This window comes from Paenibacillus sp. J22P90 (assembly GCF_059692195.1).
The window spans coordinates 1-57,671 of the sequence record NZ_JCAUAY010000009.1 but is presented as its reverse complement, the minus strand read 5'-3'; the positions used below and the strand labels follow the sequence as shown (position 1 = coordinate 57,671).

The 57,671-nt window shown below is 45.6% G+C and carries 50 protein-coding genes, 1 rRNA gene and 1 riboswitch (1 of these 52 running past the window's edge); of the genes, 31 read left to right on the top strand and 20 right to left on the bottom strand.

What is annotated here, in order from left to right; all coding sequences use genetic code 11:
* Window positions 1-402, top strand: the 3' portion of a protein-coding gene (locus AC58UX_RS25630) for a response regulator transcription factor (protein ID WP_497258005.1). 357 nt of this gene lie to the left of the window's left edge; the window shows 402 of its 759 coding nt (coding positions 358-759); its start codon lies off the left edge, out of view; its stop codon occupies window positions 400-402.
* Window positions 403-413: 11 nt separating this feature from the next.
* Here AC58UX_RS25630 and AC58UX_RS25625 read toward each other — a convergent pair whose 3' ends face one another.
* Window positions 414-1,310 (bottom strand): LysR family transcriptional regulator, encoded by an 897-nt coding sequence (locus tag AC58UX_RS25625; protein WP_497258003.1) that lies wholly within the window; start codon window positions 1,308-1,310, stop codon window positions 414-416.
* Window positions 1,311-1,586: 276 nt separating this feature from the next.
* Here AC58UX_RS25625 and AC58UX_RS25620 point away from each other — a divergent pair, with 276 nt between their 5' ends.
* From AC58UX_RS25620 to AC58UX_RS25590, 7 genes are all read left to right on the top strand, one after another.
* Window positions 1,587-2,243, top strand: coding sequence for a succinate dehydrogenase cytochrome b558 subunit (locus AC58UX_RS25620; RefSeq protein WP_497258324.1), 657 nt, complete (start codon window positions 1,587-1,589; stop codon window positions 2,241-2,243).
* A 16-nt stretch (window positions 2,244-2,259) separates the two neighbouring features.
* Window positions 2,260-4,023 (top strand): succinate dehydrogenase flavoprotein subunit, encoded by a 1,764-nt coding sequence (sdhA, locus tag AC58UX_RS25615; protein WP_497258001.1) that lies wholly within the window; start codon window positions 2,260-2,262, stop codon window positions 4,021-4,023.
* Between the two features lie 2 nt (window positions 4,024-4,025).
* Window positions 4,026-4,790 (top strand): succinate dehydrogenase iron-sulfur subunit, encoded by a 765-nt coding sequence (gene sdhB / locus AC58UX_RS25610; RefSeq protein ID WP_497257999.1) that lies wholly within the window; start codon window positions 4,026-4,028, stop codon window positions 4,788-4,790.
* 489 nt (window positions 4,791-5,279) lie between these two features.
* A riboswitch (guanidine-I (ykkC/yxkD leader) is annotated at window positions 5,280-5,388 on the top strand.
* Between the two features lie 65 nt (window positions 5,389-5,453).
* The gene (locus tag AC58UX_RS25605) at window positions 5,454-6,473 is read left to right on the top strand and encodes an ABC transporter substrate-binding protein (RefSeq protein WP_497257997.1); all 1,020 of its coding nucleotides are present in this window, start codon (window positions 5,454-5,456) and stop codon (window positions 6,471-6,473) included.
* A 22-nt stretch (window positions 6,474-6,495) separates the two neighbouring features.
* Window positions 6,496-7,314: an ABC transporter permease gene (locus AC58UX_RS25600; RefSeq protein ID WP_497257995.1), complete on the top strand. Its 819-nt coding sequence runs from the start codon at window positions 6,496-6,498 to the stop codon at window positions 7,312-7,314.
* A 2-nt stretch (window positions 7,315-7,316) separates the two neighbouring features.
* The gene (locus AC58UX_RS25595; protein ID WP_497257993.1) at window positions 7,317-8,135 is read left to right on the top strand and encodes an ABC transporter ATP-binding protein; all 819 of its coding nucleotides are present in this window, start codon (window positions 7,317-7,319) and stop codon (window positions 8,133-8,135) included.
* 117 nt (window positions 8,136-8,252) lie between these two features.
* A complete protein-coding gene (locus AC58UX_RS25590) occupies window positions 8,253-9,314 on the top strand; it encodes a LacI family DNA-binding transcriptional regulator (protein ID WP_497257991.1) in 1,062 nt (353 codons plus the stop codon).
* A 39-nt stretch (window positions 9,315-9,353) separates the two neighbouring features.
* On the opposite strand, the gene AC58UX_RS25585 is transcribed toward AC58UX_RS25590, so the two are convergent.
* Window positions 9,354-10,337 (bottom strand): cation diffusion facilitator family transporter, encoded by a 984-nt coding sequence (locus tag AC58UX_RS25585; protein ID WP_497257989.1) that lies wholly within the window; start codon window positions 10,335-10,337, stop codon window positions 9,354-9,356.
* 430 nt (window positions 10,338-10,767) lie between these two features.
* Here AC58UX_RS25585 and AC58UX_RS25580 point away from each other — a divergent pair, with 430 nt between their 5' ends.
* The 4 genes from AC58UX_RS25580 to AC58UX_RS25565 all read left to right on the top strand — a co-directional run bounded on the left by AC58UX_RS25580 (window position 10,768) and on the right by AC58UX_RS25565 (window position 15,305).
* The gene (locus AC58UX_RS25580; protein WP_497257987.1) at window positions 10,768-11,913 is read left to right on the top strand and encodes an S-layer homology domain-containing protein; all 1,146 of its coding nucleotides are present in this window, start codon (window positions 10,768-10,770) and stop codon (window positions 11,911-11,913) included.
* 274 nt (window positions 11,914-12,187) lie between these two features.
* Entirely contained in the window at window positions 12,188-12,697 is a 510-nt protein-coding gene (locus AC58UX_RS25575) for a hypothetical protein (RefSeq protein ID WP_497257985.1), read from the top strand.
* A gap of 209 nt (window positions 12,698-12,906) precedes the next feature.
* Window positions 12,907-14,802 (top strand): methyl-accepting chemotaxis protein, encoded by a 1,896-nt coding sequence (locus tag AC58UX_RS25570; protein WP_497257983.1) that lies wholly within the window; start codon window positions 12,907-12,909, stop codon window positions 14,800-14,802.
* Between the two features lie 35 nt (window positions 14,803-14,837).
* Window positions 14,838-15,305, top strand: a complete 468-nt coding sequence (locus AC58UX_RS25565; protein ID WP_497257981.1) for a hypothetical protein — start codon at window positions 14,838-14,840, stop codon at window positions 15,303-15,305.
* A 21-nt stretch (window positions 15,306-15,326) separates the two neighbouring features.
* Here the strand turns inward: AC58UX_RS25565 and AC58UX_RS25560 are convergent, their stop codons facing one another.
* Complete coding sequence (locus AC58UX_RS25560; protein WP_497258322.1) at window positions 15,327-16,634, bottom strand: erythromycin esterase family protein; 1,308 nt, start codon at window positions 16,632-16,634, stop codon at window positions 15,327-15,329.
* Window positions 16,635-16,943: 309 nt separating this feature from the next.
* On the opposite strand from AC58UX_RS25560, the gene AC58UX_RS25555 reads away from it, so the two are divergent.
* A complete protein-coding gene (locus AC58UX_RS25555) occupies window positions 16,944-17,993 on the top strand; it encodes a glycoside hydrolase family 88/105 protein (protein WP_497257979.1) in 1,050 nt (349 codons plus the stop codon).
* 3 nt (window positions 17,994-17,996) lie between these two features.
* Window positions 17,997-19,700, top strand: a complete 1,704-nt coding sequence (locus tag AC58UX_RS25550; RefSeq protein ID WP_497257977.1) for a DUF8769 domain-containing protein — start codon at window positions 17,997-17,999, stop codon at window positions 19,698-19,700.
* 67 nt (window positions 19,701-19,767) lie between these two features.
* On the opposite strand, the gene AC58UX_RS25545 is transcribed toward AC58UX_RS25550, so the two are convergent.
* Together AC58UX_RS25545 and corA are read right to left on the bottom strand one after the other, a co-directional pair.
* Window positions 19,768-20,664, bottom strand: a complete 897-nt coding sequence (locus tag AC58UX_RS25545) for a helix-turn-helix transcriptional regulator (RefSeq protein ID WP_497257975.1) — start codon at window positions 20,662-20,664, stop codon at window positions 19,768-19,770.
* A 48-nt stretch (window positions 20,665-20,712) separates the two neighbouring features.
* Window positions 20,713-21,663 (bottom strand): magnesium/cobalt transporter CorA, encoded by a 951-nt coding sequence (gene corA, locus AC58UX_RS25540; RefSeq protein ID WP_497257973.1) that lies wholly within the window; start codon window positions 21,661-21,663, stop codon window positions 20,713-20,715.
* A gap of 71 nt (window positions 21,664-21,734) precedes the next feature.
* Between corA and AC58UX_RS25535 the strand changes: the two genes are divergently transcribed.
* Window positions 21,735-22,499: a hydroxypyruvate isomerase family protein gene (locus AC58UX_RS25535; protein WP_497257971.1), complete on the top strand. Its 765-nt coding sequence runs from the start codon at window positions 21,735-21,737 to the stop codon at window positions 22,497-22,499.
* Window positions 22,500-22,570: 71 nt separating this feature from the next.
* Here AC58UX_RS25535 and AC58UX_RS25530 read toward each other — a convergent pair whose 3' ends face one another.
* Window positions 22,571-26,938 carry an endo-1,4-beta-xylanase gene (locus AC58UX_RS25530; protein WP_497257969.1) on the bottom strand — a complete coding sequence of 1,456 codons (4,368 nt, stop codon included), beginning with the start codon at window positions 26,936-26,938 and terminating at the stop codon, window positions 22,571-22,573.
* 321 nt (window positions 26,939-27,259) lie between these two features.
* On the opposite strand from AC58UX_RS25530, the gene AC58UX_RS25525 reads away from it, so the two are divergent.
* Window positions 27,260-28,561 (top strand): S-layer homology domain-containing protein, encoded by a 1,302-nt coding sequence (locus AC58UX_RS25525; RefSeq protein ID WP_497257967.1) that lies wholly within the window; start codon window positions 27,260-27,262, stop codon window positions 28,559-28,561.
* Window positions 28,562-28,620: 59 nt separating this feature from the next.
* On the opposite strand, the gene AC58UX_RS25520 is transcribed toward AC58UX_RS25525, so the two are convergent.
* On the bottom strand, window positions 28,621-28,878 hold the full coding sequence (locus AC58UX_RS25520) for a hypothetical protein (protein WP_497257965.1): 258 nt from the start codon (window positions 28,876-28,878) through the stop codon (window positions 28,621-28,623).
* A gap of 140 nt (window positions 28,879-29,018) precedes the next feature.
* Between AC58UX_RS25520 and AC58UX_RS25515 the strand changes: the two genes are divergently transcribed.
* From AC58UX_RS25515 to AC58UX_RS25490, 6 genes are all read left to right on the top strand, one after another.
* Window positions 29,019-29,381 (top strand): group I truncated hemoglobin, encoded by a 363-nt coding sequence (locus AC58UX_RS25515; protein WP_497257963.1) that lies wholly within the window; start codon window positions 29,019-29,021, stop codon window positions 29,379-29,381.
* Window positions 29,382-29,449: 68 nt separating this feature from the next.
* A complete protein-coding gene (locus AC58UX_RS25510; protein ID WP_497258320.1) occupies window positions 29,450-29,719 on the top strand; it encodes a helix-turn-helix transcriptional regulator in 270 nt (89 codons plus the stop codon).
* An 18-nt stretch (window positions 29,720-29,737) separates the two neighbouring features.
* Window positions 29,738-30,229, top strand: coding sequence for a CYTH domain-containing protein (locus tag AC58UX_RS25505; protein ID WP_497257961.1), 492 nt, complete (start codon window positions 29,738-29,740; stop codon window positions 30,227-30,229).
* A 27-nt stretch (window positions 30,230-30,256) separates the two neighbouring features.
* The gene (locus tag AC58UX_RS25500; protein ID WP_497257959.1) at window positions 30,257-30,850 is read left to right on the top strand and encodes an HAD family hydrolase; all 594 of its coding nucleotides are present in this window, start codon (window positions 30,257-30,259) and stop codon (window positions 30,848-30,850) included.
* A gap of 144 nt (window positions 30,851-30,994) precedes the next feature.
* A complete protein-coding gene (locus tag AC58UX_RS25495; protein ID WP_497257957.1) occupies window positions 30,995-31,408 on the top strand; it encodes a hypothetical protein in 414 nt (137 codons plus the stop codon).
* 71 nt (window positions 31,409-31,479) lie between these two features.
* On the top strand, window positions 31,480-34,731 hold the full coding sequence (locus tag AC58UX_RS25490; RefSeq protein WP_497257955.1) for a response regulator: 3,252 nt from the start codon (window positions 31,480-31,482) through the stop codon (window positions 34,729-34,731).
* A 248-nt stretch (window positions 34,732-34,979) separates the two neighbouring features.
* On the opposite strand, the gene AC58UX_RS25485 is transcribed toward AC58UX_RS25490, so the two are convergent.
* The 4 genes from AC58UX_RS25485 to AC58UX_RS25470 all read right to left on the bottom strand — a co-directional run bounded on the left by AC58UX_RS25485 (window position 34,980) and on the right by AC58UX_RS25470 (window position 38,860).
* Window positions 34,980-35,834, bottom strand: a complete 855-nt coding sequence (locus tag AC58UX_RS25485; RefSeq protein ID WP_497257953.1) for an SDR family oxidoreductase — start codon at window positions 35,832-35,834, stop codon at window positions 34,980-34,982.
* A complete protein-coding gene (gene uxuA / locus AC58UX_RS25480) occupies window positions 35,818-36,924 on the bottom strand; it encodes a mannonate dehydratase (RefSeq protein WP_497257951.1) in 1,107 nt (368 codons plus the stop codon). Before uxuA ends, AC58UX_RS25485 begins: the two co-directional genes overlap by 17 nt.
* Window positions 36,925-36,954: 30 nt before the next feature.
* On the bottom strand, window positions 36,955-37,632 hold the full coding sequence (locus AC58UX_RS25475) for a GntR family transcriptional regulator (protein WP_497257949.1): 678 nt from the start codon (window positions 37,630-37,632) through the stop codon (window positions 36,955-36,957).
* Between the two features lie 148 nt (window positions 37,633-37,780).
* A complete protein-coding gene (locus AC58UX_RS25470) occupies window positions 37,781-38,860 on the bottom strand; it encodes a ParB/RepB/Spo0J family partition protein (protein ID WP_497257947.1) in 1,080 nt (359 codons plus the stop codon).
* Between the two features lie 184 nt (window positions 38,861-39,044).
* Here AC58UX_RS25470 and AC58UX_RS25465 point away from each other — a divergent pair, with 184 nt between their 5' ends.
* Window positions 39,045-41,360, top strand: coding sequence for a bifunctional diguanylate cyclase/phosphodiesterase (locus tag AC58UX_RS25465; RefSeq protein ID WP_497257945.1), 2,316 nt, complete (start codon window positions 39,045-39,047; stop codon window positions 41,358-41,360).
* A gap of 72 nt (window positions 41,361-41,432) precedes the next feature.
* Here the strand turns inward: AC58UX_RS25465 and AC58UX_RS25460 are convergent, their stop codons facing one another.
* The 4 genes from AC58UX_RS25460 to AC58UX_RS25445 form a co-directional block, all read right to left on the bottom strand.
* On the bottom strand, window positions 41,433-42,239 hold the full coding sequence (locus tag AC58UX_RS25460; protein WP_497257943.1) for a histidinol-phosphatase: 807 nt from the start codon (window positions 42,237-42,239) through the stop codon (window positions 41,433-41,435).
* A gap of 17 nt (window positions 42,240-42,256) precedes the next feature.
* A complete protein-coding gene (locus AC58UX_RS25455; RefSeq protein ID WP_497257941.1) occupies window positions 42,257-43,159 on the bottom strand; it encodes a LysR family transcriptional regulator in 903 nt (300 codons plus the stop codon).
* A 365-nt stretch (window positions 43,160-43,524) separates the two neighbouring features.
* Window positions 43,525-44,328, bottom strand: coding sequence for a TIGR01457 family HAD-type hydrolase (locus tag AC58UX_RS25450; protein WP_497257939.1), 804 nt, complete (start codon window positions 44,326-44,328; stop codon window positions 43,525-43,527).
* Entirely contained in the window at window positions 44,325-46,004 is a 1,680-nt protein-coding gene (locus tag AC58UX_RS25445) for a PAS domain-containing sensor histidine kinase (RefSeq protein WP_497257937.1), read from the bottom strand. Before AC58UX_RS25445 ends, AC58UX_RS25450 begins: the two co-directional genes overlap by 4 nt.
* A 219-nt stretch (window positions 46,005-46,223) precedes the next feature.
* Between AC58UX_RS25445 and AC58UX_RS25440 the strand changes: the two genes are divergently transcribed.
* Together AC58UX_RS25440 and AC58UX_RS25435 are read left to right on the top strand one after the other, a co-directional pair.
* The gene (locus AC58UX_RS25440; RefSeq protein ID WP_497257935.1) at window positions 46,224-46,682 is read left to right on the top strand and encodes a chemotaxis protein CheX; all 459 of its coding nucleotides are present in this window, start codon (window positions 46,224-46,226) and stop codon (window positions 46,680-46,682) included.
* A 72-nt stretch (window positions 46,683-46,754) separates the two neighbouring features.
* Window positions 46,755-47,531 (top strand): SDR family NAD(P)-dependent oxidoreductase, encoded by a 777-nt coding sequence (locus tag AC58UX_RS25435; protein WP_497257933.1) that lies wholly within the window; start codon window positions 46,755-46,757, stop codon window positions 47,529-47,531.
* Between the two features lie 37 nt (window positions 47,532-47,568).
* On the opposite strand, the gene AC58UX_RS25430 is transcribed toward AC58UX_RS25435, so the two are convergent.
* Complete coding sequence (locus AC58UX_RS25430; RefSeq protein ID WP_497257931.1) at window positions 47,569-47,835, bottom strand: DUF2573 family protein; 267 nt, start codon at window positions 47,833-47,835, stop codon at window positions 47,569-47,571.
* 215 nt (window positions 47,836-48,050) lie between these two features.
* On the opposite strand from AC58UX_RS25430, the gene AC58UX_RS25425 reads away from it, so the two are divergent.
* The 3 genes from AC58UX_RS25425 to AC58UX_RS25415 all read left to right on the top strand — a co-directional run bounded on the left by AC58UX_RS25425 (window position 48,051) and on the right by AC58UX_RS25415 (window position 50,742).
* Window positions 48,051-48,626 (top strand): RNA polymerase sigma factor, encoded by a 576-nt coding sequence (locus AC58UX_RS25425; protein ID WP_497257929.1) that lies wholly within the window; start codon window positions 48,051-48,053, stop codon window positions 48,624-48,626.
* 85 nt (window positions 48,627-48,711) lie between these two features.
* The gene (locus AC58UX_RS25420; RefSeq protein ID WP_497257927.1) at window positions 48,712-50,148 is read left to right on the top strand and encodes a DEAD/DEAH box helicase; all 1,437 of its coding nucleotides are present in this window, start codon (window positions 48,712-48,714) and stop codon (window positions 50,146-50,148) included.
* A gap of 48 nt (window positions 50,149-50,196) precedes the next feature.
* On the top strand, window positions 50,197-50,742 hold the full coding sequence (locus tag AC58UX_RS25415; RefSeq protein WP_497257925.1) for a hypothetical protein: 546 nt from the start codon (window positions 50,197-50,199) through the stop codon (window positions 50,740-50,742).
* A 51-nt stretch (window positions 50,743-50,793) separates the two neighbouring features.
* Here AC58UX_RS25415 and AC58UX_RS25410 read toward each other — a convergent pair whose 3' ends face one another.
* From AC58UX_RS25410 to AC58UX_RS25395, 4 genes are all read right to left on the bottom strand, one after another.
* Complete coding sequence (locus AC58UX_RS25410) at window positions 50,794-51,999, bottom strand: MFS transporter (RefSeq protein WP_497257923.1); 1,206 nt, start codon at window positions 51,997-51,999, stop codon at window positions 50,794-50,796.
* Window positions 51,996-52,820 carry an HAD family hydrolase gene (locus AC58UX_RS25405; protein WP_497257921.1) on the bottom strand — a complete coding sequence of 275 codons (825 nt, stop codon included), beginning with the start codon at window positions 52,818-52,820 and terminating at the stop codon, window positions 51,996-51,998. Before AC58UX_RS25405 ends, AC58UX_RS25410 begins: the two co-directional genes overlap by 4 nt.
* The gene (locus tag AC58UX_RS25400; RefSeq protein ID WP_497257919.1) at window positions 52,813-53,589 is read right to left on the bottom strand and encodes a DeoR/GlpR family DNA-binding transcription regulator; all 777 of its coding nucleotides are present in this window, start codon (window positions 53,587-53,589) and stop codon (window positions 52,813-52,815) included. Before AC58UX_RS25400 ends, AC58UX_RS25405 begins: the two co-directional genes overlap by 8 nt.
* A 150-nt stretch (window positions 53,590-53,739) precedes the next feature.
* Window positions 53,740-55,398 carry an FAD-dependent oxidoreductase gene (locus tag AC58UX_RS25395; RefSeq protein WP_497257917.1) on the bottom strand — a complete coding sequence of 553 codons (1,659 nt, stop codon included), beginning with the start codon at window positions 55,396-55,398 and terminating at the stop codon, window positions 53,740-53,742.
* A gap of 210 nt (window positions 55,399-55,608) precedes the next feature.
* Here AC58UX_RS25395 and AC58UX_RS25390 point away from each other — a divergent pair, with 210 nt between their 5' ends.
* The 3 genes from AC58UX_RS25390 to AC58UX_RS25380 form a co-directional block, all read left to right on the top strand.
* A complete protein-coding gene (locus tag AC58UX_RS25390; protein WP_497257915.1) occupies window positions 55,609-56,835 on the top strand; it encodes an S-layer homology domain-containing protein in 1,227 nt (408 codons plus the stop codon).
* A 157-nt stretch (window positions 56,836-56,992) separates the two neighbouring features.
* The gene (locus AC58UX_RS25385; RefSeq protein WP_497257913.1) at window positions 56,993-57,271 is read left to right on the top strand and encodes a hypothetical protein; all 279 of its coding nucleotides are present in this window, start codon (window positions 56,993-56,995) and stop codon (window positions 57,269-57,271) included.
* Window positions 57,272-57,562: 291 nt separating this feature from the next.
* Window positions 57,563-57,671 (top strand): 16S ribosomal RNA (locus tag AC58UX_RS25380); the annotation flags it as partial.

Sequence of the window (57,671 nt, the reverse complement as noted above, 5' to 3'; positions counted from 1 at the left end):
CAGATGTATCAAGCAAGGAGTCAGCAGCCAGAGCAGCAACAGTCTAGACAACAAGTCGCTGAAGCTGAAAGTATGACGAAGGTGACTAGCAATACGACTGTCATGGACAAGCGGGACAAGATAACGCTGAATCAGAATACGCGATCAATGAGCGTTTATGGCGAGATCGTGGAGACGACCTATTCGGAGTTCGAGATTATGAAATGCTTTATCAACAATCCCGGCCGCGTGTATAGTCGCGAAGATTTATTGCAAACCGTTCGCGGTTTCGATTCCTTTGTAACAGACCGAGCCATCGATGTACATATTGCAAATTTGCGTAAAAAGATTGAGGATAACCCCAAAGAGCCGAAATGGATTCGAACCGTTTGGGGGGTTGGCTATAAATTCGTGCGCATGTAATTGAGTTGGCGCTATCGGTGTTTGGCGAAGTATTTGATCGCTTGGGCGACGAACTTCATGGATTCGGTATTGTCAGCTGAGTGATCGGAGTAGATGAGTGAGGTCGTTCGTTTCGTTTGTTCCAATTCATGGAGTTGTCTTAGAACTAATTCATTATTCTGAATTAAATCTTCACGCAAATACGATTTAGGTAAAAGAGTCGCTGTCTTGCAGGTAGAAACGAGCCGAATGATCGCTTCGAAGGAATCGATCTCCATTTGAACATTAGGGAAAATCGTGTAGCGGTTGAATAACTCGTCCATTAGAATGCGATACCATGTCCCCTTTGAGAACAGAATCATGGGTAGTTCATCCAAATCCTTCATCGTAATTTCCCCTCGATCGATAAACGGATGCCCCGATGGGAGCACCAAACAAAGATGATCATCGAATAAAGGCTCACAGTGAAGGCTAGTCGCATTAATTTGTGAGGCTACGATGCCGATATCCACTTTATTGTCCTTGACCATGGATACAATCTCATGTGTTTTGCCGGTTAGAAGTTTGATATCCGTTAGAGGATATTCCTGCAAGTAATCCGTGACTAGATCAGGCAGCGTAGCTTGAAGCGTGGTAAGGGAAGCTCCGATCGTGAGCGACGAAGGGCTGCCCGCGGCTTTATAGCTATGAATAGCTTGCTTAAACTTTCGTTCCAGATGACGCTTTTCTAAGGCGTGATCATAACAAATTTGCCCCGCTTTGGTTAACTCCAATCTTTTCCCTTTCCGGATAAAAAGCTCCACACCCAGCTCATCTTCCAACTTCATTATTTTACGCGATAGTGCAGGCTGTGAAATGTTTAACAATTGCGAAGCTTTATTCAGGCTGACTTGTTCGACGACGATGGCGAATACTTCTAAAAGCTCCATACGTTTACCTGCCCTCTATATGTGAAATAGTTATAAGTAGATATAAAAAAACGGCACTTCCATTATAAGCGTGAAAGAGGTACGATGTACATGTCACAAATTAGCTATATTTCGTGAACCTTCGTGTATAATCATTGATTGAATTGGCAAAATAGGCGTGGATGATTATGGGTTGACGCTCGTTTGCGGCGAGAGTACAATGATATGTGGCTTGTTTTGTCAAAGCATGTCGGATGTTCATAGGAATTGAATTTTGTTGAGGGGGGAATTGGTTACATTATGAGTAATTCGTATTACTTTCGAAAGATCCACTCGCTACTAGGTGTCATTCCGGTGGGCTTCTTCCTTATTGAGCATTTGCTCACTAACTATGAAGCTACCAAAGGACCTGAAGCCTTTCTGGATCAAATTAACTGGTTGAACGATTTGCCGTTACGATTGTTATTGGAAATCGTGGGGATCTGGCTTCCACTTCTTTACCATGCCGTTTATGGACTTTATGTAGCTTACCAATCACGTAATAACGTATCAAGCTACGGGTATTTCCGTAATACGATGTTTATGCTGCAACGTGTGACAGGGGTACTTACTTTCTTGTTCATTGCATGGCATCTATTCGAGACCCGCATTCAGGTTGCCTTAGGCAACGTGGCGCATGAAGCTCTAGGCAATACTATGCATGATATTGCAACGAATCCTGTTGTATTTATCTTGTACCTAGTAGGGATTATTTCCGCAACGTTCCATTTCTGTAACGGTTTGTGGTCATTCCTAGTAAGCTGGGGTATTACAATTGGTCCACGTGCACAACGCTTTTCGACAATTATTACAATGGGCTTATTCGTACTAATGACAGTGATGTTTATTATGTCGTTAACTGCTTTTACAGGTACAGAGTTTTCAGTTCCAGTAGAAGCGCATACGGGGCATTAAGGGAGGGTGAACAGAAGTGGCTAATTCAAAAATCATCGTCGTCGGCGGAGGCCTTGCGGGACTCATGGCGACAATTAAAGCAGCAGAAGCTGGAGTACACGTGCAATTGTTCTCCTTGGTTCCTGTGAAACGTTCCCACTCCGTATGTGCGCAAGGCGGCATTAACGGTGCGGTGAATACGAAGGGTGAAGGTGACTCCACGTGGGAGCACTTTGACGATACAGTTTACGGGGGAGATTTCTTAGCGAATCAACCTCCAGTTAAAGCATTATGTGACGCGGCTCCAGGGATCATTCACTTGATGGACCGTATGGGCGTTATGTTTAACCGTACACCAGAAGGTTTGCTTGATTTCCGTCGTTTCGGTGGTACGAAATATCACCGTACAGCGTTTGCTGGTGCTACCACGGGCCAACAATTGTTGTACGCGTTGGATGAGCAAGTACGTCGTTGGGAAACAGCTGGTCTCGTAACGAAATTCGAGCACTGGGAATTCCTTGGTTCGGTTCTGGATGACGAAGGCGTATGCCGTGGTATCGCAGCACAAGATTTGCGCAGCATGGAAATTCAAACGTTCCCGTCTGATGCGGTTATCTTGGCAACAGGTGGTCCTGGTATCATTTTCGGCAAAACAACGAATTCCGTTATTAACACAGGTACAGCAGCGAGTGCGGTTTATCAGCAAGGTGTTAAATATGCTAATGGTGAAATGATTCAAATTCACCCGACAGCGATTCCTGGAGACGACAAGCTGCGCTTGATGTCCGAATCTGCTCGTGGTGAGGGCGGACGTATTTGGACTTACAAAGACGGTAAGCCTTGGTACTTCCTTGAAGAGAAATACCCAGCCTACGGTAACCTTGTACCTCGTGATATCGCTACGCGTGAGATTTTCTCCGTGTGTATCGATCAGAAGCTTGGTATTAACGGCGAGAACATGGTTTACTTGGATCTTTCTCATAAAGACCCGAAAGAGCTTGATATTAAGCTGGGCGGGATTATGGAAATTTACGAGAAATTCATGGGCGACGACCCGCGTAAAATTCCAATGAAGATTTTCCCTGCGGTTCACTATTCGATGGGCGGCATGTGGGTTGACTATAACATGATGACGAACATCCCTGGTCTATTTGCAGCAGGTGAGTGTGAGTATCAGCATCACGGTGCAAACCGTTTGGGCGCGAACTCCCTCGTTTCCGCGATCTATGACGGGATGGTTTCCGGTCCTAAAGCGGTTGAGTACATTCGCGGTTTGACTAAGCATGCGGATGATATCTCATCCATCATCTATGATCGTGAGAAGAAACGTCATACAGATCGTTATGAGAGCTTGCTCAAAATGAACAACGGTACGGAGAATGCGTACGTGCTTCATAAAGAGCTTGGCGACATGATGAACGCTAACATGACGGTTGTTCGTTACAACGATCGTTTGACTGAAACGATTGGCAAGATCAAAGACTTGAAAGAGCGTTACAACAACATCAACATCACAGATACTGCGCGTTGGAACAACCAAGGTGTTGCGTTCACACGTCAGCTGTGGAACATGTTCGAGCTTGCTGAAGCGATGACGGTTGGTGCCTTGATGCGTGATGAGAGTCGTGGCGCGCACTACAAGCCAGAATTCCCAGAACGTGACGATGACAACTTCATGAAAACGACAATCGCAGACTGGACGCCAGATGGTCCTAAGATTTCGTATGATGAAATTGATGTATCGTTGATTAAACCTCGTAAACGTGACTACTCCACGGAGAAGAAAAAGGAGGGATCCTGATCATGGCCGAGACACTGAGCGCAACGAAAACCGTGAAGTTTATCGTGACTCGTCAAGAGAGTCCGGATTCTAAACCGTATACAGAGGAATTTGAAATCCCATACCGCGCCAACATGAACGTGATCAGCGGTTTGATGGAAGTTCAACGTAACCCGAAGAATGCGAAAGGCGACAAAACAACTCCTGTATGTTGGGAATCCAACTGTCTGGAAGAAGTTTGCGGCGCTTGTTCGATGGTCATTAACGGGAAGCCGCGTCAAGCTTGTTCTGCACTTGTAGATAAGCTAGAGCAGCCGATTCGTGTAGCACCAATGAGCACATTCCCGGTTATGCGTGACCTTGTAATCGATCGTGGACGCATGTTCAACGCGTTGAAAAAGGTTAAAGCATGGGTTCCAATCGACGGAACGTATGATCTTGGTCCTGGACCTCGTATGGCCGAGTCGAAGCGTCAATGGGCTTATGAGTTGTCCAAATGTATGACTTGCGGCGTTTGTTTGGAAGCTTGTCCGAACGTAAACGACAAAAACTCGTTTATCGGGCCTTCCGCATTGTCCCAAGTTCGTCTATTCAACGCTCACCCAACAGGTGAGATGAACAAAGACGAGCGTTTGGATACGCTGATGACAGATGGCGGTATCGAAGGCTGCGGTAACTCGCAGAACTGCGTACGCTCCTGTCCGAAAGGTATTCCGCTTACGACGTCAATCGCAGCATTGAATGCGGACACGACGAAGCACCTGTTCAAAAAATGGTTAGGCGTGTAAGTAACGCTGACGTAATAGAAATCCTAGTACCCTTTGTGGGTGCTAGGATTTTTTTTGTGTTTTTTTCTAGTGCGCAAAAGAAAAAGACCTGAGTCAGAGACTCAGGTTAACTACAGCATGCTTGGAGGTTAGTGGGCTGCGGGGTAGTGGTTTGGTTCATAGGCGTCGTGTTCATTTATAGGGGAAAGCAAGTGAGGGTGCTGGGAAGAAAGCTGGGATGTAAGGAGATGCTCATCAAGTGGTGAAGATACTTCGTTTTGTTCTGTCGTCGCGGCTGGTCGAATGTGCTTCTTATCTAACATGTGAATGTGGAAATGAATCGAATACATTACGACACCTCCGTTTTCGCTTGTTTATATGTTATATAATATTACGTATTTGACCTTTTTGACAACATAATATTTATTTGTGTTAAGTATATTGACATGGTTGAACAATCTAAGTATGATATAGACAAAAGTAAGACAACGAAGTTAACAACTGCATAGCAAACTTGTTTTCTAGGGTTCCGCAACAGAATGAAGGCTGTTGGTCAGGTCCAAGAGAAGACACACGATGAGCTTCATCGTGCACACGGAGGGATAAAAGCCCGGGAGGATATCAGGATATGATATCATTCCGGGCTTTTTCCTTATCATTTTAATCAGAGAGGGAGTTCGGGGAATGAGACAAAAAACAATATTTCTGATGTTGGCGCTATTATTAACTTTTACAGTTATCAGCGGGTGTGGCAGTAAAGAGGCAAGCACGAAAGCGGGAGGCAGCAATGAGCCGATCAAGTTGGCGTTAAGTCCATGGCCAGGTTGGTTCGTATGGTATTTGGTGAAGGAGAAGGGTTTCTTCGAGAAAAATGGTGTGAACGTGGACCTGGTTTGGTTCCCCGTATACAGTGACTCTCTATCCGCACTTGCTTCAGGGAAAGTGGATGCGAACAGTCAGACGCTAAGCGATACGCTGGCTCCGGCAAGTAAAGGCATCAAGCTGAAAGCTGTGCTGGTTAACGATAATTCCAATGGCGGCGACGGCGTTGTCGTGAAGCCAAGTATAAATTCGTTGAAAGACTTGAAAGGCAAAAAAGTAGCAACTGAGCTTGGGACGGTCGATCATCTGCTCATGCTGACGGCGCTTGAAAAAGCAGGGTTAGCCGAAAAAGATGTATCCTATACGAATATGACAGTGAATGATGCGGGGCCGGCGTTCATCTCAGGAAACCTGGATGCTGCGGTACTGTGGGAGCCTTTCCTAAGCAAAGCGATTCAAGAGGGGAAAGGAAAGCTATTATTCTCCTCCAAGGATACACCGGGATTGATTCCAGACTTGCTCGTGTTTAAAGAGGAAATTACGAAGAATCGTCCAGACGATGTGAAAAAAATCATTAACGCATGGTTCGATGCTTTGGACTACTGGAAAGCGAATCCGGAGGAATCTTTGAAAATTATGGCTAAAGCGGCGGATACACCGCTCGAAGAATACAAAGCTGGCGTGGACAGCGTGAAGATTTTCCAACTGGAGGATAACATCAAAGCTTTTGCAAAAGCGGATTCTTACGAATCGCTGGCCTTTACTTCCGGGAAAACAGCCGAGTTTTTAAAAGGCTTAGATATGCTGTCGACGATACCAAAAGCGGAAACCTTCTTGGATGGCCATTTTGTGGAAGAGGTCATGAAAGAGCGTAAGAAGTAAAGGCTGAACAGGGGGACTGCAGATGGAAATGCTGATGAAAAAAAGGCGCAAGTCATCATTATTCGCGATACGCGGTGAAATTAGCCGTAAAACCTATATGTCTGGCGTCGTGCTTATCGTTGCGATCGCGTTGTTGTTCTGGAGCGTAATGAGCTACGGCGAGTTCGTAAATCGGACCTTTCTCCCTACACCGGATCAAGTGCTGAGGCAGTTCGGGATTCAATTACAGAACCCCGTGTTCTGGGATCATGTTGGGATCAGTATTTTCCGGGTCGGAGGCGGATTCTTGCTCGCTTGTTTAATCGGGATTCCACTTGGGATTATGGCAGGTACGTACCGATTTGCAGAAGCGCTGGTTGTGCCGGCGGCAGAATTTATTCGCTATATGCCTGCGACAGCGTTCATTCCTTTAATCATGGTGTGGGCGGGAATTGGCGAATGGGCAAAGGTACTTGTTATCTTCTTAGGATGCTTCTTCCAGCTGATGCTGATGGTTGCAGACAATACACGGTCGGTGTCCAACGATCTACTGCAAACCTCATACACGCTTGGTGCGAAACGGTGGCAAGTGATCGAAAAGGTGCTGATTCCCGCGCTTCTACCGGATTTGATGAATACACTGCGCTTAATCATTGGGTGGGCATGGACGTATTTGGTTGTTGCAGAGTTGGTTGCGGCAAGCAGCGGCCTCGGGTTCTCCATTATGAAGGCGCAGCGCTTCCTAAATACGGATCAAATTTTTGTAGGTATTATTGCTATAGGTTTGCTAGGTTTGTTGACGGATCGTACATTTGCCTATTGTCATAAGCGATTTTTCCCATGGTTGGAAGGAGGGCGTTAAGCATGGAAGCATTGAACTTGGATTATAAAAGCGCGCCTTCTGAGGAGAAAAGTGCTCATGTAAGGAAAATCGATGCTGTCGATGTATCAAAGGTATACAGTACGAAGAAATCACAGTTCGTGGCGTTGGATCGCGTTTCGTTTCATGTGGATGCTCATGAGTTCGTAAGCTTTGTCGGTCCATCAGGCTGCGGGAAATCTTCCTTGTTACGCATCATTGCTGGCTTGGAGCCATTGACGATGGGAGATTTAAGTATCAACGGTCATGAAATTGAAGGGCCTGGTGCTGACAGGGGAATGGTTTTTCAAAGCTATACGTTGTTCCCATGGCTATCTGTGCGAGAGAACATCGAATTCGGCTTGACACTGAAGGGGGTTCCTCTGTTTGAAAAGAGAGCGATATCCGATCATTTCATGGAGATGGTCGGTTTGCAGAAATTTGCTAAGTCGCTGCCAAAGGAGCTTTCCGGCGGGATGAAGCAGCGGGTTGCGATCGCGCGTGCCTTGGCGAATAATCCGGATGTGCTGCTGATGGATGAACCGTTCGGTGCGCTGGATCCGCAAACGAAGAATTCGATGCAGGAGCTGCTGCTGCGCATTTGGGAGAAAGAGAAGACGACGGTCGTCTTCATCACGCATGATATTGAAGAAGCGATCTTCTTATCGCAGCGGGTGTATGTCATGCAGGCGCATCCTGGCACGATCCGCAGTGAAATCGTCATACCGCGCGGGCTGCGGCAGGTAGAGGATGTGAAGGATTCGGAAGCTTTCGTGAAGCTGAAGAAGCAAATTATTTCGTTGATCGGGCATCACGACGAGTAAGGGCAATAACGGCACCATTAGCGGAGTGATCTGCTGGTGGTGCTTTTTTCGTGCATTTGACGAGCCATTTCCTTCTAGCTACAATGAGTTTAAGCGTTTCAAGAATGAGGGCATAGGATGAAAAAAAACAAACAAGCTACCATCGTCGATGTTGCCTCTGAGGCAGGCGTATCCATTGCGACGGTGTCGAATGTGATTAATCGTAGAAAGGTTCCGATGTCGCCGGAAACCATACGTAAAGTAGATGAAGCTGTCAAACGGCTAGGATACCGGCGGAATGTCAGCGCAACGAATTTAAGTCGACGGCGATCGAATGAGTTGGGGTTACTACTTCCGCATTTTGGCGGGTATTATGGCAGATTTGCTGAAAAGCTGGAGCAGAGGTTTCACAGCTATGGTTATCATTTATCTGTGTTTTCAGCAGCAGGAATGGATCCTGAGGTCGAGACACGGCATATAGAGCATCTATTGCAGCGACGGGTGGACGGATTGGTTTCCCATGGTTTGGCGATCAGTATGCATTCCACACAGCAATTGGTGGGGGAAGGGACGCCGCTCGTTATATTTAACGGCTGGGGCTGGCCGAATGAGATTACGAAGCTGGCTGTGAATTTAGATTTTGCTAAGGCGTCGAGCCTGGCCGTGCAGTATTTTCTTTCGCATGGTTGCCGCGCCGTCTTCTATGCAGGCAGACGTAAAGGGATGGGCGCGAATGAGCAGCGGATTGAAGGTTTTCTAACGGGGCTAGGCGAGAAGACGGAGTCGACGGTGCATGCGCTTTTGGATGCAGGAGAGCTGGGCGTAGCTGGCACGTTGGATGAGGCGCTGCGGCTGAGCGGTAACTTGCGGCCTATCGGCATTTACACGTTCAATGATGCGTTAGCATTGGAACTAATTGCCGAGTGTCATGAGCGAGGTATACGCGTTCCGGAGGAAGTGCAGCTCATTGGTATGGATAATGAGCATTTTGCCAAAGCGAGCTTTCCTTCCATCACGAGCTTCGAGATGCCCGTCGAGCTGCAAACGAGTTTGGTTGCGGCATTTCTGATGCGGCAGATGGGCGAGGAGCTGGATGAGGAGAGCGCGCAGCTACTCGATTCGTATTTGGCTGAGATGAAGGGGCACGAGCTGCTCATCGATATGGAAATGGTTGTGCGGAAATCGACGCAGAATGAATAAAAACGGTTGATCACTTGGGAGAGAAGTGATCAACCGTTTTTATTTGGAGAAAGGCTCAGGAGCCGGAGGGGCTAGTTGTTTCGATTGCTTTTGCTGTCGCAGAAAGTCCTTCCCATACGTTCCATGAGGATTAATACCAGCGTGCTCGATTTGAATCGTAGCATGCTCGATGCCGTACTTGCTTTTCAATGTCTCATTAATGGCGAGGATCACACAGAAGGGCTGAATGTTAGGGCTAATAAACACGTGCGCAGTTAATGAATAGTGGTCGGTCGACACCGCCCAAAGATGCATTTCATGCACATCTTCAACACCTTCTACCTTCGCGATCACAGAGCGGATTTCGTCTAGATTAAACTTTTCGGGGACGGACTCCATCAGGATCATGAAGGATTCTCGAATGATTTTGCTGCCACCTGTAAAAATAATGCCCCCAATCACCATGGAAATCAGCGGATCGAACCAGAGCAGACCGGAGTAGTATATGATAATCGATGAAATAATGACGCCTACCGAGCTGAGCAAGTCGCCAAAAAAATGCCAGAGCGCACTTTGCACATTGAGATTGTCTTCCTCTTTGACACTGTTGTGAAGCACTAACGTGAGCACGAGGTTTACAACAAATCCGATCGAAGCAATCCCCAGCATGAGCCCCAGTTGTATCGGTTGCGGATGAATGACACGCTGGATCCCTTCAATAAAAATGCCGAGTGCAATAATACAAAGCGCTAATCCGTTTAGAAAGGAAGCGACAATCTCGAAGCGCAGGAATCCAAACGTGAAACGGGCATTGGGTTGGCGGGTAGCAAGCTGTATAGCAACCATGCTCAGACCTAGTGCAAAGACATCTGAAATCATATGGGCAGAATCGGATAAAAGAGCAAGGGAATTCGAGAGCACCCCACCGACAATTTCAACAATCGTGAAAAATGCAGTTAATATGAGGGTGACCCAAAGGGTTCTTCTTGACTTACTTTGTACTTTCACGTGGTGGAGATGGTGATAGTCATACTCGATGCTCATAGGGCTCCTCCTTATTTAGAATTATTCTAATTAAGATACACTTAGTATATGCCAGATGGGTGAAAGGTGCAACTGATTTGGTGATAAAAAGGTATGGCAAAGCGCGAGTTCGAAAATAAAGCGTTTTCTAATTTGTAACAGAAATGAAATATTCCTGTTATGGTTCCATAATGTTCACTTGGTAATATAATAAACAAGACCCCCTTTTTAATATAAACTTTTAGAACCCGGCCCCGTTGGCTGGGTTCCTTTTTTTTTTGTCTTTTTTAAATAAACTTTAGTAAAGGAAGGAAAAGGAAAACTATTGCCGAAATATATATTTCTATCTAGTACATAAGTCTTATAGAAAAATATGATTGATAAATTTATTAAGGCCTTTGGATGCATTTAGTGTTTATCGGAAGAATAATTAATGGCAGGAGTGAAGGGGATGTTTCAAAAGGTAAGGGGATTTACCGTTTTTATTCTTTGTTTTATCCTACTAATTTCTAACTCAGTAAGTGCCCAAGAATCAGAGGCACCTACGCGACTTGGTGTAGAATTGCATTCTGGAATAGCTCAAACTCCCACACCATTTGGTTACCAAACTATGGTTAATAGAAGTATGCTGCCTGAGTCTATACGAAATTTCGTATATATTGCGGTTCTAACAACATTTTCTCCTCCTGACATAAACACTGTTCCTTTAGATAAAGGAATTGGTCTATACAATGAGACTACAGGTTTTTTAAGTGGAGTTCCTGTATTAGGTGGTAGGTATTATCCAGTAGTAACCTTGTATGATAGTAGTAAAAATCCATTAGCCTACTACATCGGGGATATTGTTACTTTAGCAACAAATCAACCTCAACCACCGACTAACTCATCAAAACCTTTAAATCCTACCCAATATGGGAGTGATATTGATCCAAGCTATAATAAGCAATCAATTTTATCTTTGTTCACTGACGTGGATACACAACATTGGGCATATTCAGCAATAAAAGATTTAAATACACGTAAAGTACTAAGCGGTTATCCAGATGGTAAATTCAGACCGGATAATATTGTCACAAGAGCAGAGTTCGCTAAAATAATGGTACTCGCTGCGGGACTTACTCCAACAAAGGTTACATCCACATCATTTTCTAACATAAACCCATCTGACTGGCACACACCATTTATTGAATCCGCAAAGGAATATCTCAATGGATATTCCTTACCTAACGGTAAGATAATTTACGATCCTGAAGCGCCGGCACTACGAGAAGATATCGCTGTTGCCATAGTTAAGCTAAAGGGGTATAACAAAACAAGACTTGCCGATCAAAGCATCATAAAAGCTATGTTTAAGGATTACAATGGTATATCTGAATACGCCAAGGATTATGTTGCATTGGCAGTGGAAAATAACCTTGTATCAGGTTTCCCTGACGAGACATTTAAGGCTCAACAACCTGTGACAAGAGCACAAGCAGCGGCAATGCTTTGGAGGGCTTATCAATATGGTAATGACAATAAGGATGAGCAACCAGTGAAGATCGAAGTTCCTGCCAATCCGTCAACAGTGACGGGGGCCGTATACCAAAATAGATAGCTTTTGCTAGGCATCAGACTAGAGGGTAATTCAAGATAAACGTATTAAGAGGAAAGCCCGAAAATCTTTATAAATCAAGGCTGAAGGAGCTTTTCGATCACTAAAGAAAACTCACGGAAACACCCCAAAAAGCAGGAGACCCAGCCCATTGGCTGGGTTCCTTTTTTTGTTTGCTCGGAAATTATGGATAAAGTTATTATTCTATCATCTATATAGATGTCCAAACAAAAATGGTAGACATACATAAGATGTATGAAAGGGAGGTGCTGGGATTATGAGTAAACTTGCTCAGCTACTAAATTTAGTAGAAACGATGGATATTAAAAATATCAGAAAAATTAATATCGAGTACTTTAATCATACAGAACTCAAACTTAAATCGAATATTGGCGATGGCATACCGCAAAGAACATCCTTACTTGAGAGTTATTTAGCAGATATTGATTGGACTCAGGTCAAAGAATTTGAAATTGAACTGTACACAGATAAAAAAATGAAAATCGAATTTTCTATGAGTCAGATAGCACCGGTTGGAGCAACAGGAGCAACAGGTGACGCAGGGGCGACAGGAGCAACGGGAGCTACAGGAACTACTGGAGCTACAGGAGTTACGGCCGAAACTGGAGAAACAGGCGCACTTGAAGCAAATGGAACCATTGAGCCGTCATCTTCTTTGCAAGCAGGCAAATCAAACTTGAACCAAATGATGTTGGCAGTTATTCCCACCAAATTACTAACGAGGCTGAAAGATTGGATTAATTCACGTTTAATTCGTCGTGGCTAGAGGCTATGCAGATAGTAAAAGCGAGAAGGAGAGCCCATGCTCTCCTTTTTGCTTTCATTTTGCCTAGATCGATGGAACAAAATATTAGCAATGTATTAGCGTCTGCATGGAAACATTAATCATTTTCTTGTATGGATCTAATATTTAACGTGTATGATTTTCGAAGTAGGAAGGACTACGAACATTTTTTAAGGGGGTCCCATGAAGGGATGCAAAAACATATGAACTTTACAAAAGGAATTTCAAAGCTCTTCACATTTCAAAAGCTAGCCACCCGGCTTACTTTTACAACGCTTCTCATTGCTGTTGTTATCGTTGCTTCCATGTCAATTGCATTATTCATCCCGAATTCGTCATTATTTCAAGAACAGATCGATAAAGAAATTGCCCTACGAGCAGGGGTTGTAACTGCGAAAATGGACGAGGAACTGCAGAAGAAGCTTGCAAGACTTGAAGCTGCTGCTAGCATGGGGAAAGATCTTGGAACGGATGCGGAGGCACAGCAGCAGTTTGCCGTCTCTTTTGCAAAGGGAAATCCTGAATTTACAGGGTTGGCCTATTCGCTAGATATTTCCGGTAAAAATGCGGTAACCAATACCGGGCAGAAGCTGGATGCTTCCACTCGGCCTTACATAAAGCTGGTAGCGGAAGGAAAATCCGTGATTGGAGATCCTGTCACATCAACGAATGATCCATCGAAGTTGATTATTACTTTTGCGGTTCCGCTTATGAAAGACGGCAAGGCGTTTGGCTTCTATGCAGCGGGCGCGGAGATTAATGCAGCTACCAAAAGTGTTAGCGAAGCAAAAATCGGTGATACCGGGTACGCGGTTTTGGTTGACAGCAAAGGTATGATTTTTAGCCATCCAGATCCGTCGCTTGTCATGAAAAAGACCGTTTACGATTTGAACGTTCCTGAGGTAGTAAGCGCATTTGAGTCTGCTAAAAGCGGAAAAAACATTAGCTATTCTTATACGTTTAATGGCGTGAAAAAAATTGGTTTTTCCAGCGCTACGAAAAATAACTTCGTTGTTCAGATGTCGGTTCCAGAGAAAGAGCTTTTGGCGCCGATTACGAAAATGATGAGAACGACAATCCTAACTGCTGTGATTGTTACTTTATTGGCGCTAGTCGCTACGTATTATTTTGCCAATCGCATGACTCGCCCTATTGTATATATTACGGATATCGTGAAGGAGCTTGCTCAGGGCGATTTGAGACCACGCATCGAGTTGAAGTCAAAGGACGAGCTGGGTTTGCTCGCTGTGCATATGAATGACATGTTGGATTCCCTTTCAACAACGGTGCAACAAGTACATTTAGCATCCGAAAGTGTCGCATCATCCGCTGAAGAAATTACAGCAAGCACAGATGAAGTTGCCAAGGGAAGCGTGGATCAGGCGGATCGCGCGCGTAAAATGACAGATTTATTCGAAAGTCTCGATCATTCGATCAAGCAAGTTGCTTCCAGCGCAGAAGATGCCAAGGATCTTACGCAAGAAGCGGTGGGCATCGCCAAAGAAGGAACTGAGATTATTAACCTTTCCATTACTAAAATGGAACAAGTGAATCAGCAGATGACGCTGCTCGAAAGTGATTCCAAGCAAATCGGTGCGATCATTGAGGTTATCAACGATATTGCGGAGCAAACCAATTTGCTTGCTTTGAATGCAGCGATTGAAGCAGCACGGGCTGGTGAGCAGGGGCGTGGATTCGCGGTTGTGGCGGATGAAGTACGCAAATTGGCAGAACGAAGCGGGGAAGCGACGAAGCAAATTGAAGGCATTATTAATGGGATGCAGGAAAGTACTTCCAAGTGCGTCCGAGCGGTTAGTGACGGTGTGCTGCAATTCGCACAAACGCGACACTCTTTCGATAGCATCGTACTTAAAGTAGATGAAACTTCCAATAAAGTCAGCGAAATTGCGGAGACGAGTATAGGACAATCAACCAGAGCATCTGAAGTGTTGTACACGATTGAATCCGTCGCTTCGATCAGCGAACAAGCAGCTGCTGCTTCGGAAGAAACCGCGGCAGCCTCACAAGAATTGTCCTCTCTCGCTGAGAAATTGTATAGTGCTGTAGAAGCATTCAAATATAAATAAGCTGGATCAAGCCATAATAGGATCGGAGAGATAAGATGAACAGGGTAGTTGGACTCGGAGAATGGATTTGCTCGAATAATGAAGCAGAAATGATTGTGACTCACGGTCTTTCATCATGTGTGGCGGTAGCTGTCTACTGCCCTTATAAAAAAGTCGCAGGCATCATTCATATCGTTCTGCCAAAGCCCTATTCTGAGACTGACGAAAGCAAGCGCCCTGGGCATTTTGCTACGACAGGTGTTCCTCTTTTGATCCGTAAAATGGTGGAGAAATACGGCTGCCTGAAGGAAAATCTCCGAATTCATCTGTATGGCGGAGCGATCTCGCGCAAGGGAGATTCCTTTCAAATCGGCAGCAGGAATTTAGAACAAGTTCAAAACATGCTGCGAAGTTTGAATGTGAGAGCGAGGACAGCTGAATTTGGCGGGCATTTCAGCCGGACCATTTCGATGAGTGTGAGAACGGGAGAGATTGAGCTTTCGACGTTGCCGTTGAAGTTCTAAGAGAAAAGTGCTTGTGTGATTTCACACAAGCACTTTTTCTATGGCTAATGGACGAAGCGCATGGCTTTCGTCCACATGCACAAAAGCGTCGTACCGCCGCGCCATCACCGAGGGAACATAGTTCCCTCGCTCATAGCTAGGGCGGTACACGACACCGATGGCACGGTGCTTCAGCACCTCGTGCCCGAGCAGCGGATCCTCCTGGTGCAGCAGGAGGATCTGATCATGCGCGCCAGCGCGATGCATGAGCTCCTCCCAGCTGCCCGGCTGGGCAGCGGGCACTTGCATCGTCGCCACCGGCGCGCCCCAAGATTTCGCGGCAATGACCGTGCCGCGGTAAGTGCCGAAGCCGATGGCGAACACATCGGCTTCGCCGTGCGCTTCGCGCACCAGCTGGCCGACGTTGACCATGCCGTCGGCCAGCATATCGGTTGCACGCGCATCGCCGATGTGCGTGTTGTGCTCCCAGACGATGACTTTGGCGTCTGGGCCGTGGTGTTCCACGAGGCGGCGAAGCGCCTCGACCATATGGTGGTCGCGGACGTTCCACGATTCCGCATCGTGTCTGACCATGGTGCTGTAGTAATCCTCAGCATTCACAACAGCAAGCGCGTTCAATTCCGCACTGAGGGCAGCTTCGCTGTCCTCGTCGTACCGAACGCGTTTGGCGTGAAGCGCCTTCAGCAGCTTCACGACGTCGTCCTTACAGCTTTCGCCATAGAAAGCTGCGGAAACGCCGTAATTTTGCCCCTCTTTTTCGTAGGAGTCGAAGCACTCAAAAGCTTTGCGAGCTAGCGCTAACTGTTCAGGTGTGCCTTTTTCCTGCAAATACCGCTCGATTTCATCCAAGGACTCCCATAAGCTATATACGTCGAGTCCGTAAAAGCCGACGCGCTGCTCCATGGGTAGATTTTCATTGTGCTTTTTTAACCAATCGATTAATTCCCCGACTTCTTCATTCGCCCACATCCACGTTGGCCAGCGATTAAACGCTTCAAGCACCTCGTGGGAGCTTGGCTTCGCATCCGTATACTGCTTCACATAGCGGTTAACCTCGTAGCAGGAAGGCCAGTCCCCCTCAACGGCAATAAAGGAGAAGCCTTTTGTTTCAATCAACTTACGGCTTAATTCCATACGCAGCTTATAAAATTCGGAAGTGCCGTGCGTGGCTTCGCCAAGCAGTACGTACTTCTTATCGCCGATTGCCTCGATTAGCACATCCAAATCATCGGAGCTGTTTAAAGACGCAGCTTGTTTTTTGATGTGTTCCACAATGTGTTCATCCATGTTCACGTTTTGTTTACTCCTATTCCTTCGATTTCCATACATAGTATGCACAAAAAACGCTTAACAAAGCGTGATACATAGGATTTGTTTTTTTGTAACACAATTGGAACATTCCCGTTACACAGCTCTAACATAGATTGGGTATTATAATAAACAAGACCCCCCTTTTTTAATATAAACTTTAGACCCCGGCCCCGTTGGCTGGGGTCCTTTTTTGTGCCTGCACATTTCAGATTTCCCTTGCATTTCTGGACGATTCCCCATATTTTTAAGACAGAAGCCCAAGCCACTCCCGCGTGAATGATGCTACCTTTAAGGTAATCTTTTCACAACAAAGGAGCTGCTAAGGCGATGAAGGCAACGTACCAAGCAAATGCGGAAAAAGTATGGCAAAAAATGATAGAGGATCATACGGGCGAATGGGGAATGGATATTAACCACTGGGATTGGGTACCTGGTGTTGGCGTCATTGCGATGTTGGAGTATTACGAAGCGGCAAATAAACCTGAGGTTCTGGCCTATTTGAAAACATGGGTTCAACAAAATATTGAGAAAGCAAAAGGTACGAATGTCATTAATTCGATTGCACCTTTTGCAATTTTTCCAGCGCTATATCGTGATACTGAGGATCCATGGTTCCGTGAGGAAGCGACGCGTATAGCAGAATGGCTAATTAAGGATACGCCTCGGACCCGCGAGAATGCATTCGAGCATACGGTGACGGAAAATGTGGCATTCGCTGAGCAGGTGTGGGCGGATACGATTTTTATGGCGGTGCTATTCCTAGCCCGCACGGCAGCACTCACGAGCAACAAGGTTTATGCCGAAGAAGCATTGCAACAGGTACTCATTCACCTGCGATTGCTGCAGGATGAGCAGACCGATGTGTTATTCCACGGCTGGAATTGCGGATCAGGTGATCATATGTCATCTGCACGCTGGACGAGAGCGAATGGATGGATTGCCGCAGGCATTCCGATGATCGTGGAGGAGATTGCAGGACTGGTTGAAATTCCATCAGAGCTGAAGGAACGATATGGCCGTCTCATGAACGGTTTGCTGGCTTATCAGCAAGCCGATGGGTTATGGAGTACGGTGATGGATCACCCTGAATTTTATAGGGAAGTATCTGGAAGTGCAGGGATTGCCTATGGATTGATACGTAGCATCGAGTTGGGCTTGCTTGCTTCCTCGGAGCAAACTGCTGCGAGCATAGAGCGCGTGCTAACCGCAGTTCTTCCCTACATCAAAGAGGACGGCGTCGTCGAGGGAGTTTCAGGCGGAACGCCAGTGATGCCAAGCATACAAGCTTATCAAGATGATATCTCAACCTATCCAACGTTATATGGTCAAGGCTTAGTGCTGATGCTGTTAGCTGAGGCTTTGCGAGAGGAGAAATAAGATATGAGCAAGGAGAATCTTTTGGCTGCTCTTCAGGCCTACGAACTAAAGTACGATAAAGACATCAAATTAATTCGAAATCCGTTAACATCGACCTATCATACGGCACTTAAACCGGATACGCATCCTTTCGTGTACGAATTGTATACATCGGTGTGCTATGCCTATAATCTGTTGCAAGTTGGCGGTCAGGACAACGTCCAAAGAGCGACTGAAACCCTCGAGGTTGTCATCAAGCGGCAAGATAAGGATTCATCGCGCGCATCCTATGGCATTTGGCCCTACTTTTATGAAGAATCATTGGATGAAATGGATCGTCCTGACTGGAATATGGCGGATTTCCATGGAAAGAAACTGGTTCTTATCTTAAAAAATTACGCAGCGTCTCTTCCTGAGGCTTTGCTCGAACAGATTCGTGAAGCGATTTACCACGCCTGTCAAGCGATCGTTGTCCGAAATGTGGGACCGCATTATACGAACATTGCGATTATGGGCGCGTTTGTTACCTTGGTTGGTGGTGAACTGCTAGGTGATAGCCAGCTACAAAGCTATGGCGAGCAGCGCTTGAAACGTTTCTATGACTACACGGCAGGAATTGGCACGTTTTCGGAGTACAACAGCCCATGCTATACGCCGATTGCGATTGATGAGCTGCATAGCATTTTTCAAGAATCAACGACAGATGAGGCTGTTTCACTTGCAGAAAAGCTGCTAGATATCGCTTGGCATATGATCGCCAAACATTATCATCCTGCAACGAAGGAATGGGGCGGCCCTTACAGTAGAACGTATTCGACTATGATGAGGGATCGGGAAATAAATTTCCTGGGAAATGCGCTTACCGAAGATCCTACAGCGATCCGTTGCCCGGAGAAATATCATCGTTATTTTAGCTCAAATGACGAACGTTATTTCAGTGAGCCGACGATGATGGCATCGGAGACAGGTTATCAAAACTATGCGACGACGTATCAAAATGAAGGAATCTCCCTCGGCAGCTACACGACCGGCAGTATGTGGAATCAACGGCGTAATCTGTTGGGCTTTGTAGATGCGGAAGGTCATAAAGCGTTTGTTCAGTTGCAATTTTTAAAAGATGGCAAAGACTTCTGCTCAGCGATTTATACAGGCGTTCAGTCACGCGATACGGCATTGTTTGGTTTTAATTTGGCGCTAGATAATGGCGGATGGCATCAGGAGCTGGATCTGATCAATGGCAGATTCCGTGCGAGCGATTTGCGGATTCGGTTTTTGATCGGCGGCGATGTGAGGGAGCTGGACTTGCCGACGGTCCAAGAGGGAAGAGGCTTCAGGACGATGCTCGGAGCGACTCGGCTGCAAGTTGGCGCTGTCTTCGAAGCGGCAGACTATGGTGCGCTGAAGCTTTCTTCGAAGCGAAGCGAAGAGGCGCTGCATTTGGACTATGTCATCTATGAGGGCGAGGAGCAGGCATTTGATTTTCACGCGCTGCACAAAGCGGTATGGGTATTTGCCCTATCACTTGGTCATTCGGAGCAGCTGCCGGCTGTGGATATTCAGTTAGAGGCAAGTTCTGTGACATCTACAATGGGTGAAGGAGATACTCAGATGTCGATCACGCTGCCGCTTGCCCCAGGGAAGACAGCGGATTTCTACCGCAATAACCGCGCGCAATTGCCGAAGGAACTAGTAGCGCAGATGATTGCGCCAACGGTGTTGCTTTCATGATATCCAGCTAGCTGGCGCAGCTAGGAAAAACGAAGAGCTGTAGGGGGAGTCCCCTTACAGCTCTTTCTCATTTCCGTTTAAATGCCTGGGCCCGAAACTGCTTCGGTGTCAGGCCGGTTTCCTTTTTAAAAACATGAAAGAAATGGGACATATCTCCGAACCCGACAGCTGCGCAAATATCCGTCACCGCTAGCTCTGACTCCATCAGCAATCGCTTCGCCTTATTAAGCCGATATTCAATCAAGAACTGCTTAATCGTTGTGCCTGTCGTATCTTTAAATAACGTAAAGAGCTGCGAGCGAGATACCGGAAAGCGGTTCACCAGATCCTCGATGTGCACAGGCTCCTGATGGTGCGCTATTAAATAGGAAAGTACGTCGCCAACGATATGTTGGTCAGCCGTGTTTAGGGAAATGGTCTCATTTTGCAATTGAAGAGAAAAAAGAAACAAGTCAGCGATATGCTGGAGCACCGCTAACTCATAGGTTCGTTCACGCACAGCTAAGCTATGGGTCAGCGCGGCTAAAATCGTTTGAACCCGATCCAGCTGCTGCGTGCTCAGGAAATAATGGCTCGAATCCGGATGGCGCTCGGAAAGGAGTCGAGGAATCGACAAATCGGATAACTGGCAAAGCGCATGCAATTGCTCCAAATATGACTCATCTATCGTAAGAACATACCGATGAAATTCTTTGCTGTGCCCATGGAACGGCCGATGGATCACATTCGGATGGATGATCGTAAGGCTGCCAGCATGCAGTGGATAGGCGCGATCCCCAACAATATAGGAGCCGGTTCCTTGCAGCACGAGATAAATTTCATACCCATTATGCGAATGCAGCATGTGCTGTTCGAGCGGCACGGTGCGAAATTCACAATGAACGGGATAGGACGCTAGAAAACGATTGGTAAAGATATCGACGGCATAGCTCGCCGTGGGTTGTTCCACTTGAACGTTGTGCAACCCAAGCTCCTCCTTTCCGCACTCCACATTGTCTATTTGAAACAGGAGTTACTTAAACCAGCCCTTTTTCTGAAACCAAGCAAACATGCCTAAACCAATGCCAATCATGATAATGAGAACGGCAAAATACCCCCAGTGCCATTCAAGCTCAGGCATATAGGCAAAATTCATTCCATAGAGACCAGCGATAAACGTTAAAGGCATGAATATCGTCGTAATAACCGTCAACGTTTTCATAATCGTATTCATCCGATTGGAATTCAGCGAGATATAGCTGTCGCGAATATCCGCGGTAATCTCGCGGTTCGAATCAATCATTTCAGAAAGCTTAAGCAGATGGTCATGAATATCCGTGAAAAAGACGAGATGCTCGCGCACCTGTTCGATCCGGTCCGTACTAATAATCCGATACAGCAGGTCACGCATCGGAACGATGGTTCGGCGTAGCTTCAACAGTTGGGAGCGAATTTCAAAAACCTGATTCATCAACGCATCAATGGCCTCGGCGTTCATATTGTTTTCGATATCATCAAGTTCATCTTCAATCTGATACACACTAGGGAAATATTGATCAACCAGATTATCTAAAATGAGATAGGCAGCATAAATTTGACCTTGATTTCGCAAGCTTTCTTGATTCGATATCCGAGTCCAGGCATCTTCGATTTCTCTGGATTCATGCAAATGGAACGTAACAATATAGTTGCTCCCGAGGAACATATCGACTTCTTCCGCATCCAATGTCTTCGCATTAATGGCGTGCATGACAAAGAAATGAACATTTTGATAATGATCGATTTTTGGTCGCTGCATAAAATGAAAGCAGTCCTCAATCGCGAGTGGATGAAAGTGAAAATGATCCTTCAGCGTAGAGGCTTCTTTTTCATCGGGATTATAAAAATCAACCCAGTACCAACGAATCGTTGGGGAGGATAGTTCTTCAAGAGGAAGATCATGAATCACAGCGTAATCAGTCGTGACGGCAAGTGTACGTATCATAAAAATGGCTCCTAGCATTAATTTCGTATAGGCATTTGCTTCATTTTACCATACAATGGGGAAAGATCAGAATGGAAAGAGGGATAGGGATGAAGCTCTCCGTTTGTTTGGATGCGCTCTATAAAGGGCGTGATTTTCGTGAAAGTGTAAATGAGTTGAAGGCGATCGGTTACGATACGATTGAATTCTGGTCCTGGTGGCAAAAGGATATCGATGCGGTTGCGGATGCCGTCGCAGCAGCAGGGGTTTCGATTGCGACATTTTGTACCAAATTCACGAGTTTGGTTGATCCAGATCAGCGCAGTGTCTACCTAGAGGGACTCACTGAATCAATTGCAGTCGCGAAGCGCTTAAATTGCAGCCAGCTGATTACGCAAGTAGGACAAGAGCTGGAAGGCGTTTCGCGTGAGGCACAAACAGCGTCTTTGATTGATGGGTTGCGAGCTTGTGCGCCGCTTTTGGAAAAAGAGGGAATTACGCTGTTGATTGAGCCGTTGAATACGCGGGTGAATCACAAAGGGTATTTTTTAGCATCATCGGAGGAAGCTTTCGACATTGTGAAGCAAGTTGGAAGCCCTTTCGTACAAGTGTTGTTTGATATTTACCATCAACAAATCACTGAAGGCAATGTCATCGCCAACATTCGTGAGAATATCGCTTTGATCGGCCATTTTCATGCAGCTGGCAATCCTGGCAGACATGAGCTCGACAATGGTGAGTTGAACTACGAACAGATTTTCCGAGCCATTGATGAGGCTGGATTTACAGGGCATGTGGGACTGGAATATTTCCCAGTGGAGGAGCCGGCGGTTGGGTTGAGGAAGCTGTTGAAGTAACTGAGCAATGATTTGATGTCAGAAAAAAAGCCAAGCCCTTAACGCAAGGGGCTTGGCTTTTCGTGCAATGATTACTGATTCCAAATCCGGTACAAAATAACCGTCGCCTCAGCACGCGTGAGGAGATCATTCGGCGCTAGCTTGTCATTCTTGCCGTTCACGATGCCAGATTTCACCAGCGCTGCAGCGCTGTCTTTCGCGTAGCTGGATACACTCGCCGCATCTGGATATGCATCTAGGGTTCCGCTGGCTTCAACCGTCTTGCCAGCTGCCTTCAGTGCGCGTGTCGCCAGTACCATCATATCTTGACGGGAAATATTGTCGTTTGGCTTGAATGTATTGTCTTCAAAGCCAGCAGAGATACCAAGTGCCTTTGCGATAGCCAGCTCCTTATAATAGTAAGAGGTTGTGGAGACATCGCTGAACATTGTAACATTGGTGCTATCACTATGCAATTCAAGCGCTCGGATTAGCAGCGTTATGAAGTCAGCTCTCTTAATAGTAGCTTCAGGCGAGAAGCTGTTCTCCGCTGTGCCTTGGATGACATCGCGAGATGCCATCGTGTCTATGGCTTTTTTAGCCCATGTCACGTTCTGCAGGTCAGCGAATGTCTTGAATACAGAAGCAACTGCATAGGTGCTGAAATGGGTCGTTTGGAAAACAATAGATCCACTTGCCGCATCATAGCGAGCGTTCGGAATCGCTGTTGCGTTGCCTTGACCATCAATATACCAAATGACGATATGATCCGGATCGCTAAGCTCTTCCGCAGTCGGAGTGTAAGGAATGGCTACCGTAACGGGCGCATTTGGGTTGTTCCAAGCAAGGACTTTATCGCCAGCTGCGACAGTCAGCTCGATCACAGGACGATTACCGATTTTCTCTCGGGTCGCTGCATCCAAGTTGTCTGTAGATGCCTTGCCTACACGAAGGGACACTTGCTCAGTGTTTTCCGTCACATTGGACAGCATGTTGCTCGGAATTTGGAGCGAAGCCTCAGCGGTTCGTAAGGAAAACTCGAAGATTTCTTGACTATTCAAGCTTTGCGCTGGCAATTGCACATCATACGAAGTGCCTGCGGCTTGCTTCGGTATTTCGATGACGACTTGTTTCTTACCGCTTGGTGAAGGAGCGGCTTGCTCAAGCGCCTTTTTCAAATTGTCGCTGGATATCACAGCTACTGTGCGACCATTGTCGGTTTTCATCTCAGGCTTGATCGTAATCGAGCCGTCGGCGTTCTTCACGTTCTCTGGTTGGATGATAGCGGGGACACTGCCGACATTGCTGCCTGAATCATCGGCTTTGCCGGTGAGGGTAAGCACGCCGTAAACGGATGTGTCCTGAAAGCCAGTACCCGTCGTATCGTTCCATGCGGAAACGCTTTGACGAGCGCCTGCTTTGGCATCATTGATCTGTACATCAAAACCAAGCATTCTGTTGTTAGCTCCCGTTACAAATTTCAACGGAATCTTCACTTCAACCGTGTAATTTGTTCCAGAAATTTGGGTTTTGGATTCAATACCTGATGCTAGACTTGCCGGATTGGATGATGTTTCGTTGTCAAAGTTAATTCGGTATTGCCCATCATCGCCTTCATAGGACGCTGTTTTGCCATTGTTTTCGTCCAAGAAAATTTCGACGGAGTCTTGTTCGTAGGCATTAACGCTGGTTTTATCAAGTTCCCTGTCACTGACCTGGATCAGCACGTAGAGGTTATGATCATCCCATAATGCTTTTGCAACGCCACTAGCTCCTTGCCACGCAAGTTGATAGCGGTTGATCGGCATTTCAGCTGTCTGACTCCAAGCTGCGTCATCAGCTAATCCATCAATGGAAGGTGTAGCAAATTTGGCAGTTGAACGATTGGCTTCAGGTGCTGGTTCATAAGGTTGTTCTGCTAAGAAAGTATCTGGGGCAATTACGCCGTAGTAGGCCGGTTTTGCCTGCAGATTTCGATCAAACAACTGCGGATTATTGTCGGCTCTCCAGCTCGTAGCATCGTTTAATCCCCAGAAGGTAATGCGTTCAATATGCGTGGCGTGAGCTTTAAAAATCTTGAATATTTCAGCATACAACGCAGCTTGAGCATTAGCATCTTTTGCTGAGAGTTGTGAGTTGCTGCCGGCCGTAATGTCGAGCTCGGAGATACTCACTTCTACGTTTAGAGAAATAAACTTTTCAAGCGACAGTTTAACGTTCTCTGGTTTCGTGTGCAGATTATAGTGCGCTTGCATGCCGACGCCATCGATAAGAAGCTTGCCAGGGTGTGTCAGCGCATACTTATCATTGATTTCTTTAACCATGCTGTATATAGCCTGAGCTTTATTCTGATTGTCTTCGTTATAATCATTGTAGTAGAGCTTGATATTCCAAGTTGGATGATTGTCCAGCACTTCTCTTGCCATTAAGAACGCCTGCTCCACGTAGTCATCTCCGATAGCAGCCTTCCATGCGGATTGGCGAAGGGCCGATGTCCAATTGGTAGGGTTAGCAGGATTATCGTTCATCGCTTCGTTGACGACATCCCAAGAGATCACCTTGTCAGCGTAATGTTCCATGACCGTTGTGATATGGCTCTTCATATTGGCGAGCGCTTCAACGCGTCCGAGTGGAAGTGACTCAGCTGTCGTACTCAGCCATGTAGGTGTTTGCTGATGCCAGATGAGCACGTGCCCATGAAGTTTAAGTCCAGCTGCCTGTATTTTTGTAACAAGTGCATCCTCTGCGGTAAAGTCAAATTGCTTATTCGCATTATAAGCCTGATCTGGTTTCATCGCATTTTCTGCGGTGACGACATTGTTATGCAGCTTGAGAAGATCAAGTCGTACGCCTTCCATATCTGCCGCTGATACCGCGTTTCCGATCAAGAAGTCGTTCTGATAAGCATTTTTAATCGGAGTTAGATCCTTTTGAACCGCGATTGGCGGTGAGCTTTCTACAAAACTAATATCGTCAATATAGAAGGAGGCCTCTTTGTTGTTGGAGCTTTCTATATAGATGGTCAAATACTCATCGGGTACCGTGTTGTAACGGTAGGTACCTTCAAATTTAACCCAACCGTCTTCGGTGCTGATTGCTTTTTTGTCTAGGGTATTATAGCTTGCGCTCGTATTGCCAACTTGCGTGGATAGCTGGAGTTGCGAGCTGCCTGGCGAGATCAGCTTGACCCAGGCTGTAATTTTATATTCATAGCCCTTGTCCACATATTTCTCAACCCGCAAGGAAGGTCCATGCCAAGTGTCTGCTCGACCTTCTACCTTCAACGCGTATGATCCGCTGTCGGTATGGTTGGCATCATGGATGACAGTAAGTGTTTCCGTACCTTTTCTGCCTGTAAATCCGCCTTTTGTTTGATCCTCAAACGTAATAGTGGAGAGGTCCACAGCCGGTTGTCTAGGTGTCTCAACGACAGGGCCGGAAGCCACTTTTTCCGTAACGAGGATATCTCCGAGATAGAACGGAACACTTGCCCCGTTCGTGTTGGAATTAATGCGCAGCGCGCTGTCCTTGCTCGTATCGACGGTAAATTCCTTGGTCAAAGTGAGCGCTTTGCCGGCTTCATAATTCACATAAACCGTATTCTGGTAACCGTTTACAGTTTGGAACCCAGCTTGCGCGCCGCTAGGGATCGTTACATCAGCGTCAACATAGACGGTAGCAGTTACCGTATACGTTTTACCATTTTCAAGACCGATGTCACTAAATTTAAAATCAATCCCGTCCCAGTTGTTCACTCGGCCGCTTACATATAAAGCTTTTCCATCCGTATTGCCTGTAAAAGTTGTGCTAGTGACCGGTGCGAGAACAGCTTCGCCTGCTTTCTTCGCTAATCCTTGACCGTTCGCGAAAGATTCGTGATACACCTCTCTAATAGTCGTTTCCGTGGTTTGCTTGGCAGTAACGAGGATATCTCCGATGTAGAACGGCACACCTGCTCCGCCAGTGTTGGAATTAATGCGCAGCGCGCTGTCCTTGCTCGTATCAACGGTAAATTCCTTAGTCAAAGTGAGCGATTTACCAGCTTCATAATTGACGTAGATCGTATTTTGATAGCCGTTAACAGTTTGAAAACCAGCCTGTGCACCGCTAGGGACAACTACATCAGCGTCTACATAGACGGTTGCAGTTACCGTGTAGGTTTTACCATTTTCAAGACCGATGTCACTGAATTTAAAATCTGCCCCGTCCCAGTTGTTCACTCTATTGCTTATGTAAATTGCTTTTCCGTCATCATTGCCTGTAAACGTTTTGTCAGTGACTGTCGCTAGCGTAGCATCGCCCGCTTTTTTCGCTAATCCTTGTCCGTTCGCAAAGGTTTCGTGATAAATCGTGGTCGTCTCAGTCGCAGCTTTCGCTATCGGAGTAAGTAAGCTCGATGGTAGTAATAAAGCCGCTGCAAGCAGGATGGAGACAACTCTTCGCATAAGTACTTTTCTCATATATGGCATTCCCCTCTCAATAATCAGTGAATAAATGAAGCGTTTACATTTTAACGTGTGGCATCTCCTTTCCAACGTAATTATAGCTGGATTGAAAACGGGTTTAACTAAAGAAACTTTACATGATACTGTAATTATTAAATACAAAGTGGGGTTTTGGTACGGGAAATGGACGATAGATTTGCAAACTTAAAGCCTTCCAATATTATACAAGCTGTGATATAAATGAGATTGGCGAGGCTTTCGACCTAGTCTTAAATTACTATGTATTAAGGCGAAATGTTGTATCTAGCATACTTTTCAGAAGGAGAGGACGAGATCTTGCTAACACGGATAAAAAGCACAAGAATACTCATTGCACTTATTGTAAGTATTATTTTTCTGTTCAACACGACCTACGCTCAAGGTTCAACGCTAGACACCGTTCATATTACTAGGGCATTATGGAAAGGTGACCCACGAATCGTACCTGATATCAGCAGTGCGGATGTGACTTTTATCGTTTCAACGGAAGAAACCATAGAAGGGGAAGATGTTGCGTTTAAGAATCAAGCAGGCAGCATTTTCATTTTAAGAGCTCAAGGCTATGCAGATGTTTTTGCAGTTGTTCATGGAGGATTCAGCACTGGTCGCAGTGTCGGAAAAGATAATGTCTATGATACAGGATTCTATTTTCGAGTAGACAATCCAGATGCTGTAGTAGCAGGCGTTAACTATCAGCTTATTGCCCCAACTTCAACTAATGGGTATCAGTGGATCGTCGGTTCAGATGTGATCGTTACGAAAGGTGATTCTAAATCGGCCTCATCACCGAAACCAACGCCAAAACCATCAACCCCGCCAAAACAAAATTCGCCAACTAAAACGGATGCTTCAAAATACGGCAGTGATATTGATCCAAACTATAATAAGGTCGCAGCTTCCCTATTCTCGGATGTAGATAATCAACATTGGGCATTCTCAGCCATTAGTGATTTGAATGCAAGACAAGTGTTGAGCGGCTATCCAGATGGGAAATTTAGACCCGATAAGGTAGTAACCAGGGCTGAGTTCGCCAAAATCATGGTTCTCGCTGCAGGATTACAGCCAACCAATGTGGCATCGACGTCATTTACAGATATCAAGCCAAGTGACTGGTTTACACCTTATATCGAAGCAGCAAAAGACTACCTAAGCGGCTATTCGCTACCAAACGGCAGAATCATTTATGATCCTGATGCGCCTGCTTTGCGCGAGGATATTGCCGTAGCCATTGTGAAACTTAAGGGATATGATAAAACTCGGTTTGCAGATCTAAGCATTATCGAAGCGATGTTTACAGACTACCAAAGCATTTCTGACTATGCGAAAGATTACGTTGCATTAGCGGTCGAGGGCAAACTCGTATCCGGATTCCCAGATGAGACGTTTCGTGCGCAACAACCGATTACAAGAGCGCAAGCAGCGGCAATGCTTTATAGAGCGTATCAGTATGGGAACGATAATAAAGACACGATAGAGACACCCAATACACCTGTGAAAATCCCTGCTAACCAGACGCAGCCGCCGGTCATCATTATTCCGCCAACGACTCCACCAACGGTAACTGGAAATGTGTATGGGAACGGAGCAGTTGGAAATTAGTTTGAGAAAAATGGGAAAATGTAGGAGACCCAGCCCATCGGCTAGGTCTCTTTTTTAAATCAGACGTTCCGAAACCGCTGCAACAACAAATACCCACTTGTCGCTGTTGTTCTCTTTTGATACACAATTTTAAAATCGTCTAAAAAACAGTTCAACGCTGTAATTAGCAATCCGTTCGTTCTTAATGTATTTGTGCAAGGCTGAGAACTGCCGATCACTCGGAAAGAGGTAATTCTACGCGCAGAACCAACTCTTGTCCAACGAATTAAAACGAGATCTGGTTGACGAACAGCTTTCAAACAAGCCGCACAAGCCATATCGATCACCTCGTTTCTATTTAGCTTCTCTATATAAAATGCGTGAAAGAGTAATATGGTGAGGAAAATAGGGAGGAATAGATCATGCATACTTTTGGGTAATATAACCAGATATGAAAAGATAAAAGGAGGCTTACATGGTGAGTGGAGCAACGTTATACGAAAAGCTAGGCGGGGAAGCGGCCATTACGGCAGTGGTGGATTACTTCTACGAGCTGGTATTAGCGGATGATACAGTCAATCACTTTTTTGAAAAGACGGACATGGAGAAGCAGCGCAGACATCAAGCTAAATTTTTCAGCTTTGCATTAGGGGGCCCGAATCAGTACACGGGGGCATCGATGGCCAAAGCACATGCGGGCATGAATTTGCAGGAAAATCATTTTGCGGCGATTGCCACACATTTGCATGACGCGCTTGCTCATTTTCAGGTAGGGACAGACGAGATTAATCAAGTGCTGGCGAAAGTGTCTACGTTGAAGGACGATATCCTACATAAATAGTCGGTAGTTTTAAAAAAGGGACCCAGCCACTAGGCTGAGTCCCTTTTCCTCATCGTTCAGATCGATAAATCTCCTTCACTAAGCGACCCAGCCGCGCCGAACTCGCTCATGATCACCGTCAATTGCGTAAAATGTTTATTAAACACATCGGTGTCTTGCCTAAAGCCTATCTCAATAAGATTCGGAATGAGCAGGCGAAGACGATGCTACTAATGACGGATGAGCCCATGAAGGCGATTGCGGATGCTTGTGGATTTGCAGATGAGTTTCATTTTGGTACAATGTTTCGAGTATGGAACGAGATTTCACCGGTTCGTTTTCGAACAATGAACAAATAGAGAGGGGCTAACCGAATTATGGGTGCCGAAATTGAGAGAAAGTATTTATTGCCTGCATTTCCTGAAGCTGAACTAGCGAATAACGAACTGAAACAAGTGTCAAAGCAATACATTTATCAAACATATTTGGCCTTTTCTGATGATCAAGAGATTCGTGTACGCCAGCTTGTAGATAGCTCAGGAGAATCGCATTTTACACATACCTTCAAGTCAGGGCATGGGATGGTTCGCGAAGAAGTAGAGTACAGCATTACTGAGCCCATCTATAAACAGCTGCTGGAGCGTACTGGGTTGATTCCGTTAGAGAAAATTCGGACGACGCTCGAAGCGGATGGGTTCACTTTTGAAATCGATGAGTATAAACAAATTGACCTGCTTGTTGTGGAAGTTGAATTCCCTGATTTGCAGGCTGCACAACAGTTTGTACCACCGGCTTGGTTCGGAAGAGAGCTTGGCTCCGAGGAGGAGTTCCGTAATAAATCGATGTGGGTTGCGTTGCAGAAGCGCTAATTCTAGTGAAAAAGGTGGTAGATAGCCATGTCTAGACCGCAATTAGTACTTGATGTTGCTGGTGTGCTTGTGACGAATTTTTCACCGCGAGCTTGGAGCGGGTTTACGAGTGGCACGGATGACGCGTCTTTGGTCAGCTTGCCGCATCGTTTTAAAGAAATTAAAGGTGATTTGTGGGTCGGTAAAATGACGGAAGAGGGCTTCTGGCAATGGTTAAACGACTTGTTCCCACAGCTTGAAAGCAAGGTGGATCGTACTTGGATCCTTGAGCAATTGCTACCTTTAACTGCGATGCAGCATGTGGAGAAATGGAGTCAATTGGCCGATATTCACTTACTGAGCAATCATCGTATCGAGTGGCTGTCCCATCTATTGGATCCTATTCGTCCCTTCTTAAAAAGTACAACGATCTCGAGCGAGGTTGGATATTGTAAACCGAATCTAGAGGTATATGAGCTTGTTCGAACGCATTTTCCCAATGAGCAAGCGGTGGTTTTGTTTGTCGATGATCAAGAGAAAAACCTTGTGCCTGCCAGAGCACTGGGGTGGCAAACGATGCTAGCCGATGCCGATGAGGCCTGGATTGCCCAGGTTATGACATTTTTAGATGAGCGTCGCTAAATGATTGCCTACAATTCGCGATTCATTAGGGAAGTATGAGCAAAAAACATGCTTCCCTAAAATTCTAAATAGAAGTTTCACAACAATTACTAGGTATGATCTAAGTAATGTAAGAACTTCTATAGGAATTGCGAGGGGCCATCTATGAATTTAATCCATTATTATCGTGAGCAGTTTATCGAATTAACAGCCCAGTTTGAGAAAGTGTGGGAGGAAGATTCGCACTATAAATTTGGTTTTCTTTGGCGTTCACATGTGAATAATTCGTATAAAGAAATTTTCCAAATGACACAAACAAGGCAGGAACCGCTGTATTTAATGTATGCGATTGAACTTCCGGAGTCGTATAAAAAAACAAACATCAGCGATGTTATTAAAAATGTGGCCTCTGACTATGAGCTGTCCATGTACGTCTTCTCAAGTAAAATTATGCTTACCTCATGTGTATCCATCGAAAATCTACAACAAACGTCATTAGGTTTCATTAATCAAGCTCGCGCGGAAATAATTGATTTAGTGTTTTCCGCCATCAAGCACGTTGATTATGAAGCCGTATAGACCATACATTATTCGACATCTATAATAGAAGTAGATGGGCGAAGCAGCAATCCGATGGGGTGGGTAGGATGTTGAAAGATCTACTAAATAATTTTTCGATCGTAGCTGTTTTTGTGTTTATATCTTTTCAAATTTTTTACTCTCCTAAACTGAAGGCCATTGCTAGATGGAAGTTTCAATTATGGGTAGGAATTACGCACGGACTTTTCGGTATGCTGCTTGCCGTTCTGGGTGTCCATGTGAGTGAGAGACATATTCTAGATCTGAAAGCAATCGCAATCTTAATGGCGACATTCATTGGCGGAGGCGTTTCGGGGCTCATTACGACGTTGATTATGATCATTGGTCGCACGATCATGGATCCTGTGGTGCTGGTTCGCGTATCCATTCTAGGACTCATTATTTATACAGGCTGTGCACTTGTTCATCATTATGTTCGAGACTATTGGAAGAAATGGATACTACTCGTACTATGTCCAGTCAGCGTTTTATTCGTTGATATGGTGTTGATTTATAAGCTTCCTGCTACAGAACTTGTTATTCCAAATTTAGTTCTACATTTAGGGGCGGGCATGTTCGTTGCCGGACTCTTCCGTTATTTTTTAAGATCCGAAGAGCTGAAAGATCAAGTTCAGCATATGCAGCAAGAGCTTTCCGATATTTTGCGTTTCCAGTCCGGACTAACATTTAAAATAAAAAAAATACAAAATAAATGGGTTTACACCATTATTGATGGTCAATTATTGCATCAACTTGGCTACACGCCTGAAGACTATTTCCAAAAGAATGTGCATGCGATTCCTTTTTATACGGAGGACATTACGCATTTCTTGCAATCGAAATATGAAGAGGCATATGCAGGAAAGACAATTGCCTATGAGATGGATATCCAGGGTAAAATCATTTTCACAACCTTACAGCCTGTATTTGAAGGAGAACAAGTGGTTGAGGTGATAGGTTCGGCGTCAGATGTGACAGAGAGAACCTTGGCTGAACGCCGCATTCAGGAAAGTGAAGAGCGCAATCGGATTCTCGTTGAGAATTCGCAGGAGGGTATTCTCGGTTTCACAACGGAAGGTGAAATAACGTCTGTGAATCAAGCGGCTTGCCTTCTTACACAAACGAGAGCAGAGGAAATGCTGGGTCTTCCCATGACCGCTTTTTTGCCAGCTACCGAGAAGGCGCTTTGGGAACAGTATTTTCAGGAAGTGTTGAGCAATGGCGATAATGTGAGGTTTGAAATCGCAATTCCTTCATCGGATGGGGGAAGGCGAGACTATCGTGTCACACTTTCAGCCTATCATCATGCGGATGGGGATGTGAAAGGCATCGTTGGCTCCATTCACGATTTTACCGAAGCTGCGATGAGACATGCGGCTGATCAAGCGAATCAAGCGAAGAGTCATTTTATCGCGAAAATGAGCCATGAAATCCGTACACCTTTGAATGGGATTATTGGGCTATCGCAGCTGTTAGGGAAAACATCGCTTACTGAGCATCAGAAGGATTACTTAACGAATATTACTTCCTCTTCGCACACCTTGTTAGGCATCATTAATGATGTACTGGATTTCTCTAAAGTCGAAGCGGGCAAATTAGAAGTGGAAAGAACAAGCTTTAATTTGGATGAGCTGATTAAGGAACTTTCAAGCATATGTAGTGTGTTATCAAAAAGCCACCAAATTGAAATTATTTTCAGTACACCAGCTGAATTGCCTAAACGACTTCTGGGTGATCCACTTCGACTAAAGCAAGTACTGCTTAATCTGTGCAGCAATGCTATTAAATTCACGAGCGCAGGCTATGTGATGCTTCATATCGAGCTATGTCCGCAGACGTTTAGTGAAGATATTATGCTGCGATTTAGTGTCAAAGACTCCGGGATTGGCATCTCGGCTGATCGGCTTTCGTACATATTTGAACCCTTCTCTCAGGCAGATGGGTCAACGAGTCGCGAGTATGGCGGCACTGGGCTAGGACTGCCGATTTCCCAGCATTTGATTAGTCTAATGGGCGGTGTACTTAAAGCAGAGAGCAGTGTCGGAAATGGAAGCCACTTCACGTTTGACTTGCCTTTCCAAGTAATCGAGCAGGACGATCCCGACGAATGGGATATTATTGGGGAAGGGCATAGACCCTACAGCGTATTGGTTGTTGAGGATCATCCCCTCATGCGAAATAGCTTGCAGGATACGTTAGAATCTTTCGCTCTCATCGTAACGACCGTTCCTTCATGGGATATTTTGTTTAAAGAGGTTGGCGGAAAAGAGGAAGACGAAGATAGCTACGATTGTCTTATCCTGGATATGGAAAGCGAAGATATGTATGGCATTGAGACTTGGCATACACTCCTGAACAGCATCCACCGAGTTCGAACACGTATTATCTGCCTCACTTCACCTATGGGGAAAGAAGAGTTACTCACCTTCCCTGAGGGTGAAAGACCCGATGCTGTACTTGTTAAGCCGATTAGTCGATTAGAGCTTTATCAGACGTTAGGGTTTTTATTCCATTCTAAGCATCATGCTGAAACAGTTGACCTGGAGGTCTTGACCAATCATTCACTCGGCGAGCACACTTGGGGACACATTCTACTGGTAGAGGACAATGAAATCAATCAACAGGTAGCCAAGGAGCTTATCGAGGAACGGGGCTACAAGGTAACCCTAGCGACCAATGGGCAAGAGGCGTTAGATAAGTTGGAAACCAGTGATTTTGCACTGGTTCTTATGGATATCCATATGCCTGTCATGGATGGGGTTGAAGCAACGAGGCTTCTTCGTCTGAACCCGAGATGGAGCCAGCTGCCCATCATCGGTCTTACAGCCAACGTGGTCAAACAGGATCAAGAGGAGTACATCCGTATGGGAATGAACGATGTGGTAAGCAAACCGTTGGATGTGAAGCGACTGTTTCGTGTCATTCATAAATGGATTGAGCCGGAGAATGGCTTCAGGGAGTTACAGCAGACCGAAGTCGTTCCTTATTACAAAGACGTGGCCGGGATAAACTGGCAGGCAGCTTTGGCCCGAGTAGAGGGCAAGGAAAGTATTCTTCTCGTCATGCTGCAGTTATTCAAGAAAAATTATAGTGATTTTGTAGAGCAGCTTCGCCTGCATTACCGTGATGACGACTGGGCTGCTGCCAAAAGAGCCGCACATACGCTAATTGGTGTAGCTGGCAGTCTGTCGGCTGATGTGCTGCATGCAAGAGCCGTGGAACTCCAAGCGACGATTCTCCTGCGCGAAAACTACGAGGACCAGCTTGCCGAGATAGCTGCAGAAATTGAGCGAATTATCGTTTGTATTCGGGATGAGGGATAAGAGATAATAAAGAACCCCTTATGTCTAATTAACTGATACCCTCCTAAAGTTTGAGGGGGATGGTGAGAGACGTAAGGGGTTTTTGTGTTCTTAAAATGCGCGGGGGAGGACTTTACCCCAAAGCTTGTAGGCACTATCCCATTGGCTCAGGATATGCTTCAACTCTTGTTGACCTGAGCGAAGGGGATAGTGGCGATAGGTAGCTTTATCAGAACATGTAGTTAGAATTTCCAATGGAATGAAACCAACTAAACGCCCGAATAAGCCATAAATCCGCCATCGACGGGAATCGTCGTTCCTGTTACGAAGCGGGACATGTCAGAATCAGCCAGCCACAGCAAGGTGCCAAGCAAATCCTCCGGCTTGCCGAATCGGCGCATCGGGGTATGGGCAATGATTTTATGAGAGCGTTCTGTCAGGGAACCGTCTTCCTTCAATAACAATTTCGTATTCTGCTCAGTCAAAAAGAACCCCGGCGCAATAGCATTTACACGAATGCCGCTTTCCGCTAAATGAACAGCTAACCATTTCGTGAAGTTGTCGATAGCTGCTTTGGCAGCGCTGTAGGCAGGAACTTTCGTCATGGGAGAAGGTGCGCTCATGGATGAGATGTTGATCACCGTTGCACCGGTTTTGCCGTGCATATGCTTGGTGAATACTTGCGTTGGAATTAATGTACCCACGAAATTAAGATCAAGCACGTTGCGGAAGCCAGGAATGCTTAGATCATAAAAGGACTGCACATCCGGATTCGCCACATCCTCCATCCTGAAAATCTCATTCGTTGTATTCGCGCTCGCATGGTTGCCACCCGCACCATTAATTAAAATATCACAGGTGCCAAGCTGTTCAACCACGGAAGCTGCTGCCTTTTCTACACTTTCAGCCACGGTGACATCGCAGGCAACGGCGATCGCTTTGCCTCCAGCAGCCTGAATTTCTTGAACGACAGCTAAGCCTTTCTCGTGCGTGCGATTCAAAATCGCAACATGCGCGCCTTGCCTAGCTAATTCCAATGCCATCACGCGGCATAGTACGCCGGCGCCTCCTGTAATTACGACGACTTTCCCTTGCAGAGATGGAAAATTAGTTAATGTGCTCATGTTCTGCTACAGCTCCTTTTTGTGTTGTAACTGCTTGGCGACACAGCATGTCCCAAAGTCCCCATAAATACATAATCCCTAGTGCACGGTCATACAGCCCGTATCCAGGTCTGCAGCGCTCGTCCCAGATGTGCCGGCCATGATCCGGACGACAAAAGCCTTCATAATTGTTTTGATGAAAGGCCTGCACAATACCGGACATATCAACCGTGCCATCCTGTGCACGATGCGAGGTTTCGATGAAATCACCATTTTCATACACGCGAACATTCCGAAGGTGGGCAAAAGGAATCCGATCCGCGAATTCATGCACGATCGAGACGATATCGTTACTCGGATTCGCACCGAGTGATCCACTGCACATCGTTAGCCCGTTATGAGGGCTGTCATGCAGCGCTAAAAAGCGGCGGATATTCGCCTGGCTTGTCATCAACCTCGGTAATCCAAATACGGACCAAGGTGGATCGTCGGGGTGTATGGCCATTCGAATTCCGTGCTCAGCAGCTACGGGGATGACTTCATCCAAGAAATACTTGAGGTTGGCCCAGAGATGTTCTTCGCTGACACCTTGATAAGCCTCGAAAAGCTCCGTTAAATGCGCGAGTCGCTCTGGCTCCCAGCCCGGCATGCTGAAATCGGGGTTTGCATTGATCCGGCCAACATGCTCAGCAAGGTCGAGGTTAGCGATTTTACTTTTTTCATAAAATAATGCCGTTGAGCCGTCTTCCAGCTCCTTATATAAATCCGTCCGTACCCAATCGAAAACCGGCATGAAATTGTAGCAAATGACTTTGACACCAACTTGCGCTAATGTGGCAATCGTTTTTTTATAATTAGCGATGTAGGTATCGCGGCTTGGAAGTCCTAATTTAATGTCTTCATGAATGTTGACGCTTTCCACAACCTGCATATGCAAACCAGCCTGATCAGCCTCAGCTTTGATCTTCTGGATTTTGTCCATCGGCCATTCTTCCCCGGCAGGAACATCATGCAGGGCCCAGACGATGCCTTCAACACCGGGAATTTGCTTAATTTGCTTCAGAGTGACCGTATCATTTCCCTCTCCAAACCAGCGGAACACCATTTTCATAGCAGCACATTCGCCTCCATTGTCATCAACCTATTTGAAATACGTGGGGAATTTCTCTTTCAATAATGCCTGATCTGCGATGCCTACTTGAAGATGCGCATGAATTAATCGCTCTGCCGCATCTGGCTGTTGCTCTTTGATCGCTTCAACCATCTGCACATGCTGCGAATAGAGCTCATCCCAATGATGATCCGTGGCTAAGCGAAGCATGCGGGTGCGGTTTAAATGCACATTAATTTGCCCAATGACTGCCCATGTGTTCATTTTCTTACAGCCTTCGAAAATCGTACGATGAAACGCCTCATCTAGCTCAAACATCTTCTTGAAGTCTTGTTCATCCATGCACACTTTCTGAGAGGCTAGATTCATTTGAAGCGTGCGCAGGGAGTCTTCTGGAAAATCACTGCACGCCAACCGAATGACTGCGCTTTCCAGATGTTCCCGAATGAAGCGGGCTTCATCCACCAGCTCCAGATCAATGCGAGAGACAACCGTGCCGCGTTGTGGATAAATGTCGAGCAAGCCTTCCTGAGCTAGTTGCACAAAGCTTTCTCGAACAGGCGTCCGACTCACATTGAAGCTTACCGACATTTCTTTTTCCGAAATGGTGGCACCAGGAAGCAAGGCCAGACTCAGAATTTGCTCCTTCAGCGTGTGGTAGACGGCATCTCGGGTTGAGCTAATCAGTGGTTTTTTAAAATAATCCATGTAAGTCTCCTTTGCAAAATGAAGCCTAAACTTATACTACCATACTTGTATGGTAGTACGGTAGTATAAAATACAAGCAACAAAACACCGCATACAGCCCGTGCTTTCCTAATAGGAATAGCATGAGCCACATGCGGTGTCGGTATCGTTAGTGTGAAGCTGCTGCAACTTGAATTTTTTTCCAAGCTTCAACATGTTGTTCCAGCTGTTCTACCAGCATCATGATCTCTTGTGAGAATTGCTCTTTCTCTTGCTCATTCATCCCATTCTGTGCGATTTGCAGCTCGCTCGGAGTGGGAGGAGCGGGGATTGTACGAAGCAATTGCTGTAATTTAGCTTGAAGAGGATTTACAGCAGCAGCTACAGGAACAACAGCTTGAGGCGCTGAAACCGTAGGTGTAACCTGCTTGTCATTATCCTCTTGCGCAACAGCCCCAATCTCTCTAACCTCCACGGCCTCGACTTTCACCTTCTCCGTCTTGGCAGGTGCTTTGGCTGCGACAGGCTTCGCGCGTTCTGCGCGATTGTTCTGGAAGGTAGACCAGGTCTCGATTAATTCTGGGCCCGATTTATACAGCAGCTGACCTTTCATTCTGTCCGAAATGTCCTTATCCTTGAACAGCTTCGCAATTTTCTTCACATCACTGACGGGCATCTCATCACGTGCCATGATCAGCGCCAAAGGATCGCGGTGCTCCATCGGCAGATCCTTCAATGGCAATAGTTGATCCTCCGTAAGCTTGTCCTTGCGAATCTCAGTACCGCCTACGATCAACTTCTTAACCGAGTTCCCAAATTTGAGCAGCTCACATTTGTTTTTAATATACGATTCAGGCTTGCCGAGCTTACTAGACAAATATTTAATAGAAGAACTAAACTTCGAGTCATGCATGAGTTTATGAAAAGCTTCGGCTTCCTCGATCGGAGAAAAGCCTTCACGCGTTAGATTTTCAGCAATCTGCTCCAGATAGATTTCCATCTCATCCGTTACCGTGGATACGATACAAGGCATGATAGGCAGCCCAAGCATTTTGCTAGCTTTATACCTCCGATTGCCATAAATAATTTTATAACGATTGTCAGCGGTTGTACGCACTTTAATCGGAGAGAGCAAGCCAATTTCACCAATGCTTTTCATTAGCTCTTGCAGCGCTTCTTCATCAAATTGATAACGCGGCTGGTCTGTATCCTCATCAATGAGATCTATCGCAATGTTAAGTATGTCCATTTTCATATCTCCAATCGTTCAGGTAATCTCGTTTCATTATATATCAAGGTTGAAATCGTGGGAATCCACAGGCGGTAAGTTTTGCCATAAATAAATATATTGCCAGTTGGGGAGAGGAGATGAAATAATAGAGAAGGATGTCGAATCATGACATGTCATCAAGTCATACCAGGAGGAGAGACCTATGAAAAAACTACAATATTCCTTCCTAACCCTCATCTTTATCCTTCTTTTCACTTCATCCGAATCGGTTCTCTCTACCTACAAAAAATCACTAATGAATGAATTGCGAAGTACAGAGGAAACACAATTGTCGGCAAAAGCCGTTGCCTTGCAGTCCGTTATTAATCGCAATTTCAATTTAATGGTCAGTCTGGAGGCTTACGTTAGCACCAGCTATTTACTGGATAAAAATGATCTAGAAGTGCAGGCCTACATCGAGGCGTTATACGCGGGTGCCCAGGCGTCGGCAATGAATGTTATTATAGCACCACTTGGGGTTATGAAGTTCGTTTATCCCCTTAAAGGCAATGAGAGTATTATCAATTGGGATCTACTCAAGGATCCCCGCGATTATGTTCAGGAACAGGTCAAGGAAGCTCTTCTAACGAAAAAAATGACATCCTACGGCCCATTTATGCTGCTTCAAGGCGTGCAAGGTCTAGTTGCTCGTAAAGCAATTTTTCAAGATGGTGTATTCTGGGGCTTCGTTTCTGTGGGTATCAATGTGGACCAATTATTAATAGAAGCAGGAATTAAAGACAGCCCTCTGGACGTGCCGAGAATGGCAATTCGCGCCCCGGGTATGCCCGCATTTTATGGGGAAAACGCGACGTTTTCTCAGTCTCCTTTGGTGAAGGTGATTGATCTCCAGGATACGAAATGGGAGCTTGCTACGACTCCGCCAGCGAATGCTATTCAAACGATCAATAACCAGATTCTCATTATCCGAATTTCCATCCTCCTCGGTTTGTTAACGGGCTTATTCTTCATCATCTATATCATTCGGCAGCGGGATCGATTAAGTGTAGCAGTAAACGATCGGACACAGGAACTGCAGATTGCGAATGAAGACTTAACGGCAGTGAATGAAGAGTTAATTGCGGGTCAGCAGGAGCTTCAAGAGTCTACGAAGCGCATGCAGGAATCCGAGCAAATGCTGTCATATATGGCCTATCACGATGTGCTGACAGGTATACATAATCGAGCTCATTTTCAAACGATTTTAAAAGAGCAAATTAACTATAATCAGCAGAGAGGTACCTCGCTTGTCGTCCTTTTCTTTGATCTCGATAACTTTAAAATGGTGAACGATTCCCATGGTCATCATATGGGAGATCATATGCTGCAAGAGGTTGTTCATCGCATCCAGCAGTCCAATTTGACTTATCATACCTTTGCCAGGTTTGGTGGAGACGAATTTGCTATTTTGTTGGAGGATTGTTCAAGTGAGGATGAAATCCAAGATTTTTGCCGAGAAATTATTGCTGTATTGAAACCGCCTTGTATACTGGCGAATCGCGCTTTCTTTATTAATGCGAGCATAGGCATTGTACAGTATCCGCATGGTGGAGCGACTTGGGATGCGCTATTGAAGAATGCCGATATTGCGATGTATATGGCGAAAAAAGAAACCGGCAGCTCCTTCAGCTTTTTCGATCGCCAGATGGAGAACTTGTCGATTTCGAAGCTGGAAATGGAAAATCATCTCCGTCAATCACTTGACCGCAATGAACTTGAAATTGTGTATCAACCTCAAATAGATTGCATGATGGGGACCATTATAGGCGCTGAAGCGCTGTTGCGCTGGAACCACACGACGAAAGGCTACATCTCGCCATCTGAGTTTATTCCTTTAGCGGAGGAGCTAGGCTTTATTGATGTGATTGGCGAATGGGTGCTGCGCGGCGCGTGCAGGCAGATGAAAGAGTTACATCGCCTTACAGATGAACGTCTGATGATCTCTGTCAATATTTCAGTGAAGCAATTACATGACGAGCGCTTTGTGGACAAGGTCACGGCGATTCTAGAAGAGACGGGCTTGGACACGAAATATCTAGAGATCGAAATTACGGAAAATGTAGCGATGCAGGACGAGCAGATGGACGTGCTGTACAAGCTTCGCCAGCTGGGGATTTCCATTTCTGTCGATGATTTCGGTACCCATTATTCGTCGCTTAGCTATTTGAAAAGGTTCCCGGTTACAAAGATTAAATTGGATCAGTCCTTTGTTCGTGGCGTTGAGACGGATGGTAAGGACCGAGCGATGATCAAAGCCATTATCTCGGTAGCAAATGCATTCCAGCTGCAAATGATTGCGGAGGGAGTCGAAACCGAAGAGCAGATTGATTTCTTGGTGGCGAATGGCTGCCATCAAATTCAAGGCTATTATTTCTATAAACCGATGAAGCCTGATCAGCTGCTTGCAGTAGTCAAAAATGGGTTACATCAGAAGTTGGCATTCTTGAGAACCAGGTCTGTACATAGTTATGATATCTAAATACATAGAAGAAACACAAAAGAGGTGCCCTATAGACGGGCACCTCTTTGAATGTGGAAATGAAAAAGTTCGCTACAGCGCGACGATTTGCTTCTGTTTATTTTCGAAGTAAACCCAATGTTTGAACCCAATTTCTTTCAAGGTTTTCTGAACTTCTTCCCAATCATCAGCAACACGGCTAGGGACATGGGCATCAGAACCGAAGGTAACTTCAACACCGTAATGCAGTGCACGCGCTAGTATTTCATGAGAAGGATACCAGCCGCCAACGTCTTTCGTTTTCCCTGATGTATTAATCTCGATCGCTACGCCGGATTCACCAATGATTTGCAGTGTTTCATCAACCTTAGGCGTCGAGATATCGGAAAAGGCCGGATAGAAGCCCTTCATGGCATCAATATGTCCAAGAATTTGGAACATTCCGGAACGTGCGGATTCAGCAATGAGCCGATAATATTCTTCTTTTTGTGCGACTTGCTCAGCAGCGTTCAGTTTTTTCCATCTGTTGCGGTTGAAGATACTTACACCACCAGAGAGATGAACAGAACCTATGATGTAATCGAATGGATATTTAGCGTATTCTTGGCGGTAGATGTCGACATGCTCAGGAAAATAATCAGACTCCACACCTAAGAGTACATTAATTTTGCCAGCATACTCTTTTTTGAGAAGCAGTACTTCTTCGATATAACGCGGGAATTCGCTCTTTGCCATGGCAATGGCAGGCTGAGCACGATCTTCTGCGCTTCCAAAGTAAGGGGAGTGATCCGATATTCCAATAACATGAAGGCCAGCCGCGATGGCTGCTTCAATATAATCTCGTATGGTATCTTGTGCATGTCCGCATCGCTCATGATGCGTATGTAGGTCGAATTTCATGGCATGTCCTCCTAAACTTATTCTGAACCGATAAATTGGGTTTCAGGCATTCCTTTAAGATCGCGAAGAAATTGTTGCATGGCAGAATTCAAGTAGCGTCCTGACTTATATACTACGCCTACCGGATGGGTAATATCCAATTCGTTCACTTTTACCATTTTCAAGGAGCCATGCCGCAGTTCATCTGCAACAGACATCTTCGAAATAATCGCAACCCCAAGATTCAGTTCAACCATGCGTTTGACTTCCTCACTGCTGGACAACTCCATGACAATATGAGGAGCTACATCATAGTTTTTGAAAATCTGATCGACGAACCGCCGACCCCATGTCTCTGGGGAAAGCGTGATAAACGAAATATTCTTGAGCTTCTCAATCGATAAATGTGTGAAACGACTAAGCGGATGATGCTTGGAGACGATGAGCTCGAACGTATCATAGTAAAGCACAGATGTTTCTAGTGCTGGATTTTTTTCGAACAAATACGTGATGCCAATATCGATGTGGCCGCTTTCCACGGATGTCATGATCTGAGATGAGGTCATGGAATGAATCGTTGTTTTAATCAGCGGGAATTGGTCTTGGAAATAGGAAAGCACCCTCGGTAAGATCTGCATGGCGATAGAAGTCGTCGTACCGATATGGATATGACCTTGAGGGGTTTGACTCAGATCAGACAGACGCTGTTTCAGGTCGTTGGTGATCCGTAATATTTTCTCCGCATGCTCCAAGAAAAGCTTTCCGCTATCTGTTAACGTAACTGGCTGATTACGATCAATAAGAATCGTACCGAATTCATCCTCAAGACTTTTTATTTGCGCGGAAACGGCAGGTTGGGTCAAGTTAAGAATTTCACCAGCTTTACGAAAGCTCATCGTTTTGGAAATGGTGAGCAGGGTTTCTAACTGGTTCATATTCATGAGATTACCTCCTGCGATTGAAATATGTTGCTAAGGTACAAATAAAATTTATCGGAATTGTAAAGGGCATAAAAACCTTTTCTTACTATTATATGATAGTTGGAGCTATGTAGGCAACAAGGCAAGTGATCGGATTGAATACAGAAACGCGCCACCTTGGTTTCCAGGGTGGCGCGTTTTTTTGTTGGTGCCATGGTTAGTCCGATATTTCCGAACTAAAACGAGGATTATATATGTAAAAAGGTCAGTAGTTCGATTTTGCCAACCTATTTGCCCATTTTTCTTACGCATGGGTCATTTGGGACTGTTTAGTACGGCTATTTCTGACTATTTTACATGTAGTGATGAGGACAGTGAGATTAGTTCTACAAATTCGAACTATTTGGTGCAAGAGTTACAAGCTGTGCCATGAAATGCGGCAAATCCGTGCAGACCAAGTCCGGCGTCAAGCCCGCCGACGCCAGCTGCTCGTGCACATTGTCTGGCGTGGCCACGCCCGTCAAGACAAGGGCCGTGCGGCACCCCGCCATCGCGCCTCCGCGGATGTCGGTGTGCACGTTATCGCCGATGACCCAGACATCGGCGGCAGGCAGACCGAGCCGATCAATGGCATACGCCATAATGATCGGCGAAGGCTTACCGATCACCACCGGCTCCACGCCGGAGGCGGCAGTGATCGAAGCTGCCAGGGAGCCAGCCCCTGGCATGAGCCCTCCATCCGACGGCAGCAGCCGGTCAGGATTGGTTAATACATAGGTCGCGCCCTGCTTCAGCAGGCGGACCGCTTCCGTCAGCTTCCCGTAGGTGAAGCTGCGATCAATGCCCTGGACGACGTAGTCTGGCGTCGTCCCGTCAAAAACGAAGCCGGCTGCGTCCAACGCAATCCGCAGGCCGTCTTCGCCAATCATATGCACGCGCTGCCCAGCGCGCTGCTCGGTTAAGTACTGCGCAGCCGCCTGCGAGGACGTATACACGGCTGCCGCAGGAACATCGATGCCGAGCGCTTGCAGATGCTCGGCCACCTGCTCAGGGGTCCGGGACGAATTGTTCGTCACCAAGAGATAGGGCAATTGCTCCTGTTGCAGCCATTGGATGAAAGTTGCCGCTCCTGGAATAGGCTCATGCCCTCTGTAAAGTGTGCCATCGAGATCGATCAAAAATCCGTTCATCCTGTTGCTGCTCCTTTAGATAAGTAAGTTGTTGTCGGAAGTGTAATCTCAACGACGGTACCTTCCTCTAATTTGCTGTTTATTTTCATGAAACCACCGTGCGCTTCAATGATCCGATAGCAGACCATGAGCCCAAGACCTGTTCCTTTTTCTTTCGTACTATAGAAGGGTTCGCCAAGCTTGGGAAGCCGCTCAGGGGCAATGCCGCATCCCTGATCCACAAAACGTACAAGAATTTGATCTCCCGCGCCTTGAAGCTCTGCCTGTATGCGCAGGGTTCCACCTTGCGCCATGGACTCAATCGCATTTTTCATAATATTAATAAAAACTTGCTTGATTTGGTTCACGTCACACGTAACAGAGGGAAGCCCTGGATGAATCTCAGCTTCGACTTCAATATTATTAAGCAACGCTTGGGGTTGAAGCAATTCTACCGTGCTCATAACAATCGTGTACAACGTGCTAGTAACAAAATGGGTGGCCTGCGGTTTGGAAACAAACAGAAACTCATTCACGATGAATTCGATACGCTGTAGTTCTTTTTGCATAATCTCAATGTAATATTGCTCCTTCGTCGAGCTCGTTGAAAGCAGCTTGAGGAACCCCTTCAAGGCGGTCAGCGGATTTCGGATTTCATGGGCGACACCTGCAGCCAATTGACCAACGGCCGATAGCTTGTCCGATTTGATCAACAATTCTTGCGTCTTCTTTAAGTCCGTAATATCGCTGAACGTAATAACAGTCCCTAGAAGCTGTCCGCTTCCTTCGAGCATGGGACTAGACATGTATTCAACTGGAAAGCTGGTCCCATCCTTTTTCCAAAACACATCCTCATTTACAATCGAGCCTTCACGCAGCAGCATCTTATTCACGGTTGTATTTTCCTCAGGCTTAACGAAGGTCCCGTCCGTGTGAACAGGTCGAATTAGATTATGGATTCGCCGACCTAGCATTTCGTCGACCTTCCAACCCGTAATCGCTTCTGCGGCTTTATTCCAAAATATCGTACGCCCATTCGTATCTATACCATATATACCTTCCGAGACAGAGTTGAGAATCAATTGATTTTGCTTATACAGCTTATCAATTTCTTTCTTCTGTTCTCTGATCTCCGTTAAGTCTTTGAGAATAGCATAAACCCCAACGATCTGATTGCCAACCTTTGTCGGAACGAAAGTTACATTAGAAGGGATGGGAAAACCTTTTTGATGTAAGAAAGAAGCATCGAAATTTTGCGGCATGCCTTCAGAAGCCACTTGGAAATGGTGGAGCGTTTTGAGTAGATCAGGAGGGTGGATCATGGGTAGAAATGAAGCGGATTTTGACGATTCTTCCCCCAAACCTAATAAACTTTCAAGTCCGTGATTGGAAGAAAGAACATCCCCGTCTAAGCTAAAAGTAATAATGGAGTCAGGATGGTTGTCAAAAAGGGATTTATACCATTCTGCAGACTCTCTAATAATCGCTTCACGGCGCTTAATTTGTCTGAGTCCCAAGTATGCGAGTATCATGAATACGACGGATAAGCTGCTGTCGACAACGCCTGTTGTTATTGGATGAATCTGGAAATAAGCTAGCTGATGTAAAACAATCATATCTACACTGAAAAGTATAAATGTGCCAATAAAGTATATCGTTAATTTTCGGATACTAGCAGGAGGGGGGTTCATCGTCATTGACTCTCAGCTCTCCTTTTAATTGATATGCTATATAAATATTTTAACAAGAATAGATCGTATTTTGTATAAATTACCATTGTTTTCGGGGTGTGTATCTGAGCAGTTAGAACTATTTTTGTTAAAATGACAGTATACTTGTCCTAAAATATTATGTATAATGTTGAAAAAGGTCGTTTTTCTGTGGAACTTATTCACAAATGAGATCGGAGCGGAGCTATGAAGGCTGAGTACATTAATCCCTTTTTGGAGTCGGCTAGAATTGTCATCGAGCAAGTTGCTAACATTCGCCCAACAACGGGGCAGCTCGGCATAAAAGACGTCAAATTTGTGGAAAATTATATCTGGATTCAGATTGGTATGACTGGGCAAATGGAAGGCGACGTTGTGTTTGGTTTGGCAGAGGATGTTGCATTGAAGATGGTATCTGCCATGATGGGTGGATTCGTTGTTACCGAAATGGATGAAATGGGAAAGAGTGCTATTTCTGAGCTAGGCAATATGATTAGTGGTAATGCGAGCACGATGCTCTTTAACCAAGGTGTTCGGGTAGACATTACGCCACCTAAGCTTGTGCAATCTGCTACGGCAGCAGGATTTGTGCCGAAGAAGGCTTTAACCATTCCATTAATTATGGATGGCATTGGTGAGCTAGACATTCAAGTACTTATTACGTAATATAAGTTAGAACATGTGGAGTACCTACAATATGGTAACTCCATTTTTTTTGCATGGAAGGAGCGGATTTCGGTGGATATCAGGAACAAGATCGTCTTGATCACAGGTGCCTCAAGTGGAATTGGAGCCGTAATGGCAAAGGAATTTGCCGCTAAGGGAGCTATTCCTGTGCTGACGGCACGGAGTACAGATAAATTGAAACAGATTGCATCTGGCTTGCAAGGACGACATGCTGTGTATGCAATGGATGTTACGAATACGGAAGAAGTTAATCAAGTAGTCGAACGAATCATCGCCGAGTTTGGCCGGATTGATATTCTGATTAATAATGCTGGCTATGGCATTTTTGAATCATTTGTTGAGGCGCCTCTTGCCCAATTTGAAGAGATGATGAATGTGAACTATCTGGGTCTGGTACGTTGTACGAAAGCTGTACTTCCTCATATGTTGAAGGCAGGCAGTGGTCATATCGTCAATATTGCCTCGATGGCGGGGAAAATTGGTTCAGCCAAATCGACGGCTTACTCTGCGACCAAGCATGCGGTGCTCGGCTTTACGAACAGCTTGCGGATGGAGCTAGCGAAGACAGGGGTCTCAGTGACGGCGATTAACCCTGGTCCAATTGCAACACCTTTCTTCGACAAGGCGGATCCGAGCGGCAATTACGTTAAAAACATTGCGTGGTTCATGCTAAAGCCAGACAAAGTTGTGAAAGAGCTCCTGCATGCCATTGAGAAAAACATACCAGAAAAGAACTTACCTTTCGTTGCTGGTGTAGGAGTCAAAATGTTTCATATGTTTCCTCGTATGTTCGATAAGCTGGCTACAGGTATCATGAATAAAAAATAAAGCGGCTCCCAGTCTTTGATTGGGGTCGCTTTTTTTCTTACTCCGTTTCAGCTGGATCAGGCTTCGCTGCTTGCTTCGCTTGATTCAATGCACGGATTTCCTCAAAAATACGGCGCATTTCGGCCTTACCTTCCGGATGTGATTGGTTCCAGTGGGAGGCAAGAGCAGGCAGAGCCTTGTGAACATGGTTGAAAAATGCCCATACCTTGATCTTCTCAATCATTTCTGGGGATGTATCTCCCGTAATCAGTTCAGCTGTTTTGGTGACTAACGCGTTAAAATCATGCTCGAAATCGGTATTCATTCACGTCATCCCTTCGGATGGAAATAGGTAGTTGAAGTACTTTTAGTTTAATAGATGAAGGTGTGCCTGTCAAAATGGAAGGAAGCTTGTATTTTCGCATATAGGAAAATTTTTCCGCTTATTTCTGCTTAAACGATTGTTTACTCACCCTTTTTATCCTAAAATAAGGTAGATATATGCTGGGTCTTTTTGCCTGTAGGCTGGGAGGGAATAGGATGAAGTCACTGAGAGAGATATTTAACAGCGACTTTAATACATTAGATAAGAGCATGCAGGAACAAATTTATAAAGAATTTTACTTGCTTGTTTATCCGATGATTAACTTTATTTTGAGGGATCATTCGGCCGTGGAGGATATTATCCAAGAATCCTTTCTTCGTGCGGTACACAAGGCACCGTTATTAACCGAGATTGATAAATATGAAAGCTGGCTCAAAAGACTTACCCGGAACGTAACTCTGAATCACTTGCGAAAACATAAACGAAACCGCGACGAGTTAGAGACGGAGATGCTGTTCTCCTTAAAGGAATCAGCCCCAACTTCGGACTATTCGGCTTCGCCAGATGTAGAAGTTGAAATGAAAGTGATGCGAGAAGCTGTGATTAGCTATATCAATCAACTTAACCCCTCCTATCGTCAAATTATCGCCATGAAATGGATTCATAATTTATCCTATAAAGATATGGCTAGTGAGCTCAATGTCACGGAAGGCGTTGTGCGGCAAAGACTGTTTCGTGCGCGCGATGCGATTAAACAGAAGTTTTTGGATGACTGGGGATCAGATCGCTAAGGGTCAACCGGTAAATATTTGTTTGCTGAGGCACTCTAGCATATAATATGGGCATGAGGTTGGAAGAGAAAAGGGGTATAGAGCATTGACTACGAGTTTTGAACAGCTGAAGATTACACAGACCTATTTAGATAAATTACAAGAGCTAGGGATCGGGGAGCCTACGCCAATTCAAGCGGAAGGCATTCCGGTTCTTCTGCAAGGGAAAGACGCGATTATCCAATCCCAGACGGGCACGGGCAAAACATTAGCGTATTTACTACCTGCATTAGAGCGTATCGATCCATCGCAAAAACAATTGCAAGTACTGGTTGTCGTCCCTACGAGAGAGCTAGGCATGCAAATTATGCAGGAAATCGAGAAACTGACGAGCGGCGGCCCTATTCGTTCGCAATCCTTGATCGGTGGAGCGGCTGTGGCGAGACAAATCGAGAAGCTGCGGCTTCACCCGCACATCGTTGTTGGAACGCCAGGACGTTTGCTTGAGTTGATGAAAGTTCGCAAGCTTACGCTTCATCATGTTAAGATGGGCATTGTCGATGAAGTTGACCAAGTGTTTGAGCTTGGCTCTATGCAGGATGTTGAAGCGGTGCTCAAAGGTATGCTTCGCTCAAGTCAAATGGTGTTTGTCTCGGCGACAATTCCCCAAAGCACGGAGCAGGCAGCGGGAAGATGGCTGAAGGATCCGGTCATTATCAAAATTAACCCCTCTCAGCGTACCGCTGAGACACTGGAACATCACTATGTCGTGTGCCAGGAGCGGGAAAAGATCGATACACTTAGAAGACTTGTTCGCATGATTAAGCCTACTTCAGCGATTGTATTCATTAATGTGACGGATGATATCGCGCAAGTTGTGGGCAAGCTGCAATACGTCGGTCTCTCAATTGAAGCCCTTTATGGAGAAGCGAGCAAACAGGATCGCGCCAAAGTGATGGGGAATTTCCGTGAGGGCAAATTCCAATTGCTGCTGGCAACCGATGTTGCTGCCAGAGGACTTGATATTGAAGGTGTGACGCACGTTTTCCATTTGGATGTGGCCACGAATGCGGAGTACTATCTTCATCGTGTAGGTCGGACAGGCCGGATGGGTCGTGAGGGGACGTCGATCTCTATCGTGACGTCGAAGGAGCTCTTCATCATCGAAAAATTCGAGAAGCAGCTCGGCATCACGATTGAGCCGAAGGCGCTGTACGAAGGCCGGTTGGTTGACCCGGCCCAAGACCGCAGTGCGGCTACGATGCGCAGCCGCCGTGAAGCTGCGCGCCCTAGCGGCGCAGCACCTTCGCGCAGCGGCTCTGCCGGCGCGCGTGAGGCTGCCGCGCCTGCGGGCGCGGTGCGCGTAAGCGCCGCGGCGACGGACGCGCGCGGCCAGCAGGGCGCTGCGCCGGCGAAGCCGGCAGCGCAAGGGAAGACGGCTGCCGCTGGCAAAGCCGTCAGCAAAGCGCAGCGCGAGCGCGATCGCAAGAGCAAGGGAGCTCCGCGCTGGCTCAAAGAGAAGCAGCAGAATAAAGAAGAATAGCTTGCTTCATTATAGAAGCTAGTTATGATCTGCGGGGTGTAAAGCAGCATGCTGAAGAAAATCATGCTTACGATCTTGACTCTGGCTGTCATCGCAGCGGTGATGCTAGTCATCGTCATTCAGTATGTGAAACCGACAGAGGCACTAGATCTGCAGTACAAAGAGATTTCAATCAGCGGCAAAGTAGCTGAAATGGTCCTCTCCCGGAAGCTGGAAGTTCGGCTTTCGGAAGAGGAAGTGAATCAGCTGCTCAAGAAGCAATTAGCTGCGCATAGCTTGCTGCCGCATGATTTTCGAATGGAAGGCGCCAGGCTGAACCTGCAGGGCTCCTTGATTGAGGCGGATGTCAACGTGAGGTGGCACGAACGGATTCCAATTGGTGCTCACGCGATGTTTACGCTGAAGTGGGAAGCTCCGAACTTGGTCATTCAGCATGTGAATACGCAGATTAAGAATTGGCATTTGCCTAGTGAGTGGCTCCAATTGGCGCCAGTTGAAATTCCATTGCAATCCTATTTGCCTAAATTAATTGGGATTAAAGATATTGTGTTTGAGGACAAAGCCATTGTCATTCAATTAAAGGCGTTTCAGTAAAGCGAAAACCCTTCATTTCCACTTTGGTGGATTTGAAGGGTTTTCTTCCTGTCACGATTGCGAAGCAAGTAAATCATCAGCGTTGCTACGCAACACGGGAGCCTGCCATCTGCGTGTATATAGAATAATGCCAAACACAACTAACATACTGATCAGAACAAACCAAATCGAGACGCCTACATGGATGTGATCCATGCCCCAACCGACACCTAATGGCAGAATGGCTCCGCCTAAGCCGCCAGAAGCAATAAGGGTACTCGTTGTTTGCTCTGTACGTCCTGGTAATAATTGATTCGCATAGATCAGAGCGACGGCGAACATACCTGACATAAATAAACCAAGCAAAAGAATGACGGCAAAGCTGCTCCATAAATTGGTGCTAAATAACCAGATGAAGACGGTGAGCAAGCTTAAAGCGAAAGAGTAGGCCAAATATTTAAAATACGTTATTTTCTCTGCAAGTACGCCCGCAAAAATACGTCCAACGACCATTGTGAGCCAATAAGCGGTAACGCCTAATGAAGCGACGGAGCTAGAAGCTTGCAGCTGGTCCTTAAAGATCGATGGCAGGAAATTAACGATCGTATTTTCCATGCCGCAATATAAGAAGAATACCGTCATCAACAAGCCTAAAAAGAGGAAGGATCTACTAGACAAAACGGGAACTCGATCCGCTTTCTTGGTGAGATCTGCTTTATGGGAGAGCAATTGATCATGCTCACCTAAAGAAAGCTTCGACCAGATAATACCTGTGGCCAGCGCGCTGATGCCGAGTAATACGAATGCGTGTTTCCACAGACCGTTCGCAATAAGTAAACTGGAGACAAGCGGCATAACTAAGGCGCCTACTCCAAAGAAAACTTCAAGTTTACTGAAGGCAACGGCTTGTTGATCCTTGGCAGCCACGAGAACAAAGGTGCTAATGCTTGATTCCACAAGCCCAAATGAGATACCTGCAAGGAAAGTTAGCCCGATCACCATCGGCCAGGGAGGCAGTAAGCCAATAGCCAGCATCGCGACAAACAAGAAGCTAAATGCCATTGTAATCGTACTTCGACGAGAGATGCGACGAATGAGAGCAGGCATTGCGAGCACACCTAGCATGAATCCTCCAAATTGCAAGAAGACCAGCATGCCCCCGCCACTGTAGCTTCGTCCGTAATGGGCCAGAAGTTCAGGCAGCACGGCGCCAAAAATAACATGCGTACAGCCTGTGAGCAAGTAGGATAAGCAGCCCATGAATAATAGTCTTCTCATAATGCAGCGTTACCTTTAGGTTCAGTTGTCATCTTTTCATTGAAGGCAAAAACGTGGGAAATCGCTTCGGATACAGAAGTAACCGTATAAGCGGCATGCTTTTTCACATCGAAATGAGCTGTATGCATCGCGAAGCTGTGCGGTGTAATGCCGAACATCGATACATCGTTAAAGGAGTCTCCAAAACAAGCGATCTCCTCAGGCTTGAAGCCTAAGTGCGCAATAAGTGTGAGCAAAGAGGTGCCTTTTGAAACTTGATGAGGCATTATGTCGAGACAATCTTTATCAGCCAAATAAATGTCCAACTGGTTGGGGAGTTCTTTTTCTAATAGGGACTTGATCGCAAGTAATTTGTCTACATCCCCGAAAAGTGAGTATTTACAAATTGGAAATGCGTCCTTCATGGACTGCTCGATATCGCCTTTCAAAAGAAACGGTTCAAACATTCTTGCTTGAATCTCGTCAGAAGCAGGGCTTAAGCTTTCGATGTAATTGGCATTCCCAGAACAAATTAGCTTTACGACATCGTAAGTTTTGATTAATTGATAAACCTGATGTGCAATGGTAGGTTCAAAAAGCTTCGCTTGCAATAATGTGCCATCCACCAAGTGGATAAAGGCGCCATTTTGGGAAACAGAATGGGCTTGATGATCGATCTCTTGAAGAACTTGCTGCATCTCTATATTCATTCTACCGGAAGCTAGACAAAGCGTTATTCCAGCCTCTTTCACTTGGCGTAGAGCGGTGAGCTCGCGCTCAGATACTTTCTTATGATGGTCAAGCAACGTTCCGTCCAGATCGCTAACGATGAGTTTAATCATGATGGTTATCTCCTCCTGCTAATACAAGTTCAATATCATTGGCAATTAAACGTTCTTTCATTTCCTCGCTCAGCTCATGATCGGTCACGAGAATATCAATGCGTTCAAATCCAACTACATGATGGAACAAACGCTTGCCGAATTTGGAATGATCAGCGAGTACAATGACTTGATCTGCGTGCTGCATCATCGCTCTAACTAAATAGCAGTCCTCTTCGTTCGGTGCCGATAGTCCGTCTTCGGATATTCCGCAGGTACCAATGAAAAGTTTATCGACGTGATATTCTTTTAACATTTCAATAGCCTTCGCGCCAGAGACACAATGCTGCTTATTATCCAGCACGCCGCCAAGCATATGAATCGTAATTTCATCTTTACGGGTAAGAATAGCGGCTGTTTCAATGGAGCTTGTGATGACAATGTTGTTTTTAGAGGTTAGAGCATTGGCTGCATGTAAAACAGTTGTTGAGGCGTCCATCATTAAATAATCGCCATCTTGCACGAGGGCAGCGGCTGTCTTGCCAATCCTATGCTTGGAAGACGACTCTGCCTGTAGTCGCTGATCATAATTACCGACTTCTTTAGAAAGTGTCGGAAGAATCGCTCCGCCTCTTGTACGAACGATCGAGCCTTGTTCTTCTAACTTCACCATGTCACGTCTTGCGGTATCGCGAGAAACGTCATAGAGCTCACAGATCAGGTCCACGGATATCCGCTTATTTGATTTTAAGTATTCGAGGATAGAAAAAAGTCGTTCTTCTTGAAACAAGGAAGGTTGCCTCCTTTGCTTAAGTATTTATAAGTGATTATAAGTATATTGCTTATTGTATACGCAGGATGCCTTCGTTGCAATACTTTTACAAAAAAGAAAAACCGTTCTCTCGTCGCTTAAACGAGGATACGGTTTCTATTTAAACAGTTATTTTGCTGCAGGTTTTTTACGCGTTTGAATATAGCTCGGGTAGGTGATCTCGCCAGTATCCAGTTTACGAATTTCTTCTTCGTTCCAGCCTGTGATTTTGTTGGTAGCTATGACACCCGTCAATTTAATCTGATAGCGAGTCGCTAAGTACGCTTGGAGCTTCAGCATTTCTTCCGGTGTTATTTCGCGAAGCTTCTGCTTTCCGTGCAGCTGCCCTAAGATGACGCCGATTGATTCAGCGGCCAGACTTGTGTTCGGTTGAATCCGAGTGCTGCCATAAGCGATCGCGGAGGAGCCCACATTTTTCCCAGCGGCAATGACATTCTCGTAATTCTTGAGCAAAAAGCTGCGAAGCGGCATGCCGTATTTATCAGGACGCCCCATCTCAATACCCCACTTGTTTGCGCTTGTGCCTTGTAAATCTAACGGATAACCGCCAATACTGACATTATCCCAGAACATGGTGCCGCCGAGGAGATCAGAAGGCTTTAAGGTATAATCCATTTCATAATGGTTGTATTCACGTATATAAGGATAGGTAGGAAGCTCGCCAAGCTCAGCTTTTTCCCAGCCAGGTAACGTTTTACGGAAATGCTGTAGGATGAGAGCCGTTTCTTTATTTCCTAAATAGACAGCTTCTTGCACTGACGCCGGATTGGCAGGATCTACGGTATAGACGAGCAAGGCGTTAATGAGGACGTCTCCGTCACGCTGATTCACCGCATTTAAGCCTCGTAAGAAAACACGATCATTAGAAGGATGATACGCCTTCGTCATTCCGCTGAGTCCAATTGCAAAGCTGTCGCTGACACTCCCACCGCCAAATTGCTTCGCTCGATCCTCAGGCTTTAATGCATTAAACGCAGCATTGAATTTCTTCCAATCTACGTTTTTAAACTTCATCATCATGCCTGCGCTCATATACTCAATTTCCTTCTGACCATAGAACTTCTCAAGTCCAGGCAGACGTTTCACTTCCAATCGGCTCATTAATGCAGCAAAATCACTGTTATCCACCCAATAGGAGGCTGTAATTTTCTTCACCTCATTCTTGTTCGTGAGGTAAATGAGGGAAGGAATTTTATGCATATGGTCAGGAGTTTCGATTTGTTCTACTTCTTGAATCGTGATGCCGGACTCCACAGGGATATCCTTGCTTAGTTTATTCATATAAGTCGTAAATTCAGGCAGCTTACGAATTTTAGCGTTTCGGAAGCCATCGAAAAGTTCCTTTGCTCGTCCTTGTACGAGAAGCTGACCTTGCTCATCGCGCGTTTCATCTAAAAAAAGCATCTGACTCTGCAAAATTTGACCGCCGAAAGCTTGATGTGGATCTAATATTTTTACTTTAAGGCCTTCATCCATGGCCGCACGGGCCAAATAGAGACCTTCAAGTTCACTTCCAATAACGACGACATCTACGTTTTCTGTTGGATATACGGCAGTGTTCTCTTTTTTTGGTTCTTGAGTGGGAGGTACTAATGATGGCGCTTCACTCGCTTGTGGCGTGTCTTGATGAGCTGCCGGTGGAGCTACAGAGGTCACATTCATGCTGCCTTGCTTAAACCAAATCTTGCTTAGTGAGAAGGCAGATCCAACAATCAGGATGACAGCGAGAGCAATGACGAGTTGAACTCGCGGGTTTCGTAAGCGCATACATAAGCTCCTTTAGCGTTAGTCTATATGGACTCAGTTTAGCAGTTTCGGTGTCGATTTAATAGACTTTGAGAATTGATTTTTAAAGATTTCCAAGCACTACCCCCAAAAAATGACATGCCCTGGCGAATCCTTGTAGCATAACCAGGAACCCTTCGCGAAGGCTCCATCTTATGTAAAAACCATAAAATGACTAAGGGAGATTTTAAAATGAAAAAAAACCTAATGAAAAAATTCGTAGCTTCAGGTCTTGTTCTTACAATGGTAATGGGTGGCGGAACTGCCGCATTTGCAAATGGAAGCAAAAACGATGACCGTAATAAAGGTAACAATAACAACTCCTACACTCAAAAATATGATAATAATAAAAATAATAACTCCAAAGGCAACACAACAAACATTACGATCAACATCAACTTCAATGATATGAAAAATGCACAATGGGCAATGCGCTATATTGCTAGCCTAGCATCCAAGCGTGTTTTTGAAGGATATGAAGATGGTAGCTTCAAACCAGAAAAAACAGTAACTCGTATTGAAGCGATTACAGCAGCAGTTCGTTTGATGGGATTACGTGATCAAGCTGAATCCGAAGCTGAAAAATCAACGAAATTGAACTTCAAAGATGCTGACAAAATCCCTGCATGGGCAGTAGGTTATGTTGCAGTAGCTCTTGAGAATGACCTGTTCACAGAAAGCGATGACAGCGTTCGTCCAAACGAAGAAGCAAACCGTCTATGGGCTACGACTCTTCTAGTAAAAGCACTTAAATTAGAAGCAGAAGCTAAAGCGAACATGACTAGCACGCTTACATTTAAAGATGCAAAACAAATTCCAGCTGGATCTGTAGGTTATGTGAAAGTAGCAGTTACAAAAGGTTTGGTTGACGGTTTCGAAGACAATACGTTCAGACCGAATCAAAGCGTAACGCGTGCTCAACTTGCGGCATTGCTTGATCGTACAAACGAACAATTGCCTGGTGAAGATGCAAACACAAGCACTGGTACAGTAAACGCAGCTGTTTATAACAACGTTCTTTCCCTAACTAAAAATGGTACAACAACTGCTTACACATTGCACCCAGATGCATTCGTTTTGCGTAACGGTGTGAAGGTCGCTGCAACTGAAATTGCTGTAGGCGATACTGTAAAAGTACGTACGTTCAACAACACAGTAGTATTTGTAGAAGTAACTACTAATGCGCCAGTAAATACAAATTTCGACATTTTGGGAACATTGACTTCCACAACAATTAACGCACAAGGTAAAATTGCAACAATCACAATTACACAAAACATCAATGGCGTTGATCAAGCAACTACATATAATGTAGCTTCGACTTTCGCTTTGACGGGCAACCTAGCTAACTTCTCCGCAGGTCATGTTGTTCAGCTTAAAGGACAAAATCAATCCGTTACAACAATTGACGTTAAATAAGGTCAAAAAGTTGCTATTATACAAATAGATATATAAAAGGTTAGATTCATACCAACAAGCTCCTTGCCTCAGCGCAGGGGGCTTGTTGTTCATTCTTTTGTATATTTTGGAAAGAGAGGTGGGAAACTATGCTACATCTTGAAAGGAGTGGTTAGGAATGGAAGAAACATTAATGGAAACGTTCAAAAGATATTACGCTGATTATCGAGGGGCAGAGGGTGTGGATGAAAGCTTTTCAGATGCGTACCAGGCCATGGCATTCCATGTGATTAATCAGACAGAGCAATACGTACATGAAGGTAACTTACAGGAGATTCAGAATTTGGTTTATGCCTTCAAAGAAATAAGTCTTACGATGTCGCCTAGCAATGATTCCTTAAAGGAACAATTTGAGCAAGAACTAGTGGAGCAGGAACTGAATCGATATTCTTTTTAAAAAGGTATTGCATGATCCGAGCTCACGTGGTATATTACTGGTCCGGCCAAAACGAGCTGCAAATTACATCGAAAATTGTAAAAATAAAGCTTGCATCTGGTTGGACAACTATGCTATATTGTACTTCCGGCCGCGAGAGCGGGTTGGAAAATGAAAGAAATTGATCTTTGAAAACTGAACAACGAGTGAGTAAGCAAGTCGAGCAATCGACTATAAATGAGATTATTAATCTCGCTAGCAACGCAAATGAGCAATTAAGCTTTCAAATAAAGGACAAGCAATTGTCCAACTATTATGGAGAGTTTGATCCTGGCTCAGGACGAACGCTGGCGGCGTGCCTAATACATGCAAGTCGAGCGGGTTTATCCTTCGGGATAAGCTAGCGGCGGACGGGTGAGTA

Bases quoted from the DNA above. Each gene is read 5' to 3' on its own strand.
- AC58UX_RS25625 (WP_497258003.1), bottom strand. From the start codon at position 1,310: ATGGAGCTTTTAGAAGTATTCGCCATCGTCGTCGAACAAGTCAGCCTG.
- sdhB (WP_497257999.1), top strand. From the start codon at position 4,026: ATGGCCGAGACACTGAGCGCAACGAAAACCGTGAAGTTTATCGTGACT.
- AC58UX_RS25605 (WP_497257997.1), top strand. From the start codon at position 5,454: ATGAGACAAAAAACAATATTTCTGATGTTGGCGCTATTATTAACTTTT.
- AC58UX_RS25600 (WP_497257995.1), top strand. From the start codon at position 6,496: ATGGAAATGCTGATGAAAAAAAGGCGCAAGTCATCATTATTCGCGATA.
- AC58UX_RS25595 (WP_497257993.1), top strand. From the start codon at position 7,317: ATGGAAGCATTGAACTTGGATTATAAAAGCGCGCCTTCTGAGGAGAAA.
- AC58UX_RS25590 (WP_497257991.1), top strand. From the start codon at position 8,253: ATGAAAAAAAACAAACAAGCTACCATCGTCGATGTTGCCTCTGAGGCA.
- AC58UX_RS25585 (WP_497257989.1), bottom strand. From the start codon at position 10,337: ATGAGCATCGAGTATGACTATCACCATCTCCACCACGTGAAAGTACAA.
- AC58UX_RS25580 (WP_497257987.1), top strand. From the start codon at position 10,768: ATGTTTCAAAAGGTAAGGGGATTTACCGTTTTTATTCTTTGTTTTATC.
- AC58UX_RS25575 (WP_497257985.1), top strand. From the start codon at position 12,188: ATGAGTAAACTTGCTCAGCTACTAAATTTAGTAGAAACGATGGATATT.
- AC58UX_RS25570 (WP_497257983.1), top strand. From the start codon at position 12,907: ATGCAAAAACATATGAACTTTACAAAAGGAATTTCAAAGCTCTTCACA.
- AC58UX_RS25565 (WP_497257981.1), top strand. From the start codon at position 14,838: ATGAACAGGGTAGTTGGACTCGGAGAATGGATTTGCTCGAATAATGAA.
- AC58UX_RS25560 (WP_497258322.1), bottom strand. From the start codon at position 16,634: ATGTATGGAAATCGAAGGAATAGGAGTAAACAAAACGTGAACATGGAT.
- AC58UX_RS25555 (WP_497257979.1), top strand. From the start codon at position 16,944: ATGAAGGCAACGTACCAAGCAAATGCGGAAAAAGTATGGCAAAAAATG.
- AC58UX_RS25550 (WP_497257977.1), top strand. From the start codon at position 17,997: ATGAGCAAGGAGAATCTTTTGGCTGCTCTTCAGGCCTACGAACTAAAG.
- corA (WP_497257973.1), bottom strand. From the start codon at position 21,663: ATGATACGTACACTTGCCGTCACGACTGATTACGCTGTGATTCATGAT.
- AC58UX_RS25535 (WP_497257971.1), top strand. From the start codon at position 21,735: ATGGAAAGAGGGATAGGGATGAAGCTCTCCGTTTGTTTGGATGCGCTC.
- AC58UX_RS25530 (WP_497257969.1), bottom strand. From the start codon at position 26,938: ATGAGAAAAGTACTTATGCGAAGAGTTGTCTCCATCCTGCTTGCAGCG.
- AC58UX_RS25520 (WP_497257965.1), bottom strand. From the start codon at position 28,878: ATGGCTTGTGCGGCTTGTTTGAAAGCTGTTCGTCAACCAGATCTCGTT.
- AC58UX_RS25505 (WP_497257961.1), top strand. From the start codon at position 29,738: ATGGGTGCCGAAATTGAGAGAAAGTATTTATTGCCTGCATTTCCTGAA.
- AC58UX_RS25500 (WP_497257959.1), top strand. From the start codon at position 30,257: ATGTCTAGACCGCAATTAGTACTTGATGTTGCTGGTGTGCTTGTGACG.
- AC58UX_RS25495 (WP_497257957.1), top strand. From the start codon at position 30,995: ATGAATTTAATCCATTATTATCGTGAGCAGTTTATCGAATTAACAGCC.
- AC58UX_RS25485 (WP_497257953.1), bottom strand. From the start codon at position 35,834: ATGAGCACATTAACTAATTTTCCATCTCTGCAAGGGAAAGTCGTCGTA.
- uxuA (WP_497257951.1), bottom strand. From the start codon at position 36,924: ATGAAAATGGTGTTCCGCTGGTTTGGAGAGGGAAATGATACGGTCACT.
- AC58UX_RS25475 (WP_497257949.1), bottom strand. From the start codon at position 37,632: ATGGATTATTTTAAAAAACCACTGATTAGCTCAACCCGAGATGCCGTC.
- AC58UX_RS25470 (WP_497257947.1), bottom strand. From the start codon at position 38,860: ATGGACATACTTAACATTGCGATAGATCTCATTGATGAGGATACAGAC.
- AC58UX_RS25465 (WP_497257945.1), top strand. From the start codon at position 39,045: ATGAAAAAACTACAATATTCCTTCCTAACCCTCATCTTTATCCTTCTT.
- AC58UX_RS25460 (WP_497257943.1), bottom strand. From the start codon at position 42,239: ATGAAATTCGACCTACATACGCATCATGAGCGATGCGGACATGCACAA.
- AC58UX_RS25455 (WP_497257941.1), bottom strand. From the start codon at position 43,159: ATGAATATGAACCAGTTAGAAACCCTGCTCACCATTTCCAAAACGATG.
- AC58UX_RS25450 (WP_497257939.1), bottom strand. From the start codon at position 44,328: ATGAACGGATTTTTGATCGATCTCGATGGCACACTTTACAGAGGGCAT.
- AC58UX_RS25445 (WP_497257937.1), bottom strand. From the start codon at position 46,004: ATGACGATGAACCCCCCTCCTGCTAGTATCCGAAAATTAACGATATAC.
- AC58UX_RS25440 (WP_497257935.1), top strand. From the start codon at position 46,224: ATGAAGGCTGAGTACATTAATCCCTTTTTGGAGTCGGCTAGAATTGTC.
- AC58UX_RS25430 (WP_497257931.1), bottom strand. From the start codon at position 47,835: ATGAATACCGATTTCGAGCATGATTTTAACGCGTTAGTCACCAAAACA.
- AC58UX_RS25425 (WP_497257929.1), top strand. From the start codon at position 48,051: ATGAAGTCACTGAGAGAGATATTTAACAGCGACTTTAATACATTAGAT.
- AC58UX_RS25415 (WP_497257925.1), top strand. From the start codon at position 50,197: ATGCTGAAGAAAATCATGCTTACGATCTTGACTCTGGCTGTCATCGCA.
- AC58UX_RS25410 (WP_497257923.1), bottom strand. From the start codon at position 51,999: ATGAGAAGACTATTATTCATGGGCTGCTTATCCTACTTGCTCACAGGC.
- AC58UX_RS25405 (WP_497257921.1), bottom strand. From the start codon at position 52,820: ATGATTAAACTCATCGTTAGCGATCTGGACGGAACGTTGCTTGACCAT.
- AC58UX_RS25395 (WP_497257917.1), bottom strand. From the start codon at position 55,398: ATGCGCTTACGAAACCCGCGAGTTCAACTCGTCATTGCTCTCGCTGTC.
- AC58UX_RS25390 (WP_497257915.1), top strand. From the start codon at position 55,609: ATGAAAAAAAACCTAATGAAAAAATTCGTAGCTTCAGGTCTTGTTCTT.
- AC58UX_RS25385 (WP_497257913.1), top strand. From the start codon at position 56,993: ATGGAAGAAACATTAATGGAAACGTTCAAAAGATATTACGCTGATTAT.